This window comes from Bradyrhizobium lablabi (assembly GCF_900141755.1).
Taxonomy (GTDB): domain Bacteria; phylum Pseudomonadota; class Alphaproteobacteria; order Rhizobiales; family Xanthobacteraceae; genus Bradyrhizobium; species Bradyrhizobium lablabi_A.
On sequence record NZ_LT670844.1, the window covers coordinates 5,091,166 to 5,145,425 of the forward strand.

General features: G+C 61.2%; 63 protein-coding genes and 1 tRNA gene (2 of these 64 only partly in view). 40 read left to right on the plus strand and 24 right to left on the minus strand.

Annotated elements, in window-relative coordinates:
* The 13 genes from B5526_RS23705 to B5526_RS23765 all read left to right on the plus strand — a co-directional run.
* Positions 1-302, plus strand: the 3' portion of a protein-coding gene (locus tag B5526_RS23705) for a hypothetical protein (RefSeq protein WP_079542189.1). Its footprint begins 277 nt before the window's first position; 302 of the gene's 579 nt are visible here — the last part of the coding sequence; its start codon lies off the left edge, out of view; it ends in the stop codon at positions 300-302.
* A 415-nt stretch (positions 303-717) separates the two neighbouring features.
* Entirely contained in the window at positions 718-1,554 is an 837-nt protein-coding gene (locus B5526_RS23710) for a hypothetical protein (RefSeq protein ID WP_079545249.1), read from the plus strand.
* A gap of 137 nt (positions 1,555-1,691) precedes the next feature.
* Positions 1,692-3,638, plus strand: a complete 1,947-nt coding sequence (locus B5526_RS23715; protein WP_079542191.1) for a hypothetical protein — start codon at positions 1,692-1,694, stop codon at positions 3,636-3,638.
* Between the two features lie 308 nt (positions 3,639-3,946).
* Positions 3,947-5,800 (plus strand): type I secretion system permease/ATPase, encoded by a 1,854-nt coding sequence (locus B5526_RS23720; RefSeq protein WP_433994593.1) that lies wholly within the window; start codon positions 3,947-3,949, stop codon positions 5,798-5,800.
* Positions 5,801-5,832: 32 nt separating this feature from the next.
* Entirely contained in the window at positions 5,833-7,197 is a 1,365-nt protein-coding gene (locus tag B5526_RS23725; RefSeq protein ID WP_079542193.1) for an HlyD family type I secretion periplasmic adaptor subunit, read from the plus strand.
* 46 nt (positions 7,198-7,243) lie between these two features.
* The gene (locus B5526_RS23730; RefSeq protein WP_079542196.1) at positions 7,244-8,809 is read left to right on the plus strand and encodes a GNAT family N-acetyltransferase; all 1,566 of its coding nucleotides are present in this window, start codon (positions 7,244-7,246) and stop codon (positions 8,807-8,809) included.
* A gap of 38 nt (positions 8,810-8,847) precedes the next feature.
* A complete protein-coding gene (locus tag B5526_RS23735; RefSeq protein WP_079542198.1) occupies positions 8,848-10,791 on the plus strand; it encodes a hypothetical protein in 1,944 nt (647 codons plus the stop codon).
* A gap of 41 nt (positions 10,792-10,832) precedes the next feature.
* On the plus strand, positions 10,833-11,867 hold the full coding sequence (locus B5526_RS23740; protein ID WP_079542201.1) for a TAXI family TRAP transporter solute-binding subunit: 1,035 nt from the start codon (positions 10,833-10,835) through the stop codon (positions 11,865-11,867).
* A complete protein-coding gene (locus B5526_RS23745; RefSeq protein ID WP_079542204.1) occupies positions 11,864-12,493 on the plus strand; it encodes a hypothetical protein in 630 nt (209 codons plus the stop codon). Before B5526_RS23740 ends, B5526_RS23745 begins: the two co-directional genes overlap by 4 nt.
* Before the next feature lie 30 nt (positions 12,494-12,523).
* A complete protein-coding gene (locus tag B5526_RS23750) occupies positions 12,524-13,027 on the plus strand; it encodes a DsrE family protein (RefSeq protein WP_079542206.1) in 504 nt (167 codons plus the stop codon).
* Between the two features lie 39 nt (positions 13,028-13,066).
* Positions 13,067-13,270 (plus strand): hypothetical protein, encoded by a 204-nt coding sequence (locus tag B5526_RS23755; RefSeq protein ID WP_079542209.1) that lies wholly within the window; start codon positions 13,067-13,069, stop codon positions 13,268-13,270.
* Between the two features lie 96 nt (positions 13,271-13,366).
* Entirely contained in the window at positions 13,367-13,954 is a 588-nt protein-coding gene (locus tag B5526_RS23760; RefSeq protein WP_079542211.1) for a class I SAM-dependent methyltransferase, read from the plus strand.
* Between the two features lie 272 nt (positions 13,955-14,226).
* Complete coding sequence (locus B5526_RS23765) at positions 14,227-15,639, plus strand: metal-dependent hydrolase family protein (protein WP_197688365.1); 1,413 nt, start codon at positions 14,227-14,229, stop codon at positions 15,637-15,639.
* Between the two features lie 30 nt (positions 15,640-15,669).
* Here the strand turns inward: B5526_RS23765 and B5526_RS23770 are convergent, their stop codons facing one another.
* The gene (locus B5526_RS23770) at positions 15,670-16,476 is read right to left on the minus strand and encodes a transglutaminase-like domain-containing protein (RefSeq protein ID WP_079542215.1); all 807 of its coding nucleotides are present in this window, start codon (positions 16,474-16,476) and stop codon (positions 15,670-15,672) included.
* A gap of 365 nt (positions 16,477-16,841) precedes the next feature.
* On the opposite strand from B5526_RS23770, the gene B5526_RS23775 reads away from it, so the two are divergent.
* The 4 genes from B5526_RS23775 to B5526_RS23790 all read left to right on the plus strand — a co-directional run bounded on the left by B5526_RS23775 (position 16,842) and on the right by B5526_RS23790 (position 18,049).
* On the plus strand, positions 16,842-17,105 hold the full coding sequence (locus tag B5526_RS23775; protein WP_079542217.1) for a hypothetical protein: 264 nt from the start codon (positions 16,842-16,844) through the stop codon (positions 17,103-17,105).
* Positions 17,102-17,398 (plus strand): hypothetical protein, encoded by a 297-nt coding sequence (locus tag B5526_RS23780; RefSeq protein ID WP_079542219.1) that lies wholly within the window; start codon positions 17,102-17,104, stop codon positions 17,396-17,398. Before B5526_RS23775 ends, B5526_RS23780 begins: the two co-directional genes overlap by 4 nt.
* A gap of 90 nt (positions 17,399-17,488) precedes the next feature.
* Positions 17,489-17,683, plus strand: a complete 195-nt coding sequence (locus B5526_RS23785; protein WP_079545254.1) for a hypothetical protein — start codon at positions 17,489-17,491, stop codon at positions 17,681-17,683.
* Positions 17,684-17,770: 87 nt separating this feature from the next.
* Positions 17,771-18,049, plus strand: a complete 279-nt coding sequence (locus B5526_RS23790; protein ID WP_079542221.1) for a DUF1488 domain-containing protein — start codon at positions 17,771-17,773, stop codon at positions 18,047-18,049.
* A 57-nt stretch (positions 18,050-18,106) separates the two neighbouring features.
* Here the strand turns inward: B5526_RS23790 and B5526_RS23795 are convergent, their stop codons facing one another.
* The 7 genes from B5526_RS23795 to B5526_RS23820 form a co-directional block, all read right to left on the minus strand.
* Positions 18,107-18,328, minus strand: coding sequence for a hypothetical protein (locus B5526_RS23795; RefSeq protein ID WP_079542223.1), 222 nt, complete (start codon positions 18,326-18,328; stop codon positions 18,107-18,109).
* Positions 18,329-18,370: 42 nt separating this feature from the next.
* Entirely contained in the window at positions 18,371-18,619 is a 249-nt protein-coding gene (locus tag B5526_RS23800; protein ID WP_154071416.1) for a hypothetical protein, read from the minus strand.
* A 174-nt stretch (positions 18,620-18,793) separates the two neighbouring features.
* Positions 18,794-18,928 (minus strand): hypothetical protein, encoded by a 135-nt coding sequence (locus tag B5526_RS39480; protein WP_283807551.1) that lies wholly within the window; start codon positions 18,926-18,928, stop codon positions 18,794-18,796.
* 230 nt (positions 18,929-19,158) lie between these two features.
* The gene (locus B5526_RS23805; protein WP_079542229.1) at positions 19,159-19,401 is read right to left on the minus strand and encodes a hypothetical protein; all 243 of its coding nucleotides are present in this window, start codon (positions 19,399-19,401) and stop codon (positions 19,159-19,161) included.
* A 67-nt stretch (positions 19,402-19,468) separates the two neighbouring features.
* Entirely contained in the window at positions 19,469-20,767 is a 1,299-nt protein-coding gene (locus B5526_RS23810) for a glycoside hydrolase family 130 protein (RefSeq protein ID WP_079545256.1), read from the minus strand.
* 37 nt (positions 20,768-20,804) lie between these two features.
* Complete coding sequence (locus tag B5526_RS23815; protein ID WP_079542231.1) at positions 20,805-23,090, minus strand: glycosyltransferase family 4 protein; 2,286 nt, start codon at positions 23,088-23,090, stop codon at positions 20,805-20,807.
* A complete protein-coding gene (locus B5526_RS23820) occupies positions 23,087-24,001 on the minus strand; it encodes a class I mannose-6-phosphate isomerase (protein ID WP_079542234.1) in 915 nt (304 codons plus the stop codon). Before B5526_RS23820 ends, B5526_RS23815 begins: the two co-directional genes overlap by 4 nt.
* 598 nt (positions 24,002-24,599) lie before the next feature.
* Here B5526_RS23820 and B5526_RS23825 point away from each other — a divergent pair.
* The 4 genes from B5526_RS23825 to B5526_RS23835 all read left to right on the plus strand — a co-directional run bounded on the left by B5526_RS23825 (position 24,600) and on the right by B5526_RS23835 (position 25,925).
* Positions 24,600-24,917, plus strand: coding sequence for a hypothetical protein (locus tag B5526_RS23825; protein ID WP_079545258.1), 318 nt, complete (start codon positions 24,600-24,602; stop codon positions 24,915-24,917).
* A 164-nt stretch (positions 24,918-25,081) separates the two neighbouring features.
* Positions 25,082-25,327, plus strand: a complete 246-nt coding sequence (locus B5526_RS39115) for a hypothetical protein (protein WP_079542236.1) — start codon at positions 25,082-25,084, stop codon at positions 25,325-25,327.
* A gap of 13 nt (positions 25,328-25,340) precedes the next feature.
* A complete protein-coding gene (locus B5526_RS37860; protein WP_154071418.1) occupies positions 25,341-25,586 on the plus strand; it encodes a hypothetical protein in 246 nt (81 codons plus the stop codon).
* A 33-nt stretch (positions 25,587-25,619) separates the two neighbouring features.
* Entirely contained in the window at positions 25,620-25,925 is a 306-nt protein-coding gene (locus B5526_RS23835) for a GlsB/YeaQ/YmgE family stress response membrane protein (RefSeq protein ID WP_079542238.1), read from the plus strand.
* A 181-nt stretch (positions 25,926-26,106) separates the two neighbouring features.
* On the opposite strand, the gene B5526_RS23840 is transcribed toward B5526_RS23835, so the two are convergent.
* The 4 genes from B5526_RS23840 to B5526_RS23855 all read right to left on the minus strand — a co-directional run bounded on the left by B5526_RS23840 (position 26,107) and on the right by B5526_RS23855 (position 28,531).
* Positions 26,107-26,784 (minus strand): Crp/Fnr family transcriptional regulator, encoded by a 678-nt coding sequence (locus B5526_RS23840; RefSeq protein ID WP_079545260.1) that lies wholly within the window; start codon positions 26,782-26,784, stop codon positions 26,107-26,109.
* A 115-nt stretch (positions 26,785-26,899) separates the two neighbouring features.
* Entirely contained in the window at positions 26,900-27,175 is a 276-nt protein-coding gene (locus B5526_RS23845) for a hypothetical protein (RefSeq protein ID WP_079542241.1), read from the minus strand.
* Between the two features lie 328 nt (positions 27,176-27,503).
* Complete coding sequence (locus B5526_RS23850; RefSeq protein ID WP_154071419.1) at positions 27,504-27,707, minus strand: hypothetical protein; 204 nt, start codon at positions 27,705-27,707, stop codon at positions 27,504-27,506.
* A 563-nt stretch (positions 27,708-28,270) separates the two neighbouring features.
* Positions 28,271-28,531, minus strand: a complete 261-nt coding sequence (locus B5526_RS23855; protein WP_079542245.1) for a hypothetical protein — start codon at positions 28,529-28,531, stop codon at positions 28,271-28,273.
* 231 nt (positions 28,532-28,762) lie between these two features.
* Here B5526_RS23855 and B5526_RS23860 point away from each other — a divergent pair, with 231 nt between their 5' ends.
* Complete coding sequence (locus B5526_RS23860; RefSeq protein ID WP_079542247.1) at positions 28,763-29,083, plus strand: hypothetical protein; 321 nt, start codon at positions 28,763-28,765, stop codon at positions 29,081-29,083.
* Between the two features lie 383 nt (positions 29,084-29,466).
* A complete protein-coding gene (locus B5526_RS23865) occupies positions 29,467-29,703 on the plus strand; it encodes a hypothetical protein (protein WP_079542249.1) in 237 nt (78 codons plus the stop codon).
* A gap of 80 nt (positions 29,704-29,783) precedes the next feature.
* On the opposite strand, the gene B5526_RS23870 is transcribed toward B5526_RS23865, so the two are convergent.
* Entirely contained in the window at positions 29,784-30,062 is a 279-nt protein-coding gene (locus B5526_RS23870) for a DUF1488 domain-containing protein (protein WP_244562045.1), read from the minus strand.
* Positions 30,063-30,547: 485 nt separating this feature from the next.
* On the opposite strand from B5526_RS23870, the gene B5526_RS23875 reads away from it, so the two are divergent.
* The 3 genes from B5526_RS23875 to B5526_RS23885 all read left to right on the plus strand — a co-directional run bounded on the left by B5526_RS23875 (position 30,548) and on the right by B5526_RS23885 (position 33,664).
* Positions 30,548-30,934, plus strand: a complete 387-nt coding sequence (locus tag B5526_RS23875; RefSeq protein ID WP_433994594.1) for a response regulator — start codon at positions 30,548-30,550, stop codon at positions 30,932-30,934.
* 73 nt (positions 30,935-31,007) lie between these two features.
* The gene (locus B5526_RS23880; RefSeq protein ID WP_079545264.1) at positions 31,008-31,787 is read left to right on the plus strand and encodes a sensor histidine kinase; all 780 of its coding nucleotides are present in this window, start codon (positions 31,008-31,010) and stop codon (positions 31,785-31,787) included.
* Positions 31,788-31,981: 194 nt separating this feature from the next.
* Entirely contained in the window at positions 31,982-33,664 is a 1,683-nt protein-coding gene (locus tag B5526_RS23885; RefSeq protein ID WP_079542251.1) for a tetratricopeptide repeat protein, read from the plus strand.
* A 78-nt stretch (positions 33,665-33,742) separates the two neighbouring features.
* Here B5526_RS23885 and B5526_RS23890 read toward each other — a convergent pair whose 3' ends face one another.
* Entirely contained in the window at positions 33,743-35,347 is a 1,605-nt protein-coding gene (locus B5526_RS23890; RefSeq protein ID WP_079542254.1) for an alkaline phosphatase family protein, read from the minus strand.
* Positions 35,348-35,521: 174 nt separating this feature from the next.
* On the opposite strand from B5526_RS23890, the gene B5526_RS23895 reads away from it, so the two are divergent.
* The 3 genes from B5526_RS23895 to B5526_RS23905 all read left to right on the plus strand — a co-directional run bounded on the left by B5526_RS23895 (position 35,522) and on the right by B5526_RS23905 (position 38,729).
* On the plus strand, positions 35,522-36,826 hold the full coding sequence (locus B5526_RS23895) for an ABC transporter substrate-binding protein (RefSeq protein WP_079542256.1): 1,305 nt from the start codon (positions 35,522-35,524) through the stop codon (positions 36,824-36,826).
* 113 nt (positions 36,827-36,939) lie between these two features.
* Positions 36,940-37,866 carry a carbohydrate ABC transporter permease gene (locus B5526_RS23900; RefSeq protein ID WP_079542258.1) on the plus strand — a complete coding sequence of 309 codons (927 nt, stop codon included), beginning with the start codon at positions 36,940-36,942 and terminating at the stop codon, positions 37,864-37,866.
* Positions 37,866-38,729, plus strand: coding sequence for a carbohydrate ABC transporter permease (locus B5526_RS23905; protein ID WP_079542260.1), 864 nt, complete (start codon positions 37,866-37,868; stop codon positions 38,727-38,729). The genes B5526_RS23900 and B5526_RS23905 overlap by 1 nt, the downstream gene beginning before the upstream one ends.
* A gap of 4 nt (positions 38,730-38,733) precedes the next feature.
* Here the strand turns inward: B5526_RS23905 and B5526_RS23910 are convergent, their stop codons facing one another.
* The gene (locus tag B5526_RS23910) at positions 38,734-38,919 is read right to left on the minus strand and encodes a hypothetical protein (RefSeq protein ID WP_079542263.1); all 186 of its coding nucleotides are present in this window, start codon (positions 38,917-38,919) and stop codon (positions 38,734-38,736) included.
* Positions 38,920-39,039: 120 nt separating this feature from the next.
* Here B5526_RS23910 and B5526_RS23915 point away from each other — a divergent pair, with 120 nt between their 5' ends.
* Positions 39,040-40,002, plus strand: a complete 963-nt coding sequence (locus tag B5526_RS23915) for an aldolase/citrate lyase family protein (RefSeq protein WP_154071420.1) — start codon at positions 39,040-39,042, stop codon at positions 40,000-40,002.
* Positions 40,003-40,177: 175 nt separating this feature from the next.
* Here B5526_RS23915 and B5526_RS23920 read toward each other — a convergent pair whose 3' ends face one another.
* Positions 40,178-41,125, minus strand: coding sequence for an alpha/beta fold hydrolase (locus tag B5526_RS23920; protein WP_154071421.1), 948 nt, complete (start codon positions 41,123-41,125; stop codon positions 40,178-40,180).
* 74 nt (positions 41,126-41,199) lie between these two features.
* Positions 41,200-41,284: transfer RNA gene (locus B5526_RS23925), tRNA-Leu, on the minus strand.
* A 220-nt stretch (positions 41,285-41,504) separates the two neighbouring features.
* Between B5526_RS23925 and B5526_RS23930 the strand changes: the two genes are divergently transcribed.
* On the plus strand, positions 41,505-42,047 hold the full coding sequence (locus tag B5526_RS23930; protein WP_079542270.1) for a disulfide bond formation protein B: 543 nt from the start codon (positions 41,505-41,507) through the stop codon (positions 42,045-42,047).
* 106 nt (positions 42,048-42,153) lie between these two features.
* Here B5526_RS23930 and B5526_RS23935 read toward each other — a convergent pair whose 3' ends face one another.
* Positions 42,154-43,239: an AbrB family transcriptional regulator gene (locus B5526_RS23935; RefSeq protein WP_079542273.1), complete on the minus strand. Its 1,086-nt coding sequence runs from the start codon at positions 43,237-43,239 to the stop codon at positions 42,154-42,156.
* Positions 43,240-43,502: 263 nt separating this feature from the next.
* Positions 43,503-43,778 (minus strand): PsiF family protein, encoded by a 276-nt coding sequence (locus tag B5526_RS23945; RefSeq protein ID WP_079542277.1) that lies wholly within the window; start codon positions 43,776-43,778, stop codon positions 43,503-43,505.
* Between the two features lie 188 nt (positions 43,779-43,966).
* On the opposite strand from B5526_RS23945, the gene B5526_RS23950 reads away from it, so the two are divergent.
* Entirely contained in the window at positions 43,967-44,461 is a 495-nt protein-coding gene (locus B5526_RS23950) for a hypothetical protein (protein WP_079542279.1), read from the plus strand.
* A gap of 39 nt (positions 44,462-44,500) precedes the next feature.
* Here B5526_RS23950 and B5526_RS23955 read toward each other — a convergent pair whose 3' ends face one another.
* Complete coding sequence (locus B5526_RS23955) at positions 44,501-45,058, minus strand: TetR/AcrR family transcriptional regulator (RefSeq protein WP_079542282.1); 558 nt, start codon at positions 45,056-45,058, stop codon at positions 44,501-44,503.
* A gap of 97 nt (positions 45,059-45,155) precedes the next feature.
* On the opposite strand from B5526_RS23955, the gene B5526_RS23960 reads away from it, so the two are divergent.
* The 6 genes from B5526_RS23960 (at position 45,156) to B5526_RS23985 (ending at position 48,798) form a co-directional block, all read left to right on the plus strand.
* Positions 45,156-45,584: an acyl-CoA thioesterase gene (locus tag B5526_RS23960; protein WP_079542284.1), complete on the plus strand. Its 429-nt coding sequence runs from the start codon at positions 45,156-45,158 to the stop codon at positions 45,582-45,584.
* 23 nt (positions 45,585-45,607) lie between these two features.
* Positions 45,608-46,057: a PaaI family thioesterase gene (locus B5526_RS23965; protein WP_079542287.1), complete on the plus strand. Its 450-nt coding sequence runs from the start codon at positions 45,608-45,610 to the stop codon at positions 46,055-46,057.
* Between the two features lie 54 nt (positions 46,058-46,111).
* Positions 46,112-46,498 carry a CidA/LrgA family protein gene (locus tag B5526_RS23970; RefSeq protein WP_079542289.1) on the plus strand — a complete coding sequence of 129 codons (387 nt, stop codon included), beginning with the start codon at positions 46,112-46,114 and terminating at the stop codon, positions 46,496-46,498.
* On the plus strand, positions 46,495-47,217 hold the full coding sequence (locus tag B5526_RS23975; RefSeq protein ID WP_079542292.1) for an LrgB family protein: 723 nt from the start codon (positions 46,495-46,497) through the stop codon (positions 47,215-47,217). The genes B5526_RS23970 and B5526_RS23975 overlap by 4 nt, the downstream gene beginning before the upstream one ends.
* Positions 47,218-47,304: 87 nt before the next feature.
* Entirely contained in the window at positions 47,305-48,084 is a 780-nt protein-coding gene (locus tag B5526_RS23980) for a sulfite exporter TauE/SafE family protein (RefSeq protein WP_079542294.1), read from the plus strand.
* Positions 48,085-48,120: 36 nt separating this feature from the next.
* Positions 48,121-48,798: a DsbA family protein gene (locus tag B5526_RS23985; RefSeq protein ID WP_079542296.1), complete on the plus strand. Its 678-nt coding sequence runs from the start codon at positions 48,121-48,123 to the stop codon at positions 48,796-48,798.
* Between the two features lie 66 nt (positions 48,799-48,864).
* Here B5526_RS23985 and B5526_RS23990 read toward each other — a convergent pair whose 3' ends face one another.
* The 4 genes from B5526_RS23990 to B5526_RS24005 all read right to left on the minus strand — a co-directional run bounded on the left by B5526_RS23990 (position 48,865) and on the right by B5526_RS24005 (position 52,479).
* Complete coding sequence (locus B5526_RS23990; RefSeq protein WP_079542299.1) at positions 48,865-49,071, minus strand: hypothetical protein; 207 nt, start codon at positions 49,069-49,071, stop codon at positions 48,865-48,867.
* Between the two features lie 39 nt (positions 49,072-49,110).
* Entirely contained in the window at positions 49,111-49,956 is an 846-nt protein-coding gene (locus B5526_RS23995) for a hypothetical protein (RefSeq protein ID WP_433994595.1), read from the minus strand.
* Positions 49,957-50,010: 54 nt separating this feature from the next.
* Positions 50,011-51,372, minus strand: coding sequence for a hypothetical protein (locus tag B5526_RS24000; RefSeq protein WP_079545269.1), 1,362 nt, complete (start codon positions 51,370-51,372; stop codon positions 50,011-50,013).
* Positions 51,373-51,540: 168 nt separating this feature from the next.
* The gene (locus tag B5526_RS24005; protein WP_079542304.1) at positions 51,541-52,479 is read right to left on the minus strand and encodes a LysR family transcriptional regulator; all 939 of its coding nucleotides are present in this window, start codon (positions 52,477-52,479) and stop codon (positions 51,541-51,543) included.
* 120 nt (positions 52,480-52,599) lie between these two features.
* On the opposite strand from B5526_RS24005, the gene B5526_RS24010 reads away from it, so the two are divergent.
* Positions 52,600-53,340 carry an SDR family oxidoreductase gene (locus tag B5526_RS24010; RefSeq protein ID WP_079542306.1) on the plus strand — a complete coding sequence of 247 codons (741 nt, stop codon included), beginning with the start codon at positions 52,600-52,602 and terminating at the stop codon, positions 53,338-53,340.
* Between the two features lie 51 nt (positions 53,341-53,391).
* Positions 53,392-54,260, plus strand: partial view of an SDR family oxidoreductase gene (locus B5526_RS24015; RefSeq protein ID WP_079542309.1) — the 5' portion only. Its footprint extends 31 nt past the window's final position; the window shows 869 of its 900 coding nt (coding positions 1-869); the start codon lies at positions 53,392-53,394; its stop codon lies off the right edge, out of view.

Consider the following 54,260-nt stretch of genomic DNA (forward strand, 5'->3'; position numbering starts at 1 on the left):
AGGATCCGAAGCTCGACAAGGCGTTATCCAAATTGATCGATCGGTTCAATCGGTCGACCGCTCTGCGTAACGAATTCAATCATTGCATGTATATCACCGACGAATCCGGTCAGATCACGCATACCCAATCGATGAGGCTTGTCGAAAGCCGGGAGCATTTGCAGTTCGGGATCAGTAAGCCTCTCGACGATGTCAGGCTGAGAAGCATGGTCGAAGCCGCCAAGGAAATGTCGAACATCAATCGCGGTATTTGGGATCTGCTGCCGCAGCTCCAGCTTCATCTGCAGTCCACGCGGCCATGATCGGCGTCGGGGCCTCGGCCGCCGGCTGCACGCACGTCCTGAACTCGCGTTTATCGGGCCCGGCAATGCCGAGATGGGCCGGCGCGCTGCGCCGCATTCACTTCGCGCGTGGTGATACAGGCGGTATCGGGTGGTGGGCGGCTAATCCAAACGGGTTAGGTCGGTACTTCGAACGATGCTGCCGGTACCTTGAAGGATTATGCCCATACCTCCAAAGAAATTGACAGCTACCGTTTGTGTAGCTGGTCGAACATTCCTCGATGAGCGAGCCTAAACTCGCGGCCCCCTGCGAAAAAGGTGGCCGTCGTTGGGAGGACCAACGTGGCAGATGCATCGTGGCTCTTGGCGATCGCCGGCGCAGAAGATCAGCGATTTCTAAATGGCGACGATGCTCCTAACCGAACAGGAGCTCGCTATGGGTAAGCCAAACAAGAAGTATGACCCCTCGCAAGAACAGGAACAGGCGCAAGCCAACCTTCAGGGTCAGCTGCAAGGACAAGGACAAGGCCAAGGACAGGGCCAAGGACAGGGCCAAGGTCAGGCCCAAGGCCAGGCCCAGCTTGCCGTACAGTCGCTCGATTCGAAGAGCAACAACGACAACAAGAACAGCAACGACAATAAGAACAGCAACGACAACAAGAATAGCAACGACAGCAAGAACAGCCTCGACAACAAGCTCAGCAACAAGACCGATAACTCCACCGACAACAAGGTCGACAACAGCCTCGACAACAAGGTCAACAATAATGTTGAAAATAACGTCCAAAACACCGTCGACAACAAGGTCAATGTCAGTGTTGACGTCAATCTCGACCTGAAGGCCACCGGCCTGAGCAGTCCCGTGATCGATCTGCACGGAATTAACGTCAACGATGCCTTGGTGATGCCGGAAGTGGTGAACCAGACCCTGAACGGCGGCGGCAATATTTTCCACCTCGATCAGGTCAACAACATCATCGGCGACACCAAGATCGAAGACCCGACCGTGACCTTCAACGGCTCCAGCTCGCCCGATTATACGGGGGGCGGCTTCCACATCGATGCCAAGGTCGACGGCGGCGACTCCAAGGTCTCCGGCGCAAGCATGGGCGACGCCGTCGGTGCGGGTGCCGGCATTACATCGCACGCCGATGCCACGCTGACGCAGTCCGCGTTCAACCAGACCATCACCACGGGTGCCAACATCCAGTTCAACAGTGCAACCATGGAGACTGCCGGTCAAAATCTGACTGACGACCACCATACGCTCTAGTCAATTGTTCGACCCGCGCGGCGCCTGCCGCGCGGGTCTTCTCACGATTTAATTTCATGCTGTAGCTGCATTTTGCCAAATAGAAGCTGGATGGTCGCTGCGCGGCCATAACAGTTCACGGCTGGAGGGAGGCTCCTATGGCGTCAGCGAGCTTCGTTGAAATCATCTCGCATTTCGCAGGATATCTGCAAATCTTTCAGGACATCGCCCGCGACCGTATCGAATACGATGAGAGCCTCGCGGCCCGTCCGTCGGATGACTACACCACGCCGCGTCCGCATTACGATCATCCGTTCACGCCTGACGACATGGACATCGTCGCGGGTCCGGCGCCGGACTTGATACCGGCCGATCCGCTTCATTTGGCCCGCTTTGCTCCGATCAAGCATCTGCGCGATCTGCCGCCGCCTGAGCCGGATTCCTTTCCACCTTCGCCGCTTCCGAACATCCTGCTGCCGATGGCTAGTGGTGCGGGCGGTGGCGGAGGCGGACACCACATCGAGCATCATATCAAGGTGGTGTACCAGCCTGGCGACGCGCAGAGCGAAATCGAAGTCCACCAGCAAAATCTTATGTTCAACGACGTCACCATACTGCCGGCGGGTGCCGTTCTTCCCGACGGCCAGGCCCTGCAGCTTGACGCCGACACCTTGGCCACCATCAAGCACATGGCCGACGACGCCAACGCCCATATTCCAAGCGACTGGTGGATTCCCCAGAACGGCACCGGGGCTGCGGATTTCTTGAACGCGCATGACGCCAATTGGGCGGCGAACGGCGGAATGCCGGACGCGCATTCGGTCCAGCCCGGCTACTACCTCAACGGCGTGCTGCAGGACCCGGCGACGCCGCCTCCAGACCAGACGCCGCTAGCCGCGCCAGCGCCGCTGCCGGACACCGGCCACGGGCTCGGCCAATGGGCGGTCCTTGGCAGCAACGACAGCACCAACGCGGCCCTGATCGTCGACCTGACGCATTCGGCGCGAACCATGGTGGTGATGGGAGATTACTTCAAGACCGACGCCATGTTCCAGACCAACACGACGATCAACCACGACCACATCAGTGTGTCGGGCGGAATCGGCACGCCATCGATAACGACCGGTGACAACGTTGCCACCAACATCGCCGACTTCGTCCAACATCCCGGCGTCTACAGCACGATTCCGGTCACCTATGCCGGCCCGAACTGGAGCGTCGATGTGGTCAACGGCGACTACTACAACGTCCATTCGGTGATCCAGGACAACTATCTTCTTCACAACGGCATCATCACGCAGACCAGCGCCGATACCCACTACGATCTCGTCGGCGGCAACAATCAGCTCGGTAACCTGGCGCGGATTTTCGATGGCACCATCCATTACGACCTGATCGTGGTGCAGGGCGCCTATCACGGCATGAACGTGATTTTTCAGAACAACATCCTCTTGAACAACGATCAGATCAAGATGGCGGCCGACGGCACCGATCCGTCCCAGTCGGTGACCTCAGGCCATAACAACCTCCTGAACGAGGGGACCATCGAGAATTATGGCGGCAACAGCTTCAGCCCGTTGAGCGTCGATGCCAAGACCATCGATGGCCTGCTTGCCTCCGGCGCGACCTCGCTCGATCCGAACCTCGGCGCCGCCATCGCCGGCAGTGGCGGCACCTTCCACGTGCTTTACATCACCGGCAACTATTACGACGTCAATGCGGTCTGGCAGAACAACGTCACCGACGACGTCAACGTCATTTATCAATTGCAGAACCAGCCGTCGGCAGGCGCGTTGTTATACCACCCGGACGGAACCGTAACGCAGTCGGTCAGCACCGGACACGACAGGCTGGCCAACGACGCCGCGATCATCGACGTCAATCCGGACAAGGCCTACGTCAACGGACACGTCTACACCGATTCAATTCTGGTGCAGGCCAACCTGCTCCCGACCCACCAGGACAAGGCCGTCAATGCCGACACCCATGCGCTGGTGCCGGAGCTGATCGCCTTCGTCAACGACAGCCAGGACCCCACACATCACGCTCCCGCCATCGTGCCGACGGTCGCACACAACGATCCGATGGCAAGCATGTTGAGCTAGCACGAGGCTTTCAGGATCATTCCAACAGACCATGAGCATGGCAGGAGCGGTAAATGTCGTTGGGCGGGGACGATCGTTTTAGCGGTGCGCAGGGAGCACATCCAAATCAACCGGACGATGGAACGGCGAGGACGGCCAGGATAATTCCGCTGCGGACGACGCTTGATGCATCCGCACCCGTTGACGATCCCTTTGTCAAGTTTGCAGATGAGGGAGCGTCTGCATCGCGTGCCAAAATCGCCGAGCCGCCGCCGGTCGCGCCATCCTTGCGGGAGGAGGGCAAGAGCCGGGCACCGGGATCCACCGTCGTGATCGAGCAGCCGGTTCCTGCTCCGCCGTTGAAGAGCGGCGGCGACAGGGACGGTGGTGGCAGCTCCGGCGGCGGAGGCGGTGGAGGTGGTCGCGGCGGAGCGCCGCCGTTGCACAGGCGTTCCAGCGACCATGAGTTTCGCGATGTACTTGGCAAGGGTCTTGCGAGAGCGCGCCTCAACCTCGTGACCGTGGGCGTCTTCTCGGTTGCGGTCAACTTGCTGGTGCTCGCCATTCCGATCTATCTGTTCAACATGTCCGACCGCGTGCTGACCAGCCGCAGCACGGACACGCTGATGATGTTGACCATGATCGTGGTCATTGCGATCGCGGCGCATGTTCTGATGGACATGATGCGCCGCATCATCCTGATGCGCGTCGCAGTCGAGACCGAGGCCCGATTGGGCGGACCGGTTTTGAGCGCCGCCGCCAAAGCTGCGCAGGGCGGATCCAGCCGGGAATTCCAGACCTTGGCCGACCTGCAGCATCTGCGGTCATTCATCACCGGTCCGGTGCTGCTGACCATGTTCGATACGCCGGTGACCCCGGTTTATTTTGGCGTGGTGTTTCTGATTCATCCGCATCTCGGCTTCATTGTGCTGTCGTCCGGCGTTGCCCTTGTTGCGGTCGCGCTTTTGAACCAGCGCGTGACCGCGGCTTCGTTCACGCAGGCGAACAATTACGGGGCGAGAGCAAATTTGCAGGCGGAATCGATGGCCCGCAACGCCCAGGTCATCAATGCGATGGGCATGATTCCCGAGGGCGTCCAGGTCTGGGGCCGCGAAACCGTGGAATCGTTGAAGGCCCAGGTGATCGGGCAGGACCGCAATATCGTGATGACGGGGCTGTCGAAGTTCCTGCGGCTGAGTACCCAGATCGCCATCCTTGGATGGGGCGCGTGGCTGGCGCTGGAAAGCCAGATGACCAGCGGCATGGTGATTGCGGCATCGATCGTGGCGAGCCGGGCGCTGGCGCCACTGGAAGGCACCATCGAAGGCTGGCGCAGCTTCGTCCAGGCGCGTTCGGCCTATGCCCGGGTCAAAACCTTGCTGCTGAACTCGCCGCTCAACATGGAGCGGCTGCGACTGCCGCGTCCCGCCGGTTATCTCAACGTCGAGCGAATTCTTTACGTGCCGCCGCCGAACAAAAAGGTGATCCTGAACGGCATCAGCTTTCAACTCAAACCCGGTGAATCGCTTGCCATTGTCGGGGATTCCGGCACCGGCAAAACCATGCTGGCGCGGATGCTGGTCGGATCCATCATTCCAACCGCGGGCAGCGTACGTCTCGACATGATGGATCTGCGCAACTGGGATCCGCGGCAATTCGGCGAGAGCGTCGGCTACCTGCCGCAGGATGTGCAACTGTTCCCCGCTTCGATCAAGGCCAACATCGGGCGGATGCGCGAGGATGCCCGCGACGAGGATGTCTTCGACGCGGCCGAGACGGCTGATGTGCATGAGATGATCTCAGGCTTTGCACAAGGCTATGAGACGATCGTTGGCATGGATGGAAGTCCGCTGTCGGGCGGCCAGCGGCAGCGGATCGGGCTCGCGCGCGCGTTTTACGGCAACCCGCGGCTGATCGTGCTCGACGAACCAAACTCGAACCTGGATGCGAACGGCGAGCGGGCGCTCGCCAAGGCATTGCTGCGCACCAAGGAGAAGCAAATCACGGTGGTGACGATCACGCAGCGCGCCGCGCTGCTGCAGAGTGTCGACAGGATCATGATTCTCCACCAGGGGGCCGTGCAGGCCTTCGGCACCCGCGACGAGATCATTCCGATGATCACCGGGCGCAAGCCGCCCAATATCCCGGGCGGGCCGGGCGATCCGCCACCTTCGAGCGCATAGCAACCGCGGATTTCGAGAAACGAGGTTAAGCGATGGCCAGCAGGCAAATTGCAGTCCGCACCGCGGAGGCAGAGGGAAGCTGGTATGATTCCCTGCCGCGATCGACGAAACTTCCGACCGTTGGCGGCATCCTGATCCTCTTCGTGGCGACGATGGGTTTCGGCGTCTGGGGCAACATGGCCCCGATCGCCGGCGCCGTGGTCGCGTCAGGCGTGTTCGTGGCCACCGGGCAGAACAAGATCATCCAGCATCTCGAAGGCGGAGTGATCCGCGACATCTATGTCCGCGAAGGCGACACCGTCGAACCGGGCCAGCTCCTGCTCGACCTCGACGACACCACGGCGCGAGCGGAGTTGCAGCGTCTGTATCTGCGTCGCGTCAGGTTGTCGGCGATCGACGCCAGACTGCAGGCCGAGATGCGCGAGGAGCCGGAAATCCGCTGGCCGGAAGACGTGACCAATGCGTTGATGGTCTCGCCCGAGGCGAAAGAGATCGTCGACAGCCAGAAGATGACGTTCACGGCGCGCCGCAACAACATGAACAGCGACATCAAGGGCATCGACGACAGCATCAAGGCGCTGGAAGAAAGAATACAGGGATCGCGGGTGCAGCTCGAAGGGGTGAAGAAGCAGATCGTGCTGCTCGACGAGGAAATCGAGACCAAGGATCGGCTGGTGCAGGCCGGACTTGTGCGCAAGCCTGAATTGATGGTGCTGCAGCGATCGAAGGCAAACCTGGAAGGCGAGATCGGCCGCATCATGGGTGACGTCGGCGATGCCAAGGAGCGCATTGCGCGTGCGGTCGAGCAGATCAACGGCGTGCGCAAGACCGCGATCAAGACCGCCGTCGAGCAGATGCACGAGGTCCGCGGCGAACTGGCCGACGTCCGCGAGCGCATGCTGGGCGCCAAGGGCGTGCTCGACCGCACCCGGATTATCGCACCGGTCAGCGGCGTCGTGGTGAAGCTGCGCTATCACACGCAGGGTGGCGTGGTCGAAGCCGGCAAGAACATCATGGAGCTGTTGCCGGTCCACGAGGAATTGATCATCGAGGCGCGGTTGCGGCCGCAGGACATTGACAGCGTCAAGCACGGTCAGAAGGCGACGGTGAGGCTCACCGCGCTCCAGCAGCGGATCACGCCGATGGTTTCCGGAGACGTAATCTATCTGTCGGCGGACACGCTGGCCGACGAGAAGAAGTCGCAGCAGGTCGGGCCGACCGACGTCTACATGGTCCGCGTCAAGCTTAACAGCGAAGAGAGCCGGAAAATTCCGGACTTCAGCCCGACGCCCGGCATGCCGGCGGAGGTCTATATCAAAACCTCGGAACGGACGTTCTTCCAATACATCGTCAAGCCCATCCACGACAGCATGTCGCGGGCATTCCGGGAGCGCTAGGCATCGAACAAGGAACCAAACGCATCAGGTTGGAAAGGCGTGCACCGTGCATATCGACATCATCGAAACGTTGCCTTCATTGGCCAAGCTCGAGGACAACTGGAACGCCGTCTACGATGCGGATCCCGAAGCCCAGATATTTCTGTCGTGGAAATGGCTGAACGGGTGGCTGTCGCATATCGAGGGCCCATGGTTCATCCTGGCGGCGAAGGCGGCCGACAGCACCGACGCACCCTATGTCGCGTTCTTTCCGTTGCGGTTGCAGACCACGATCGAGAAGGACGTTCTTCATGAAGTGAAGATGGCGGGGAACTTCTCTGCCGATTATACCGGCATGGTTTGCGCGCCTGATGCGGAAGGCAAGGTCATCCCCGCCTTTGCCCGCTACATCAAGCAAATGCATTGGGCGCGCTTGAACCTTGAAAATGTCAGGATGTCGGAGCGGCGCTTCCGGTTGTTGCTGGCCTACTTCCCGAAGGCCAATTTCCAGGTGACGGAGGTGAACAGGGTCGGCAACAACGACGGCATCGATAACAGTGTCTGCCCCTACGCGGCGCTGCCGAAGGATTGGGAAGCCTATCTGCTGTCGCTGAGCGCCAATACACGGCAGAAGATCCGGCGTCTTCTGAAGCAGGTCGATGCCGACGGCGAATATCGGATTACCGTTTCGACCCCTGAGACTTTCGCGCGGGACCTCGACACCTTGCTGCGGTTTTGGGCGATCAAGTGGCGACCCCGCAAAGGCGATCTGACCGACAAACTGGTTCGCTCCAACACCATCACGCTGACGCGCAGTTTCAAGTCCGGATTGGTATTCCTGCCGACTTTTTGGCAGGGCGACCGGCCCGTCGCGGCGCTGGCCACACTGGTGGATCAGCGCAAGCGGACCTTCTCGTTCTATATCACCGGGCGCGACGAGGCTTTCGACGGTCCGCCTCCGGGACTGCTCCTGCATGCCTTCAGCATCCGTCACGCGATCGAAAACGGCTTTTCTGAATACGATTTTCTGCGTGGTAACGAGCCTTACAAATATTCGTACCATTGTGCGGAGCGCAAGATCCATTGCACGCTGGTGGAGACCAGGAACGGCAGGAACCTCGGTGACGGGATCGACCCTCGGAGCATTCCTGACGTCCTGGAACAGGCGACCGACCTTCACCAAAAGCGTAACCTTGCCGCGGCGGAGCGTGGCTATCGGCGGATCCTGGATGTTCAGCCAAAGCACGCCGATGCGCTGCACCGGCTTGGGCAGTTGCTTGTCGCGAACGATAACCATGCCGGAGCCAAGCGGCTGTTCAAGACGCTTACCATGGTCCGTCCCGACGCGCCCAAGGCGTGGCTTTGTCTGGCACAGGCCTGCGAAAGCCTGGGGCAGCATGCCGAGGCAATCCAACCTTATCTCGAGGTCATGAAGTTGAGCCCGGACCAGGCAGACGGATTTGTTGGCCTGAGCCGGGCGCTGGTGAAGCTTGGCCGGATCGAGGAGGTCAACAACGCGCTGCTATCGACGTTGGGTACGACGGAGAAGCCCGCGGTGCGAAAATGGCGGGGATCCGATCGAGCGTCGGCAGTCACCCCCCGGCTGCACGAGGAGAGGCAGCTTTCGTCCTAGATGGGGAGTCTTCAATTTGATCCGGAGGGGTCCTTTGCATGCGCCGCACGATTGAGACCGCACCGCGGGACGGGAACGTCATCATCGTCGAGGATGATGCGAGGGGCACCTATGATGTCGTTCACTGGTCGGCAGAGACGGGTGAGTGGGTCGGTGAAAATGGCGAGCCGACCAAGATCGCGCCGTCGCATTGGTACCCGATGCCGAGGGAAAATTTTCTTAAGCAAGAGCAAGGGCTCGATGTATCGACCAGCCCCTCCCGGGCCGGGCCGCCGACGTCGCGCGCACGCCGTTATGGCTTCCTCCCTTTCTCGCCGAGGCGGACTGCGCCACAACGGCCGACAACCAAAGACGTCATTGCACCTCGTTCGGTTGCGTCGGCTACTCCGACGACCGTTGCGACCGTCAAGGCGCAGGCCACTGCGGCCGAAGCGAAGCGTCGGCCGCATGCGCGGCGGGGATTTGCAACCTCCCCGATCGCCGCAACCCTCCTCGCGGCGGCGTTCATCGGCATGTATTTCCACGCCGAGGTCGCCGCTTATGCGGCGCGATACCCCGGTCTCCAGGATATCTTTAAGCAGGAGATCCAGGCGAGCCGGGACTGGCGGAAAACCAACTTATCGGCGCTTCAGCGGCGGGCCGAAGGCGATCATGCCAGTGCGCAGCCGGTGCTGGAGGCTGCGGCGGTCAAGCAGGCAGTAGCGGCGTCCGTGCCGGACGCGCAACAATCCCTGGGGAAGGAGCAGCGTGCCGAGGCTTTGGCGAAGGAGCTTGCCGAGGCCCGCCACACTATCGATGGGCTCAATCTGCAGCTGCGGACGGAGGCCGCGACGAGCGCACAATTGCTCGAACGGGAGCACGGAAAAGCGGCCGCCCTCGTGCAGGAGGCGACCGCCGCGCGACAAGAACTGGCAGCGAGCGCGGGGCAACATCGTCACGCGGTCGAAGAGGAACGCGCTCGCAGTGTCGCTCTGGCGAGCGAACTCGCGATGGCGCGCCGCGAAATCGAAACAAACGCAGCGCTGCTGAACAAGGCGCGCGACGATGCGGCGCAATTCAAGCAGAGTGGGGAGAAGACGACGGCGGAGCTGCAAAAGGAGCGCGATAGGGCCGAGGCGTCGTCGCGCGAACTGGCGATTGCACGCCGCGAAATCGAAACCAACGTAGCGCTGAACAAGGCGCGCGATTATGCGGCGCAATTCAAGCAGGCTGGGGAGAACACGGCGGCGGAGCTGCAGCAGGAGCGCGACAGGGCCGAGGCGTCGTCGCGCGAACTGGCGATTGCGCGCCGCGAAATCGAAACAAATGCTGCGCTGCTGAACGAGGCGCGTGACGATGCGGCGCAGTTCAAGCAGACCTCGGAGAGGGTGACGGCGGAACTGCAGCAGGAGCACGACAGGGTCGAGGCGCTGGCAAGCGAACTCGCGAAGGCGCGGCGGGAGGTCGAGACGCAGGCAGCGCAGTTGCGCAAGGCGGACGGCGAAGCAGCGCAGCTCAGGCAGGCGGCCGCGAGCGCAACGGCCGAACTGCAGCAATCTCTGCAGCAAGAGCGCAACAGGGCCGAAGCAATGGCGCGGGATCTTGAAGCCACGCGGCGCACGCTCGATGGCCGCGCTGCGCCTGAGCACGCCGCGAACAGCCAGAGCGCTGAAGTGACACCAGCCGCGGAGGCGACCGCGACCGTGCAGCCAGCGACCACAGAACCGCAAGGCAGTCCGGAAGCGGCCAGGTTGATCGCGCGCGCCAGCGCGCTGCTCGGCCAGGAGAATATCGGTGCAGCACGTATCGTGCTCGAGCGCGCTGCCGAGATGGGCAGCGCTCAGGCCAGCTTCATGCTCGCGGAGACGTACGATCCCATCATTCTATCGGCCTGGGGGACGTACGGAACGCGCGGCGAAGCGAGCAAGGCGCGCGAGTTTTATGCGAAGGCCCAAGCGGGTGGCATTCAGGAGGCGAAGGATCGATTCAGCGCGTTGCGTTAGGAGGAGAAGCCGAATTTTGGTGCTCAACAGGAGTTCATAGAATGAACAGGATTCTGAAACGGCGTTTGTCACTCCTGCTCGCCGCATTCGCGCCGGTCATTTTGGCGCTTCTGCCGGCTGTCGTGGAGGCGCAGAGAGCCAATTTGGATGCAGGCCCGTCACGGCGCGTCACGGCGCACGAGGCGGAAAAAGAGAAGATGAACGCCTGGACCGTCGGCCTCGCCGGCGGCTTGCTTGAGGGTGCGCCTATTCGCCTGGCCGCGGAGATGGGCCGCGTCGTCGACGACGGGCCAAACCTGCATGTCTTGCCGATCGTCACCCGTGGTCCCACGGAAAATCTGAATTCGCTCCTTTATCTGCGTGGCGTAGATATGGCGATCATCAGTTCCGACTCGCTCGAAGAGTACAAGATTCAAGTGCCGCAGATACAGAGCCGCATCACCTACCTGCTCAATCTCTTCCCGTCGGAGGTGCACGTGTTCGTTCGGCCGGAGATCCAGAGCCTGCAGGATCTCGCCGGCAAGAAAGTGAATTTCAACACCCAGGGTACGGCCGCCGCCTATACGGGGCCCGTGATCTTCAGCCGCCTCGGCATTGACGTGGAGAAGACCTTCATTCCCCATCAGGTCGCGCTGGAGCAAATGCGCAAGGGCGAGATGGCGGCGGTCTTTTTCATCACGTCGAAGCCGGTCGACGCTTTCGTGCGCGGACGCTGGGAGCCCGGCTTCAAGTTCCTACCAGTAAACTACGAAAGCAGGTTCGAGGATTACTATCTTCCCGCGGTATTGGAGGCGAGCGACTATCCTAATCTGATCAAGCAAGGCGAACGTGTGTCCACGATCGCGGTACCGACCGTTCTGGTCGCGTACAACTGGCCGGCAAAATCGAACCGCTATCAGCGTGTAGCCCGCTTCGTCGATTACCTGTTTTCCCGGCTCGACAGGTTGCAGGCGCCGGGTTTCGACTCGAAATGGAAGTCGATCAACCTCGCTGCGACCGTGCCCGGACTCACTCGCTTCTCGGCGGCGCAGGAATGGCTGGATCGTAAGGCGCGGAATGCGCAGGCGCCTCAATGAAGACCGCGGCGATCCCACTGTCTGTCGCCTTCAACGTCGCGGGAGCAATCGCTTTCGCACAAGGCGCGAGCGATGCGATGTCGCATCTTCGCGCCTGCTCCCTCATGGAACGTGCAGCGCGGTTGGAATGTCTGGAAAATCTGTCACGTAACATCGCGCCGCCGGCCCGCCCAGCGTCGGCAGGCGACAACTGGATTGTCAGCGAGACCACCTCGCCGGTGGACTATACACCGATGGTTGTCGCCACCACGCTTTCTCGCGGCGGCCCGGATGGCTCGTCAATGCAGCTCTCCATTTACTGCCGCGGTGGCCGCACCGAACTGGTGCTCGCAGGATCGGCAATCCGCAGCGGCGAGGACCATGCCATATCGTACCGCATCAATGACGATCAGCCGGTGCAGCTTGCGGCAGGCCCGCCTTCGTTTGGAACAGGTGCCGCGTTCACGGGCGATGTCGTCCGCTTGTTGCAGTCGCTTCCCGAACAGGGCGACTTCGCCGTCCATCTCTCGACCCGAGCCGGCGCCGCCCAGGACGGGCATTTTCTGCTCAGCGGACTGAAGATGGTGCGAGAGAAAGTAGCTTCGGCGTGCAAGTGGCCACGCGTCGTTGCCAAGCCACGCAACTGATGGTCATCGAACAATCATGGGAGAGGCACGATGATAAAGTTTGGAAATGCTGTCAGATTGGTCGTGGGCGGCTTAGCCCTCCTCATCATCGCGCCGGCATCGGCGGCGGTGCTGGCGAAGAAGCAAACGGCGGCGCAGATATTGAAGCAGCCCGCCGACCACAACAAGCTGCATCGCCTGATCTTGCAGGTGAATACCAACGACCCTGCGATGATGAATCTCGCGCTCAACAATGCGACAAACGTCGAGCAATATTACAAGGACCTCGGCGAGAACGTGACGATCGAGATAGTCACCTACGGTCCCGGCCTGCATATGCTGCGTGACGACACCTCGCCGGTCAAGGCGCGGATCAAGGCGATCGCGGAGAGCACGCCCGCGATTTCCTTCGAGGCTTGCGGCAATACCCAGGAAAATATGCATAAGGCCGAGAACAAGGAAATTCCTATTATTCCGGAGGCGAAAGTCGTGAAGTCCGGCGTGGTGCGCGTCATGGAGCTGCAGGAGCAGGGCTGGACCTATGTCAAGCCGTGAGCTGCTGCGATCCGACTAAACCAACCGTATCTCGGGGCCATGAGTTTGTGGCCGGACCAGGCCGACGGCTTTATCGGCCTGAACCGGGTGCTGGTGAAGCTTGGCCGGATCGAGGAGGTCAACAACGCGCTGCTATCGACGTTGGGTACGACGGAGAAGCCCGCGGTGCGAAAATGGCGTCCATCCGATCGACCGTCGACAGTCACCCCCCGGGTGCACGAGGAGAGGCAGCTTTCATCCTAGACTGTGCTCCAACGTCGCGTTAGTAGGATCGGGCCCTCACCACCGGCGCTGACTTGTTGTCGGTGCCGATCAATCTCGCGAAGAGCGACGTCGTGCATGGACCGCGCAACGCTTGAAGCTTATGAGCAGAACGCCGCTTCGTTTGCCTGCGACTGGGAATCGCAGCCTGCGCCGGATGACATCTACGACATCATCCGCCGCTTCTTCCGCCAGGGAAAAACCGCCGACATCGGCTGCGGCAGCGGCCGCGATACCGCATGGCTCACGCAAAATGGCTTTGCCGCGACCGGTTATGATGCGTCCGAGGGCTTGCTCACTGAGGCGCGGCGGCGGCATCCGGATATTCAATTTCGCCCCGTGACGTTGCCGGAGCTCTCCGGCATCGCGGAGGAAAGCTTCACCAACGTGTTCTGCGAAACCGTCATCATGCATTTGCCAAGGGAGGCGATTGCCGCCTCGGTGGCGCGGCTGATGGCGATCCTAAAGCCTGAGGGGACGCTCTATCTGAGCTGGCGGGCGACGGAGGGGCACGACCGGCGCGACGAACGCGGGCGGCTCTATGCCGCCTTCGATGCCGGTCTGGTGTTGCAGGCTTTGACGGGATCGAAGATTCTGCTCGACGAGCAGCGCGTCAGCATCTCTTCCGGCAAAACGGTCCGGCGCATCGTCACGCGAAAAGTTTAAAATTCGTAAACGCTGCAAGCAGCTACTCCCGCGGTGGCTTGGGCATGCATGTCGTGCTAGGGTTGACGATCCAAATGTCAGCCAAAATGACCGCGACAAGAAAAGATTCACCGTCGTTTTTCTCACGGCTTTGTCAACGAACTAGTCTAACCGCCTTTGGCGCATCGGCCTTGGGCGAGGCAACTGAACGAGTGCCCGCATCCACCGTTCGTGAACGGCTGCGGAGAGTAATGGTGTAACGGGTCTCTTGCCTTCCAAGAGGAGCATGCACGATGAACTCAAGAAATTTTCACGTGAAGCGTATGTTATGTCCGCCGCTATTGGCGGCGGCGCTGCTGTTCGGGCTTTACCAGCCGGGTCTCGCGCAATACGAAGCGCTGGAGCTCGGACCCGAAGAGGCCGCCCCCGCTTTGCCTGCTGCCGGGGCGACGCTTTTTCAGAATGTCCGCATCTTCGATGGCAGGAACGCCGCGCTGTCTTCGCCTTCCAGCGTGCTCGTGAGAGGCAACATCATCGAGCAGATATCGGCTAACCCGGCCGCCACGGAGGCCGGCGCCGCCGTGATCAACGGCAACGGCCGCGTGCTGATGCCGGGCCTGATCGACGCGCATTGGCATATGTTCATGGCGGCGGTGTCTCCCGCGGTCCTGGCGACGGCCGATCCCGGCTATCTCAACCTGCTGGCGGCGCGACAGGCCGAGGCGACGCTGATGCGGGGTTTCACCACCATCCGCGACATGGGTGGTCCTGTGTTCGGATTGAAGCGCGCCATCGACGAGGGCGTCACCGTCGGTCCGCGAATTTATCCCTCGGGCGCGATGATCTCGCAGACCTCGGGCCATGGAGACTTTCGGGCTCGCTACGAAGTTCCGCGGACGCTGGGAGGGCCGTTGAGCCAGTCCGAAATCGCCGGCGTCGCGGCCATTGCCGACAGCCCCGATGAGGTGCGGCTGCGCGCGCGTGAGCAATTGCGACATGGCGCCAGTCAGATCAAGCTGATGGCGGGCGGTGGCATCAGTTCTCCTCACAATCCGATCGAGTCGACCCAGTTCACCGAAGCGGAGCTTCATGCCGCGGTCGAGGCGGCCGAAGGATGGGGCACCTATGTGGCCGTGCATGCCTATACGCCGGACACGATCCGGCAAGCGATCGCCGCCGGCGTCAAGTGCATCGAACACGGCCAGCTGATCGACGAGCCCACCGCCAAGTTGCTGGCGGACAAGGGTATCTGGTGGAGCTTGCAGCCACTGACCTACGATGCCGACGTTTTCGCGCGGATGAGCCCGGTGTCGCAGAAGAAGGCGCTGGTGGTGTTCGCGGGAACCGAGAACGCCTACAAGCTTGCAAAGAAGTACAAGGTCAAGACGGCCTGGGGCGCGGATATTCTGGGTGATGCCGGGGCTGCCAGCCGGCAGGGGCAATATCTCGCCATGATGGTGCGCTGGTACACGCCCGCCGAAGCGCTCAAGATGGCGACCGCCGACAATGGCGAGTTGATGGCTCTCTCCGGCTTCATCAATCCCTATCCCGGCAAGCTCGGTGTCGTCGAAGCGGGGGCACTTGCGGATCTCCTGCTCGTCGATGGCAATCCGCTCGAGGACCTCAACCTTGTCGCCAATCCCGACAAGAACTTTGTCGTCATCATGAAGGATGGCCGAATCTACAAGAACACGCTGAGCAAGTGATGTCGACCAGGGTACGTGCTGTCCCGCCGGCTAGACCAGCTCATCCGTCCATACTTTGAAGCTGACCAGCGTGTTCGGCCCGAAAGTCTGGGTAAGCGGAACGTCGGCGGCGTCGCGTCCCTGGGCGATCAGCACGCGCCCGATCCGCGGAATGTTGTTGCGGGCATCGAAGGTGTACCAGTGGCCGCCCAGATAGGCCTCGAACCAGCCGGCAAAATCTCCCGCGGCGTAGGGCGGCGGCATGCCGATGTCGCCGAGATAGCCGGTGCAATATCGCGCCGGAATATTCATGCAGCGGCAGAACGCGACGGCCAAGTGCGCATAGTCGCGGCACACGCCCTTGCGCTCGTTGAACACCTCCCACGCGGTCATGGTTGCCCGCGCATGCTCGTATCCGAAGGCGATGTGGTTGTGAACGAAATCGCAAATCGCCTGGACCCGCGCCCATCCCGGCGGTGTCTTCTCAAACAGCTTCCACGCAACATCGGAAAGCCGGTCGGTCTCGCAATAGCGGCTGCCAAGCAGATAGACGATGGCCTCCGCCGGTAGATCTTCTACCGCGTGCTGCGAAGCGGTGGGAACGATGACATCGGGCAGACCGCTGTCGCGCACCGTGCCATCGGCCGCAAGCCGCATGCGCCCCCTTGGCGCGACGAACCGGCTGCACCAGTTGCCGAAGCCATCACGATAGGGCGTGATGGGCACGGCAGGGCTGGTGGTCAAATAATCGGGCACCACGATGTCGGAGGCCCGCGTGAAATGCGTACCGAGCACCGCGATGATGGGCGTCGGCTGCGGGAAGTCGTAGATCATCTCGAAGCCGACGCGAATCTTCATCCGAAAGCCCCGAGTTCCAGTCGTTTGCGCCAAGCAGCAAAAGCACGCCGCCTTCGCTGAGTAGCACCGGGGCGGCTCCTGAACGGCGGTCGAAGTGGCGTTTGAACGTATCGCTGCAGGCCTTGAGCCGGATTGCGCGACGATTTGGCCTGCAAATTTCCAAAAAAATTCCGGCGCACGGCGGAGATGGCTACGAAAGCGGCCCAATACAAGGCCAGGCGAGGGTTATTCGGCATGACGCCGCCGCTGGCGCGAGAAAGCGATAGCTAATCGGGCCGAAAGAGCGCACGGTGATGCATGCACAACGACGGCGCCGGGGCAGAGCTGTTTGCGAAAGCAGAACTGCGTTCGAAAGCGAGTCCGGCATGACCACACGCTCGCGGCGGGAAACCATCACTTTCAAGCACCCCTTCCGGATCAAGGGTATCGATCGCCTGCTGTCGGCGGGTGCTTATGAGGTCATCACCGATGAGGAGATGATCGAAGGATTGTCATTCCCCGCGTTCCGCCGTGTTGCCACCATGATCATGGTGCCGGCGGCCGGGCCGCGCAGTTCGACGATGGAGATGATTTCCATCTCCTCCGTCGCGCTGTCCGACGCGCAGCGCAACGACGCGAGTGCCGCGTGAGTGACAAGCCGCTCGATCTCGACAGCCACCGCGGCATGGCCGCACAGAAAGCGACCGACATGCGGCGGATTCTGGCCGACGTCGAGAGCAACGCAAAGGGCCTGCGCGATCGGCAGGGGTTAATCGAAAACCAGCTTCTGCTCGTTCCCGCCGCTTCCTGGCCGGAGGCGGCCACCAAGGCGCGCTACGTCTTGAATCTATACGCCGCGGGCTTGGGCTCGGACGATACCCATCATCGCGATCTGGTCGCGGCGGTATTTGCGGATTTTGCCCGGCTCTCCGATGAGAGTTGAGCGAATGGTTGTTCGCCGAACAACCGGAAAACTTCACCCTGCGTTCGAAAAAAATTCGGCGCCGACCTGAAAGCACACTTCATGCTCTACATGCAAAATCTTTCGCCTCGCCACGTCAAAACCGAAGAGTCGCTCCGGCTCGGCGTTGTGTCGGGCTGGTACAGCACGAAAGTCAGCGGAACGTTCGTCTCAGGCCCGCATGACACCGAAGCCGATTGCCTTCGCAAAATCGCCGAGATCAATCCGCCACCGGCGAAAGTCGTACGAGGCGCGCCCACCGTATAGATCGAGGCAGGGACAAAGGGCGATCCTGCCTTGATACGACGTCACGGCATCTTCGAGAAGAAAGCCCTTACGCAGGAGGCAAATCAAATGGCACTCACACGCGGCAGCTTTCGCGGCTATGAATATGACCGGATGGTGATCCTGTTTTCGATGATCGACGGTCAAAAGGAGATACCATGTGCGATCAGCACCTCCGCCCTGGATGATCTGGAAAGCCTGGCAAAGAGCAAACCGGACGAGCGCGAAGCCCAATTCATGCGGCTGCGCGATCGGATCGAGGAGCGCGCCGCTCGCAAATTCGTTGCCAGGGAATTCGAAGGCACGCCTCCCGGCATCATCTTGCGCAGTCTCGATTTCCGGCAATAGTTCCGCGAAAAAGGCTCGTGCGCTGGCTTGGTGTCAGGCGGCCAGCGACCGGGTCGACTACGAGTCGTCCAGCGCCTTGATAGCTTTGTCGGCCGCAATGGCCGCACTTTCTTCGGAGCTGCTGTCTTCTGTCGTGACAAATCCCAGGATCGTCAAGCCCTGCCTTCTTGTGGCTATCTGAACAATCGGCGTCACATTGGCGCGCCAGCGTCCGGGTTTCCGCTGAAAAGTGACGATGTCGTAGTCAGACGCTTTGGCCATGGTCGTGCCTTTTTCCACGCTGTCTGCGCGAAGCGGGAGACATCGTGTTATCCGCTCATTTCAACACCCGCGACAGATAGTCTTCAGCTTGGCGGCAGTTCGGGCGTCTTCGACGATGAAGGGGTCTTTGTATGCGGTTCGCGATGCGTCGTTTTCAACAGCTGTGGGCTTTTCCATCTTCGGAGGATGGGCCGCATCGTAACAAGCAAGCCGCCCGCTCGTGCTTTCGATCGCGCGGCAATCTGGTCCGGCGGCGAGAGCGCCTTGCGCGAATGCGCAGAGCGCCAATACCGCAAAAGTCATTTTCATCTGGTTTCCTTTTGCGGGTGACATCACCCGCTGCATATCCACAATCAAAACACGCCCGTTCCACGAAGGCGTTGGCCAATCGGGCGGCACTCCGCAAACAGAGCCGCCAGCGCGCTGGCGATCAAATGCGCTTGCCCCATAAATTCGTCAGATACTGACGTAGCCGTTGCGTCACTATTTCTTTTTGCCGGAACCGAAGGACGGCTGCCATCCCGCGGTCTTTTGGCTCGGCGCTGCGGCAATTGTCTTGATCTTCTCTTTTTTGGGTTTCTTGGACTCCCGATTACCCTTCTGCTCGCCTTTGGCCATGCTGATCTCCCAGGGGTTGACGATGACACAGTTATCGAATGCTGAATTTGACGTGGCGCAGCGCGCCAGGCTTCAATTGATCTTCCGCGGCAAGTCTGGAGTTTGGGCAAGGACGTTCATTCGCGGGACGCGAGGACTCGCATTCAAGACTGTGCGCCCTTTGTTGCCGAATAGCTATGCATTAGTTGGGTCTCGGCCTGACCCATATCGCAACCACCGCGACCAGGATGTCAGTCGAAGGCAGAAGGAAGTTGGCCGTTACGGAAGATGACCGTAGGCTCGTCGTCATAATCGCCCATCTCTGGATCGCCGGTGGACGAGAAGGCAACGACACCGAGTTTGCTCAACGCCAATCGCTCAGCGGTTCGGACAGCGCCTGTTGCCGATTTGCAAGCTATCGGAGCATCGGCCTTAAGGTTTCCGCCTTTACCGGCGTTGAATGATTGCACGAAATAACTGGTTTCGCGGGCCATAACGTCTCCCAAATGTCAGTCGTCGAAGTCATGCGCACATCGCGCGTAGCCCCGGCCGAGATGGCAATCAATTTTTCATCGCTTGCATCAGCGCTGAAATCTTTATCGTCGCGAAATTGGAGAAGGTGTCCGACACCGCGTACGGCAGAATGATCTGGTCGTTGTGCCGCATCGCCCCGCAGGTATAGACGACGTTGGGAACGTATCCTTCGCGCTCGGATGGTTCAGGTCGCAGCAACGGCTCGCGCGAGCGCGCAAGCACCTTGGAGGGGTCGCTCTTGTCGAGCAGCGCCGCGCCGATCGAGTATTTGCGGACCGGGCCGACGCCGTGCGTCAGCAGTAGCCAGCCTTCATCGAGTTCGATCGGCGACCCGCAATTCCCGATCTGAACGAACTCCCAGGGAAATTCCGGCTTCAGAATGGCCTCACCGCCGTCCCATGTGTAGAGGTCGTCGGAATAGATCAGATACAGGTTCTCGTTATCCTGCCGCGCGATCATGGCGTATTTGCCGCCGATCTTGCGCGGGAACAGCGCCATGCCTTTGTTGCCAGCCGCCGCACCCTTCAGGGGCGTCATCCGGAACGAGGTGAAATCGCTGGTCTCGATCAATTCCGAACGGATCGCCCGTCCACTGTAGGCGGTATAGGTCGCGTAATAGGTCTTCCGATCGCCATCGCGGAATTCGACAAAGCGGGCATCCTCAATGCCGTTGGATTGTGATTCGGTAACCGGAAAAATGACGCGCTCGCTGAGTTCCTCGTCGGAATTGAACGTCAACTCGATACAGTCGCCTTCGGGTCCGGTTACACGGCGGCTAATCCGGGGGCTCGAAGCAAGGCGAGCCGTCGGATCCACGGTCAGGCTGCCGTCGGCAGCGATGGCGCCGACCCGAAACGTCAGTGACGACACATGCCCTTCGCCTGTCGCACGCAGACTGAGAATGAAGCGCAAGCCGCCTTTCGGCGCGTCCGACTGGTCGGGGTGCGGCACGATAGAGGGGTTGAACAAGGCCGAGGCTTCGAACGAATACTCGTGAAGAAAATAAGCGCCGATCAGCTGGCGCTGGACGGTGGAAAAGGTGCCGTGAGCCGACAACGCCTGTTCCATGACGTCGGCGCGGGCCTCGAACGTCGCCAGCAGGTTGCGATGCCGGCCCTGGAAATTTTCCAGGACATCGGCGAGCTGGCCGGTAACGGCTTCGGAATCGAGGGCGAGAACCCGGTCGACGATATGGTTGGCGCGGGTCTTGTCGGTCGGGTTGAGATCGCGCGGTTCAGTCGCCGGCTTGAACGGACGCACGATCACCCGCGCGGGGTCGGGACGCAGATAGAGCGCCTTTCGATTCAGGAAGGTGGTGGCTTGCAACAAGTTGCCCTCGGCTCGCTGGAGTGGGAGGTGAAATTCAGGCGCCCACGGCAAGAAGCGCCGCAGGTTTTGTCAGGTTGGAGTTGACGCGCGCAAGCTGTCGAATCTCCGCAAGGCCAAGGAGATAGGACAAGACTGACTCGCCGCCGCGATTTTCGTTGGCGCGATCGGGATGCAGTCCGTCGCGGCAACCGCCTGTGCGCGGATCGACCAATGCGACGGACAGGTCGTTGCTGCCGAGAAACCACCCGAAGACGCGGGTTGCGATGGCCTTCCATTCCGCATCGCCCTCGGCCCGCCAAGCCGCAAGGCAGGCAGCGATCGAGGCCGTGGCTTCCACCGGCTGCTGGTCATAGGCGCGGGGAGGTTGCCGCCGCTCGCCGAAGCCGGCGGTGCCGATGGGGCGGAAATGACCTCCCGATGCCGTTTGTTGCGTCATCAGCCAACGCAGCGATCTCAATCCGGCATCGACATAGGCGGGGGTTCGCGTTGCCATGCCTGTCACCATCAAGGCCTGCGGCAAGCGCGCATTGTCGTAAGCGAGCCCTTCCTCGAACCAAACCCAGCCGGGTAATTCGACGGAGGCGAGAATGGTCATCAGCCTCTCGGCAAGAACGTGTCGGACTTCGCCGGCATGAAAATCGTTTGGATTGGTCGCGCAGTAAGCGTCCAAACCGAGCAGCGTGAAGGCCCATGCGCGGGGCGAGTGAAACGCTTCCGCGGTGGGAAGCGCCTCGGCAAACAGGGATGCCGCCCACGATCGGCGCGACGGATTGGAGTCGCTGCGGGCGCACTCGCCCAAGGCCCACAGGGTCCGCCCGTGGCTGTCTTCGGAACCACTGTCTTCGAGCCAGGCTCGATTGAAGCCCATGAAGTTGCGGAAACGTCTTGTGTCGGGATTCCACGCATGCTGCACGAAAGCAGCAAAGCGGGCCGTCAGAACCTCGGAAAGGCGCTGCTCGCCCGGATTGTTGAGCGCGCAGGCCAGCAACAGCGCGCGGGCGTTGTCGTCGACGCAATAGCCGTGCGAGCGATCCGGTACCGAATGCACGGCATGCTGAAACAGTCCGGTATCGTCGCACATCGACAGGAAATGGCCGATTTGCATGTCGGGCGCTGCCGGGCTGCGTGACTCGGGGGACGCCGTGTCGGAGCGCGCAACGACCTTGATCCAGTGACCTTGCCGCGCATGTTCGAAGGCGGACACGTAACGCTCGGCGGCGCGTTCCCATGTCATCGTTCGGCTGACCGCATAGGCGCGCCGGCACGTCACGTGTCGGCGGGCATCGTCTGTAAGCAATTCCGCGATTTCGTGGCCGGTCGCCGCCGCGTCGCCAAAGGGGACCAGAACGCCGCGTCCATCAGCCAATAGCTCGTTGGCGTGCCAGTAGGGCGTCGAGACGACCGGCTTTCCCAGTCCAAAGCTGTAGGCCAGTGTACCCGAGGTCATCTGCGCCTCGTCGAGATAGGGCGTGACATAGACGTCGCACATCGAAATGAATTCGAGCAGCGTGGCCTGATCGACGAATTGGTCAAGGAACACCACGTGGTCTTCGACGTCGAGCTCACGCACGCGTGCGAGCAGGCTTTCGCGATAGGCCTCGCCCTGGTCCCGCACCAGATTTGGATGCGTTGCGCCGAGCACGACATAGACCGCATCCGTGCAGCGTTTCAGTATCGACGGCATGGCGTCGATCATGACCTCGATACCCTTGTTGGGCGACAGCAGGCCGAATGTCAGAACAACCGACCTCCCGCTAAATCCGAGCTTGGCCTTCGCCGCATCAGGCCCGACAAACGCAACGTCAGGAATGCCGTGCGCGATGATCTCGATCTTGTCGTCCGGCACCTGATAGACGCTGCGCAGCAGCTCACGGCCCTTGTTGGCCATCACCACGACCTTTGACGACGCCTCGACGATGCGCTCCATGACCGCGCGTTGAATGGCCGTCGGCTTGGCCAACACCGTGTGAAACGTCGTCACCACCGGCATGGTGAGGCGCGACAACAGCACGAGGATGTGGGCGCCAGCTTCGCCACCGAAAATGCCGAATTCGTGCTGCAGGCACACGGTGTCGAACCGGCCAGCGTTCAGGAAGTCTGCCGCGCGTATGTACTCTTCGATATTGTCGTCCTTGATTTCAAAAACGACCGCCGGAGGATAATCGTAGGCTTGACCGCGATCGGTCATCGCCACGATAGAGGTTTCCAGGTTCCGGTGTGAAGTCGATATCGCCTGCTGCAGGTCAGTGGTAAAGGTTGCTATCCCGCAGCGGCGCGGTAGCGAATTGCCGATGACGGCGATACGGCGGAGCGGCGTCATGTCTGCACCTCGACAATCTCGTTCGATTTCGGTGAGTACACCGCCGTTCGCGCTCCACCATCTTGCAGCAGAGAAGCAATGGGATCGGGTCCCGGATACGCGACCAGACCGCTCATCCCGTCGGGTCCAACCTCGATGCCGGTTCGATCAGCCTCAATAAACATGGCGTCACCCACGGTCGTATCGGTCAAGGCGATGCGCCCGCTCCCCTCAATCACAAGGATCCAGGTTTCCCGATCGGTATTGAGTGCCCAATTCGAGTTCGGCGAGAGATCGATCCGCTCAAGAACGAAATGCTGGCTTGCGATGAGCATCGTGCGAGCGGCGGTGAGACGTCGTGGACCGGGCTGAGCCTGAAGTGGCCCCGCGTCGGAAACAGCGACAGCGCTGTCTTCGTGCAGTTCGCGCCGCCTCCCATAATCGAACAGGCGGAACGTCGCATCGCTGTACTGTTGAATCTCGGCGAGCACGATACCAGCGCCGATCGCGTGGATCGTGCCGGCGGGGACGAAGATGACGTCGCCTTTCTTAACGGCACGCCATTGCGTGAGACTTGCAATCGAGCCATCCCTGATCGACGCGCGCAAATCCCGCGGCGTGAGGTGCCGTTTCAATCCAACGGCTACCCGCGCGCCGGGCGCGGCGAAGAGGATGTACCATGCCTCGGTCTTGCCGTTCGGCAGGCCGATCGAGCGCGCGAAGGCATCGTCCGGATGAACCTGGACTGACAAAGGCTCACTGGTGAACAGTAATTTCAGCAGCAAGGCCGGGCTCGGCGCATCTTGATCGACGCGCTGAAACCACAATTCTCCGATTGCGTCATTAGAGCCGTCAATGCCGCTCCAGGGATGGAGATCGGCGACCCCCCAGGGCTTGCGCACGACCCGCACGGAGGCATGTTCAATGGCCATAGCTTGTCCTGACCCGTCACGCGCATATCGAAGCGATATGCCGTTGGTCGATACCGTCCATAAGTTTTGGCGTGGCTAAGGCGTAGCGTTTTCGGGAGACGCGCCGTTGCGGCGATCCAATTACGCTAACTGATCAGATGGATACTCAGATGCCCGATAGCAACCTCTTGCGGGTTCCTAAAGACCGTAGCGTTCGTATTTTGCCGGAAATGAGCGAAATGACGGGATAATGGAGCCGCACGGTCGTCGAATGGCTCGTTATCGCGCTGACACGGTCGAGCGTTCATGCCGACGAACGTCAGCCAGAGAGCTGAACGGCCCCAACAGCTTAAAGTTTGTTCTCTATCTTGGATTGTATATTTGGCTTGGAATTGAAAGCGAAATAGTGCCCGTAAAATCGCGCCGATCGGCGGCCACCGCCGAAGCTTTCAACCGTGTTCGCGTCAAGTCATCAGGCCAATTTCAAATATAAGTTGTATTCGCCGGAACTCTTTGTCGCTGGGGCGGTTGTGAATTGATCCCCGAGCGCGGCGGGATCGGCTGGCAGCCACAATCGGCAGGCCGTTGAAATTTTCATCCACCCCGCTTGGAGGACATCATGAACAAGATAGCAATCTCTTTCGCAGTGGGCGCAGGTGCGCTGTTCGCAACTGCCGCCACCGCGGCACCACTCACTGCCGATCTATCGGTAACTCAGGACAGCAACATCCAGAACGTCCGCATGGTATGCGACGAAAACGGCCGTTGCTGGCGTGAACGCCGTGATCAGCGCGTCATCATCCGCGACCCCCGCGACTCCTACGGGTACGACGCTCCTCGCGAGCGCTACATCGAGCGCCGTGGCTATGAAGAACGTGGCGGTATCGGCATCGACGTTCCCGGCGTGAGCGTGGGCATCGGCACCGGCCGCTACTGAGGACACATGCAAAAGTCCGCGGAGAAATCCGCGGCTTCTTTTGGAGGCGACGCTCAGCGCGACGGCCCGAGCAAAGCCCCTTGTTAAGAGCGCAAGTGGAAATAACAGAACCAGGACCGGAACGATTGGCCTTCGGTGCAATCGTCCTTTGAATTGGAAATCAATTGATCAAAGCGCTCTCGGCCATCGCAATTTCTGCCTTCATTGCGGCGGCCGTGTTCATACTCCCTGGATTTGCCCCACAAGTCGAAGCTGGAGCGCCGGTCGCCCTCCAGAAGAGCAGCCGGCTCGTTATTCATACCGTCGATCGCGGCTGTACCAAGCAGACCTGGCCCAACTTCAGTGCCCCATGCCTGCATGGTAATGGCGCGAAGCTTGAGCCTCGCTTTGTCAGTGCTGATCGCGGCTAACCGGAAGACCTTCATGACCAGCCCAGCTGTTCGGAATGATATTCAAATCGACCGAGTTTGCAGTGCCGCCATCTGCGAGGAAATAGGTGATCGGCTGCGTATCAGCCTGCAAGGCGAGCCCGAGCGATTGCCGCAACATATGATGATGCTCGTCGAGCAAATGGCGCAGAACGATTGCGTCTTCGCCGTAGTTAGCAACAAAAGCGAAACCGCACTAAACCGATCAAATTTATACAGACAGCAGCAGATCAGCTTGTAATGCTGCGTCTGAACCAAAATACGGAGGTGACAAATGAATATGTCGAGTGAAAGCCTGTTGGTCATATTGTTTGTGGGTCTCGTTGCAGGCTGGTTGGCAGGTCAAATCGTGCGAGGGACCGGCTTTGGGATCATTGGTGACCTCATTGTCGGTATTCTGGGCGCCTTTATCGGGAGTTGGTTGTTGCCTCAGCTGGGCATCCATCTCGGTATGGGAGTGATCAGCGCAATCATCAACGCTACCATCGGTGCGATATTGCTGCTGCTTGTCGTGCGACTGTTTCGAGGTGGCGGCGGCTGGGGAAGCAGGTGGAGCGGTGGCTGGGGTCGGCGATGGTGACGCGGCAGCAGGTGCTGTCAGGACACCCGTTCTGTCGAACTAGAATAATCTGCCTGGAACCAATGTCGCCAGCCCAGCTTGGTGGTGGGCTACCGGATGCCAATGCGCCCCCAGGCATCCGATGAAATGACGGCCCCCGCATGTACCCCCGTGCTGGGGCCGTTTTCTTGTGATCTTGTTTCTAGTCACGCTCTCTTAGCAGGGGCTTCTCATGCAAAACTGCACTCAACAGCGAATTGTGGACCTCGATATGCCCGTTGTAGCTGATGAGGCCCAGCTTGCGAAACTTGTTCATGAAATGGCTTACTCGGGATCGAGTGGTGCCGACCATCTCCGCCAGCGTTTCTTGACTGATATGCGGACTGATCGGCTGCGGACTGCCTTCCTTACCGAAATTCGCGAGCAGCAAAAGCAGCCGCGCAAGCCGCCGTTCACTCGAATTGAATAGCTGGTCGATCAAATCCTCCTCAATCCGGCTGTTCCGGGTCAGGAGATAGGTCATGAATAGCTCCGAAAATTTCGGCTCATCCTGAATAGCCGCGATCATCGCGTCTTTCGTGATTGACGTGATGACGCAATCCTCTATCGCTGTTGTCGTCGCGATGCGTAGCGGATGACCATTCATGCATCCTTCGCCAAAGAACTGCCCGGGCTCTAGAATTGCGACGACCGCTTCCTTGCCCTGCTCAGACACGACAGTAAGCTTGACCTTGCCCCTTTGAATGTAAAAAACCGTGTCCGCGACATCGCCTTGCTCGAACACGTGCTGGTTCTTGTGAAATTCGAGGATCGTTTTCCCCGTGCCCACCTTGGCGAGAAAGATCTTGGGGTCAAACATGTCCCTGGTTGGCTTACCCATGGGAGCCTCCTTTGGCTCGACGAACTTGATCGACTTTGGTTGGCTGCCAAGCGCCAACCCTACTTTTGCGCGCCTACTTTGGCACTGGCGGTGAGCTGCTGCTCCCATCAGGTCATCATTTACGGCGCTTGTCCCGTTTCGCAGAGATTACCCCCTGATTGTCAGCAGTTCTACGGAGAACCCCCGCTTTTTTCAGCGCGTCGTTTCGCCGCGCGCCGGGCGACATCGCCTGGGCTTCCTCAAGCGCGTCAATCGCCCTCGCGTGCAGGCTGCGGCTGTCGCTCACCAGATCAGTTGCGATGGTGACGATATGAGTGTGACCGCACTTGGGGCAATCAAATGTGCGGATGTCGAAGTTGGATGACCCCCGCGCAACACGCGCCAGATGCATCCTTGCATCGCATTTTGGGCAGCGCCGCCGCTGACTGGCAATGAGGGGCATCACAGGACGAGGAACAAGTTTTCGGCATCAACCGTCCCACGTGTGGGCGTCCAACCAACCCTTGTTCTTAAAGAGTCTACGAAGCGACGCGGCGGTCTGTAGAAGTTGATTCCGCCTCGGACCCCTTGGAAGGGATCGGGCAAGACGCAGAACGTCGCGTCGTTTCTCGACAAGGTCCGAGATTTTGTAACGCAGTTCGAACGGCGGCTTGAGATCGGCAGAGGGGGACAATTTGCGACTCCGAGTTTGAGACGCGTCCTATGGTCTTGGATCGCCGTCAGCCTGTTACTTTCAGCACGCCGTTGGGCTGTTCCGGCATCAGCAAATTTTTCATGTCTGCAGCAGCGCGAAGTTGTTCGGCTCTTCTGATGGCTTGGGATCGCAACGATCCCTGCGGTAAGTTTTTTGCGTTCGCGAGAGCCTCGGATGCCCGGGCTGCCCAGTCGTGAATATCAATATCGCTGCGCGTCAATCTTGTCACGTCATCGTCCTTACTCTGGCGCTCGCAGGTCGCTGTGCTCCCAGCCGACAGCATCGGACTTCATCGGGTCAGCGCTTACCTGGGCCTCATGAATAAGGCCGCATTCAGTGCATCTCAGTGTCCAGTGCTCAAAGCCGGAACGAGCTGCGGTAACGCGCTGGACCTTCATGCGCGACTCGCATCTGGGACAACGAGGCCGTGCTGCCGCGCGGGGGGAGAGGGTGGACGTTTGCGGATCTGACATGCATGCTTCCCGTTGAATGGCGGGAGCATTTACCGAACTCTCAGTCACCGGAAACTGCCAAGGGCGGGTCGGTGATAACGTAGCTTGCGCCCTTCCCGGTGTGGGGTGCTGGTCAATATTGCTCACTCGAGCTCAAAAAATGCCCTGCACGAGCGCGTCGGGCTCCGATGCAGGGTTGAGAAAGTCGGGGGTCAGTTTCGACGCAAGTGACACGCGTTCAATGTAGCGAGTGAGCGGCTTGCCGTATGGCAGCATAGTTGGCGGGGCGGGTCAGTAGTTTTGTCGGACCAATGAACCCGCCCCTCGCGCCGTCAGTTCATTACTTGCAAGTTTTGTCAGCCGTCAAAGCTGTTTCTGCTGATGCCTGTGTCGGATGAGCCGCACCGATAACCTTCATGCTGCCACCGGCCGCGGGCTGGATATTGACCACTTGACACTTCATCGTCGCGGTATCCTGAGCCAGGTAGAACGAGGAAGCGCCTGATGGCGGCGCTTGACCGACAGTTTTGGCCGGCTCAGCGGCGAATGAAGTTGTTGCGAATGCGAGAATAGCGACCGTCGCTAAGAGAATCTTCTTCATGGTGTCTACCAGTTGTCGTGTGTCCAGTATTGGACACGGAGCAAATAGAGTCAGCCGATAAAGGTTCCAGCGATACTGGATTTGTTTTTGTACCCAACCGAAGATTGGAGTCTTTCTTCTGAGTCGAAAGCGCTCGCATCGCGCGATTAATCGCATTCGCGGGTCGGTTCCTGGAACCAATGGCTAGCGAGCCTCTTGGTTTCCTGACACAATCACTTTTGGAGAAATGCTATGAACAATCTCGCGATCTCTCTAGCAGTCGGCGCAAGTGCGCTTTTCATGACTGCTGCTTCCGCTGCACCGCTTTCCGCGGATCTATCACTCGCACCGGAGAGCAACATTCAAAACGTTCGCATGGTCTGCAATGAAAACGGCCGTTGCTGGCGCGAACGCGGTGAACGCCGTGTCATCATCGGTGAGCCCCGTGATTCATACGGATACGCTCCTCGTGACCGTTATATCGAGCGCCGCGGCTACGACGAAGAGCGGGGCGGAGGTATTGGTTTCCGTGCTCCTGGCGTGAGCGTTGGTATCGGCACCGACCGCTATTGAGTTCCAAAGAGAACCCCAGAAGCTCTGCGGGCACCCCCGGCACGACTAGCATGGTACGCTTGAGATTGGTCCGACCGACTTTGTTCGGTCGGGCCCGTTTGAGGAAAAAAATGGATGACCTTTTCAGCGCCATGCTTGTTCTGGCGTTTTCTTCTGTAATGCTAGTAGCGGGACAACAGTACCTTTCTAGAAAACCCGAAATTACCGCCGCAACCTCTGCTCCGCGACCGCACGTTGCCGCCTTAGTACGCCAGCATACGTGCGGTAGCGCTTTTACCTAGCTGTGCTTGGCGGTGGCCATCATTACGGCTGGGGCCTCGAAAGGCAGTGCTCTTATATTGAGGAGGGCAGTGATTAGATAGGGGGCAACCCAAGGAGTTGCCATGAAAAAACCACTGACGATACCGGACGAGCCGCAACCCCGTAACGTCACACGCGCTGACCTTGTGATGACCGAGGGCTATGGCTTGCAAGTCGATGGCCGGATGAAGACGGTATTTCCGACGTTTGAAGCGGCTCAGAAAAGGGCAAGGGATCTCAAGGCCGAGTTTCCGATGCTCCAGGTCAAGGTGTACGACGCTGCGGAAAAGAAATTGCTGGAATTGTCGCCGACTGAGTGATGCTATCGGACCATCAAAATTGACCAGACTGACCCGACTGGCAAAAGCGAACGTCGCTGGCTCTAGCGCAGGCAATTGTTTCAAAAATTAGCGGCAACCAGATCATAAGAACCTCTGCTTCCGCGAACATAGATCTTGGCTGCGGCGGCACATATCAAATCACGATTGGAATCGAAGGCGTTCAGAAAACCCGACTCATCGGGGCGGGCATCCGGTTGAATTCGCTTCAGTGCATCTTCGGCTATAAAAAATGATGCCTCTATCGCGCTATCGTGTCCCCAAAATCGCACGGCACGCCGCGTTTGGTCATATGAACGACTGTGATTTGGAAAATCAATCACGTGGTTGAGACTGATCAAGACGTCGCCGGCCCACGACCGTTGTTGCCGGGACTGCGAGCGGCGAACCCTCCTTGTCGAACGCGCGTTGCAACGTTCGCTCGGTCGCAACAACAATTCGGCCGGTTGGCGACTTGAAGCGTTCAGCCCACTGCCGTTCAACGCGGCGATGGACGCTCAACGGATATTTGGCACTCATTAGGTTAACCTCGCTGACACGCTTCTGCGTGTTTCATAGATATTCTAACGCATTACCTAAGTGCTAAGTTCCCCTTTACGAGCTGATGGTCTGAGCTCGCCCCCGCGCTGGGGCCGCTTCTTTTGGCGGTGGAGTCGACTCCCCGACGGACTGGCAGCATTGGGCCTGTCGTTGCACTATTGTTAAGCTAATCGGGATCAAACGGGCTATGAGATGCTTGTCTCGCTGTTCGTAGCCATTCTGAGCCAACCGATTTTGAACAATGGCACGGGCTGATTTCTTTCGCTCCTGTTCGAAAGCGCCCGTCATGATGGTCCTTGATCATTCGTCTATCCCCGCAGTCGTTCTCGTCGTCGAAGACGAGATGCTGCTGCGCATGCGGGCGGTCGACATGGTGGAAGACGCCGGTTACACCTCGCTCGAGGCTGTGGATGCCGATGCTGCCTTCGCCATCCTCGAATCCAGGTCCGATATCGCACTGCTATTCACCGACATCCAGATGCCGGGCAGTATGGACGGATTGAAGCTCGCTCACGCGGTGCATCAGCGTTGGCCGCCGATCAAGATCATCCTGGTATCCGGGCAGTTAAGGCTGGCCAACATCGATATTCCGCCCAATAGCCGTTTCTTCGGAAAGCCGCTCCAAGCCAAGGAAATGATCGCCGAAATGCAGGACATGATCGGCGAAGCCTGATGTCACCGCAACACCGGGCGCGATGTCCTCAAAAGATATGAGCGGAACCGGACAGATGGTGTTATCTGTGGGCATGCTCAGAATTGACCGGGACCCCCCTGACTTGACGGCCGACCCGACGCTTCCGCAAGAGTTTTTGGCTGCAGAAAATGTCAGTCTGCGGCTGCTGCTGACGCAGGCCGAACTCGATGCTCAAGCGCTGCTTGCTCAGGCCGGCATCGACGCCAGGGAGCGCGAGGCGTCCGACAAGCTGCAAAAGCTGATCCTGGAAGAGCTGCACCACCGCATCAAGAATACGCTCGCGACCGTGAGCGCCATTGCCTCCCAAAGCCTGCGCAATGCCCCGAGCACCGAGCACGCCCAGCACGCCATCGAAGGCCGCTTGCTGGCATTGGGCCGGGCGCACGATCTGCTGTTGCAGGCGCGATGGACCAGCGCCGACCTCGGAAAAATTGTCCGGGGCGCGACGGAGGCTTTCGACAATCCGGATTTGCCGAGGTTTTCAATCGACGGACCCGGCATCCTGATCACCTCGGGCGCCGTGATCGCCATCGCGATGACGCTCAATGAGCTTTGCACCAACACCACGAAATTTGGCGCGCTGTCGGTACCGGCTGGCCATGTCGCCATTGCCTGGACGGTCGAGGGATCGGTACCGCGGTTGCATCTCACCTGGAGCGAAAAAGACGGCCCAATGGTTCAAGCCCCGACCAAAAGGAGTTTTGGCACGCGCCTGATCGAGACGCTGGGCAAGCAGCTGAAGGGCGAAGTTCAACTGACCTACGAGCCCAGCGGCTTTGTCTATGCGCTCGACGTGCCGCTTTCGTCCTTGACGTCCCCAGCGGTCGGATAGCTGACCGCGGGCCTCCGACGGATGCCGCTTGCGCGGATAACTGACTGAATCAACGAAGTAATTTCAAGCTCGTTAGCCCACAAAGGCCGGGGGCGGAAGAAGGCCGCTGATCCATCGTTCACGCGCGATTGAACCGCGAGCCGCCTCCGGGCGACTTCGGTAGAACCGATCCGTTCGCTCCCGAGGCATCATTCATGGGTAGACCGCATTTAACCTTGGCATCGATCTGCCTTTCCTGCTGCATCTCCTGGGTATTGGTCGGCCCTTCGCTGGCAAAAGCACCGCTCGTTTCGGATGAGGCGGCGAGCGAGTGCAAGCAGGACATGCCGGACGAAACCATCACGAGCTGCTCCCAGGTGATCGATTCCGGCGCCGTCAGCGGCCGCGCCCTTGCCGCGGCCTACGCGCAGCGCGGCTTCGCCCGCACCCTCAAGCGCAGCCTGACCGAGGCGGAAGCCGATCTCGATCAGGCCATCAAGATCGATCCGAAATTCGCGGAGGGCTATGCCGACCGTGCCAATTTATGGACCGTGCGCCACCAATACGATCGCGCGCTCGCCGACGGGGAACGGGCGGTGCGTCTCGATCCCGACCTGCCGGTCGCCCGTTTCGTCAGGGCCGGTGCGTTGCTCAATCTCGGCCAGTACGATCGCGCCATTGCCGACTACACCGTAGCGTTGAGATTGCGGCCGGGCGCCGGCGCCAACATCTACGGCCTGCGCGGGATCGCCTATCACCGCAAAGGCGACGAGGCGCGCGCGGTTGCCGATTACAGCGAACTGTTGAAAATCGAACCGGACAATGCCGGCACGCTGCTCAACCGCGGCGACGCGCTGTTCAAGATGCACGAATTGAGCCGCGCCAGCGCCGACTACAGCGAGGCGATCCGCCTTGCGCCCGACAATCCCGGCGGCTTTAAGGGACGCGGCCTGATCCGGGTTATGACGCAGGATCCCGAAGGCGGGCTCGCCGATTTCAACGAGGCGATCCGGCTCGCTCCCAATGACTTCAACGCCCATATCAACCGCGCGGCCGCGTTGGGCTTCCTCAACCGACATGCGCTGGCGCTGGCCGATCAGGACATGGCGATCCGTCTCGATCCCGTTCAGCCGATTGCCTATGTCGAGCGCGCCCAGACTGTGAACCGTCTGGGCGACCACGTCGCCGCCATGGCCTCCCTCAACAAGGCGCTGCAGCTTTCTCCCGGCTTTGCTCCCGCGCTCGAGCTGCAAAAGAAGATCGGCGACACCGGCAAAAAGGCCGGCAAGCAGGCGGCGGAGCCTTCGCCGGAGGCGGCCAACAACTATTACCATGACTGCTCGTTCCCGGTCACCGACATCGACCCAGCCAAGGAAGATATGGTCAGGATTATCGATGCCTGCACCGTGCTGATCAATTCGCACGGCGGTAACGATGGGAACCGCGCCATCGTTCACGTGCAGCGCGGCAGCATGTATCGGCGGCTCGGCAAATACGAGCTGGCGCTGGTGGATTACTCCGAAGCGCTCCGGCACGATCCGAACTCGGCGATAGCCTATAACGGCCGCGGCAATGCCTATCGTCTGCTGAAGTTGCTCGATCAGGCGATCGCTGATCATACCGAAGCGATCCGCCTCAGGCCGGACGTCGCCGCTAACTACAATAACCGCGGCAACGACTGGCAGGATCTGAAGAACAACGAGCGCGCCATCGCCGACTACGACATGTCGATCAAGGTCGATCCGAACTACGCGACGGCGTATTACAACCGCGGCAATTCGCGGCTCGTTACCGGCGACAAGGACGGTGCGGCTTCCGACTTCGAGCAGGCCGCCAAGCTCAACCCCGCCTTCAGGGGGGCCACCGACAGGGTGCGGCAGGTTGAGACCAAGCTGTGAAAATCTTGGCGGCGAAGCGACGCGGGAAAATCCAGGCCGCCGCCTGCCGGCCTTGCGGCGCGAGCGCCGATGGCGCGGTCAGCGAATGCGCCAACTCTTATCTATGTAGCGTTGCGAATCGAGCTCTGTAAGCTGCAAGGCGGCGCGATAATCATCGTCAGCCGATTTGACGAAATAGGTTCGAACCTGGATCGGCACCTGCTCCTCGTCGGGGCCGTCGGCGAAGGCCTCTCGCAGCGGCCGCCCGTCGAAGCGACCGAGGTCAGCCTCGCGCTCGAGATTCATCAGCGCCAGCAAGGTCGGCACCAGGTCGACGTTGCTCGACGGCGTGCGCACGGTCACGCCATGCTTGAAATCGGCGCCCCAGGCGATGAAAGTGTTGCGCACGGTCCACGGACTCATGCTGCCGTGGTTGCCGGCGGTGCCGGCGAGCGGACCCGTAGTGGACGCTTCGGTGTAATCCAATCCGCTCAGGCCCGAGAAACTCTTGGCTGAACTCCAGGGAAAGGTAAACACGATGTCGGGACCGCGTTCGCTGTTTTCGAGGTGAACGAGTTCGAGCGCAAAGGTGCCCGGCACGCGTCCCTCCACCGGCACGCCGGAGCTATCAGGCTTGCCGGCGGTGAACAACACGCCGACCCAGTTCTGTTGCTGCAAGAAGCGAACAATTGCGCCGATCCGCTCCGGGTCCCGGTCGTGGATGTGCAGCGACATCGTTTGTCCGCTGCTTGCGATAACGACGTCATCGGAGTCGGCGTTAAGCTTCAGGCCGGCTTTCATCAGTTCATTCGTTACGTTGACGCCGAAGATGCCGTGACCAAACCCATGGTCGGAAACGACGATGATATTCGTCTTGTCCGCAAGCCCGAGTTCACCCAACCGATCGAGCACAAGGCCGATCTCGCGGTCGTCGTTGCGGATGGCGGCGCGGGCTTCAGCGGAGCCTGCCCCGACCGCGTGCTGGATGTGGTCCGGCTCGGTGAGCCAGTTGACGATCACATCGGGCTTGAGGTCGGGCAGGACGTAGTCGCGAAGCACCCGCTCCGTCCAGCTCACCTGCTCGACATAGGGATCTTGGGCGCCGCCCTTTGGAGGCGCTGCAGGAAAGCGGCGCAGGATTGCGTCGTTCACCGTGTCCGGGAACGCAACCCGCACGCCAGGCTCCCAATATGCGTTCACGAGCACGCCTGTGCCCTTCGGTGCGCGCGGGTTGACCAATAGCGCGCTCCCGGTTGAGCCGGAGCTGACCACGGCAAGGGTCTTGCCGCGTTCGGCGAGAATTTCCCCAAGACTCTTCGCCAGCACCATGCGCTCGCCCGTGGCAGCGTCGAGGCGAAGCAGGTTCTTGTGATCATCATTGCCAAATGAATGGTTTGCATCAACCTCCCGAACATAGAGTGTATTGCCGAAAATGCCGTTTCGGTCGGGATAGACGCCACTCCCGATCGCTGCCGCGTTCACACGGGTCACGGTCGGAAATACCGAGTGCCCATTTAGAAAATTCACGCCCTCCTCGCGCAGCCGCCAAAGATGCGGCGTTTCCTGCTCTGTAATTGAGTCAGGCCGCAACCCGTCGAGGACAAGCACCACGTTCAGGGTCGCTTTGCCGGCCAACGCCGGGCCGGCCGCGGTCGCAGCCGTGACGGTTGCGACCATCGCTACCACGAAAGAATGCTTCATCATCGATGGTCCCCCGTTCAGTGCATGGTTCAGGACGAGTAGTGCAACTCGTGGATACCCAAAAGCTGTTGCATTTCGGTGACTCGCACGCCCAGACTACTTTTCCCGCAGGGATTGCTGTGCCATGATGGCACAAACAAGAGCCGGAAAAGGCTTGAGCCCGCGGGAGGGTCCAACATGGATGAGCGTGCTTCGCTATCTCGTCGCAAATTGCTGCACACACTCGTCGGCAGCGGCGTCATCGCCGCGGTCGATCTGCCCTGGTGGGAGGCTCCGTTCATTGGCGCGCGCAAGGCGTGGGGCGCCGAGCCGGTGCGCTTTCAATGGAGCGTTCCGGAGCCGACGCGGATCGCGCTGATGAACTCGCTCGCCGAGCGCTTCAATCAGTCGCAAAAGGATTTTGTGGTCGCGATCGAATATGTGCCGCAGGCGCAGGCGCGTCAAAAGCTGATCTCAGCCATCACCGGCGGAAGCCCGCCCGATCTCTGCCAGGTCTGGGACAATTGGGTCGGACAGTTCAACGGCATGGGCGCGGTCGAGGACATCACCGCGCGCGCCAAATCCTGGAAGTATTATGCCGACGTGGCGCCGACGGCCTGGCAAACCGTGACCATCAACAACCAGATCGTCTCGCTGCCGCTCTCGGTGACGCTCGACGGGATTTATTACCGCACCGACCGCCTCAAAGAGCTCGGCCTCAAGGAGCCGACGCCGGACTGGACCTGGGACGAGTTTCTTGGCCTCGCCAAAGCCTTCACCAAGGCGGACAAGAACCAGTACGGCTATGGCATGCGCGGCAGCGGCACCTGGGCGGTGCTCTATCCGAGCGAATTCGCCTACGCCAACGGCGCCGAGGTGCTGAAAGACGGCAAGGTCGTTATCAATTCGAAGGAAGCGGTCGACGCGCTTTCCTGGTATCTCGATCTCGCGCTCAAGCACAAGGTCACGCCGCCGAGTGCGGCGACCGACGGCTTCGTCGAGATCGTCGAAACCTTCGGGCGCGGCGTCACCAGCATGTACCAGCACAATTCCGGCTCCAGCGGCCAGCAGAAGAAAAACGTCGGCGCCGACAATTTTGCCACCCTGCCGCTGCCGGTCGGGCCTGCGAACAAGCGCGCCTCGTTCTGGTTCTCCGAGACGCTCACAATGTTCAAGGGCGCCAAGAACAAGGAAGGCGCCTGGCAATTCATGAGCTTCTTGCTCGAGGATGAGCCGAGTCTCAAATATTGCGCGACGCTCGGCCTCTTGCCGGCGCGCAAGTCGGTACTCGAGAAGCCGGAATTCGCCAAGGACCCGGCGCTTGTCGGTTTTGTGAACTCGTTCCCGATTGGCATCGTCAGTCCGTATCTCGCCTATCCCGGCTGGGGCGGCAGGATCGATTCCGACGGCGTGCCGCTGATCCAGCAGGCGATGCTTGGAAAGATCTCCGCCAAAGACTGCCTCGACCGCTTCGCCGAAGTCCTGAAAAAGGAAATGTCGTAGATCATGATCCGATCAGGAATCGGATCATGATCTATCTCTTTGTCTTGAGCATGATCTGTTCGGAAAACCGGTTCCCACTTTTCCGGATCATGCTCTAAGCCTCGAGGACAGTCATGACCACGCTCACCCTCGCAAGGCCCCGCGCCCGCCGGCTGATCTCCTGGCGGGTGCGCAAGCTCCTGATCGGCTATTCGTATCTGGTGCCGGCCGCATTGTGCATGCTCGCGACCGTCGTGGTGCCGATCATCCTCGCGATCAAGATGAGCCTCTATGCGGACGTGTTGTACAAGCCGCAGGACTATCGCTTCATCGGGCTCGGCAACTACGTCCGCCTGGTGCAGGACCCGGTGTTCTGGCTGACGCTGTGGAATTCCGTTGTCTGGGTGTTCGGCTCGGTGATCCTGCAATTCGTGTTCGGGTTTGCCGCGGCGCTGTTGCTGCAGCAGTCTTTTCGGGGGCGCGCTCTGGTGCGCACGCTCACGCTATTGCCCTGGATCATCCCCGGCGTCGTCGTGGGACTGATCTGGGAGTGGCTCTATCAGCCGAATTACGGCGTCATCAATGATCTCCTGATCCGCCTGGGCTGGATGCATGAGCGCGTCGCGTGGCTGTCCTCGCCGGATCTCGCGATGGCGGCGGTCGTCTTCACCAATGTCTGGCGCGGTATCCCGTTCTTCGCCATCATGCTGCTGGCGGGATTGCAGGCGGTGCCGGACGAGCTGTACGAGGCGGCCCATGTCGACGGTGCCGGCGTGCTCGCGCGGTTCTGGCACATCACTTTGCCGTTGCTGCGGCCGATCATTGTGGTCGCGACAGCGACGCGGATCATCTGGACCTTCAACTATGCCGACCTGATCTTTGTGATGACCGGCGGGGGACCTGCCAACGCCACCCAGATCACCTCGACCTATACCTTGCTGCAGGCCTATTCGAGCCTCGACTTCGGTTACGCCGGCGCGCTCTCGGTCGTGCTGCTTCTGGTGATGCTGGCCTTCACGGCGTTCTATCTTCGCGTGACAAAGGGCGTCGAGGAAACCTGATGGCACGCCGCCGCACCCCGACAGATCTTGCCGAGCGCTTATTGGGCGGGCCCGTAGTCTGGATCGGCCTGACGCTGATGACCGCCTTCGCGCTCGGGCCGTTCATCTGGATGTTGCTCACATCGCTAAAAGATCGCCAGGAACTCTACGCCACGCCGCTGCAATATCTGCCGGTGCACCCGACCTTCGCAAATTACATCGACGCCTGGACCTCGCCGGTCACGCCGTTCTCGCGGTTCTTTCTCAATAGCCTGTGGGTGTGTTCGGTGACGATGGTCTTAACCACGATCGTCTCGGTGCTTGCGGGCTACGCCATCGCCCGCTTTCGTTTCGCCGGCCGCGACGCGCTATTGTTGATCTTTCTTGCGACGCAAATGTTTCCGAGCGTCCTGTTGATCGCGCCGCTACTGACGCAATGGCGCGCGCTCGGCCTGATCGATACCTACCAGGCGCTGATCTATTCGAACTTCTCTTTCACGGTGCCGTTCACGGTGTGGATGATGGTCGGCTATTTCTCCTCGATCCCGCGCGACCTCGAGGAAAGCGCGATGATCGACGGCTGCAATCATTTCACAGCACTGTGCCGCATCGTGCTGCCGCTCGCCGCCCCCGGCATCGCCGCTACCGCGATCTTTGCCTTCGTCGTCTCCTGGAGCGAACTCCTGTTCGCGATCTCGTTCACGACCGAGACCAGCATGCGCACGCTGTCCGCCGGGCTGCTCTACATGGTCGGCCAATACGAAGTGCAATGGGGCCCGCTATCGGCCGGCGTCATCCTGAGCACGGTGCCCGTGGCGGTGCTGTTCAGCTTCCTGCAGCGGCATTTGATTCACGGACTGACTGCGGGGGCGGTGAAGGGGTAGGCCTCTACTTGAACGGCTCGCAATTCACGTAGCCATCGCCCAGCACGGAAAAACGCGGCGCCTTATTGTAGAAATAGCCCGCAGCTCCAGGATCGTCTTCAGGCGGGTTGGCGTTGTCCATCAGAAACACGACGTCTTCACCGATGTTGCCGCGGATCCAGCACGAGTCTTCCTTGCGCGCGACGGTCAAGCGGAGGACGACGAGGCAAACGCCAGTTTGCCATCAGATCATCTGCGCCTATCGCGCGAGGGCGTGGCACCGTGCTAGCCTTGCTCGGGCATCGCCGGAAACTGTCGGAGCAGGCCTTTCATGGGTATGCGGATCAGTCGCAGCATCGAACTGTTGGAGCAGGATCAGGCGATCTATTATGACGGTCCGCATAGTGGCCATGTGCTGACCCATGCGCAGGGTCGCATCGATGCTGCTACCTGGGCCGACTACATGAACGTCGGCATGGAGCACGGCTCGTTCGACATGGCCGGCCTTGCCGAGTACATGCGCGGCATGGTCGATGCCGGGCCGACACGGTCGGGACACCGCACGCCGACGGTGATCGTCGAGGCGCCGGTGAATGGCATAGACGCCGCGCATGTACGTTACAACGCCTGGCAGTTCCGCCAGATCCTGGGCCGCGGGGTGCACGGCATCCTGCTGTGCCAGGCGGAGACCGCCGACGCGGTGCGGGCATTCGTGGAATCCTGCCGTTATCCGCACAACACGATTGGCGTCGATCCCGCGATCCCGTCGCCGCTGGCACGGATGGAGGGAGCGGCACGGGCGAGGGACGGCGGGATCGATACCGCCGGCCGCAAGCTGTTGGGCATCGGCACACGGGGGCGCGGATCGGAAACAACTGCAGCGCCGATCTGGGGCCTGTCGACCGAGGAATATCTGGAGCGCTGCGATCCCTGGCCGCTCAATCCGAAGGGTGAACTGTTACTGGGGGTGAAGCTGGAAAGCCCCGAAGGCGTCGCCAATTGCGAAGAGATCCTCAGCGTGCCGGGGCTGGGATTTGCCGAGATCGGCCCGGGGGACTTAAGTCTTTCGCTCGGCTACCTCACCATTCCACGCGAGCCTTACCCACTGGAAATGCAGACGGCGCGCGACCGCATCCTGGCGGCGTGCCGCAACAACGGCATCGCTTTCCTGCAGGGCTGCACGGCGGACAACGTGACCGAGCGGATCGACGAGGGCGTGCGCGTGATCGCGGGGCATAGCGAGGCAACCGCAATCAAAGGCCGGGCTCACCAGAAGCGGAAGTTGCCGGTGTGATAGTGGGTTACTTCGCGGCTTCAGGAATAAAAACTTATGGTGCCCTGGCCGAGCACCTCGAACCTTTACTCACAGCCTTACTCACACGATTTTTGGTTCCGGCTGTCGTGCGAATTGCCGGCCGGCCGGCCGGCAGGCTTCGCGAGGCGGGCCTCGTGTTGCCGAGAACGGCAAATCAGCCCGGGCCATCACATGCGAAGTGGCCACGCAACAGATTTACGAGGTCCTTTGGCTTGTCCTCCTGCACGTTGTGGCTCGCATCCGCAATGATTTGCCAGCGGCCGTTGGGGAACGCGCGAGCAAAAGCATCAGCATTTTCTTCCGTAAGCACAGCGCTGCCACCTCCTTTCACGATCAACACCGGGCAGGATATCGTCCGCGCAAGTCCGGCAAGCTCCGATAGCTTGCCGAGGATGTGCTCGAAATCGGCTGGCCGACGACGATCCATTTTCCAGGCGACGCCTGCAGGCGTCGTCTTGAGATTGCGCTGGAAGCGATATTGGATCTTATCTCGATCAGCGCTTCGGCTCGAAGCTATCGCGCTGTCAACGAGCTGTTCGACACTTTGCCCCGACCGGACGTGGTCGAAGAACTGGCGCATCGGCGCCGTCGACTCAAAATTCACCTTTGGACCGACATCAATGAACGCGAGAGTTCTCAGGCGACCCGGATTGGTTGCCGCAAAATGTCCGGCCACACAGCCGCCAAGCGACATGCCGACGAGATGAAAGCTCGACCAATCCTGCGTATCCGCGAAAGCCGCAATATCGTCGACCAACGTGCCGATCGAACTATCGTTCGCCCGATCGCTATCGCCGTGCCCGCGCAATTCAAGCGCGACACAATGATAGCAGTCGCTGATCTCGAGGCAGACAAGATCGAATGTGTGCGCGGTCAATGCGCCGCCATGCAGGAAGAGCGCGACGGGACCATTGTCCGGCCAATCGAGGTAGCTGAGGCGAATGCCTGAGGCGAGTGTCTGCCATTTTCGGGTTGGCAGCCTGGCCGGCTCAAACCGGATGTTCTCGCGGGACGCAAGCTTGCGCAGGAGTGCCCATTCATCGGTCATTGGCCGAGAAGCCTTTCCATGCGTTGCTATGCTGATCGAGCCCGCCTTCGCCAAGGCTACGGCGGGCAACCTACGCTGCTTCGCCGCTCCGGTTGGCCCGCCAACCGAAGCTGCGAAGCAGCGTAGGTTGGTGCCCCTGGCCGGAATCGAACCAGCACTCCTTGCGGAACTCGATTTTGAGTCGAGCGCGTCTACCAGTTCCGCCACAGGGGCATTTCGCACCCTAAAGCCGGAAAGCCCGAGGTCACGAAGCCGGCGGAATATAGCGGGCGGCCAAGCCCGGTCAACCCGCGGCGATGTGATTGCAGCCCTCCTCGACAGCTGCGGTTTCGGAGGCTAGGACGCTGGCGGAGCGGCTTATCGCTTGGGCGCGGCGTTCTCTTAAAGCCGCCTGTCCCTGTTTTTTGGCGTATCCCGGCCCCTGGAGGCGAATGTGACGTCCGATACGACCGCAATCCCCACGCTTCGGCATAATAACGACGCCAACCCCGCGCTGACGGCGGCGCTGGCGATCCTTGTGATCGCTGCGGCGACGATTGCGGGGGCCTGGTTCTTTCAGCTCGTGCTGGAAATCCTGCCCTGTCCGCTGTGCCTGGAGCAGCGCTACGCCTATTATGCGATCATCCCATTCGCGGCGCTGGTCGCGCTCGCCGCGGCGCGCGGTGTGCCGCGCGCGGTGCTCAGCGCCGGCCTCGTCATCATCGCGCTCGCAGCGCTCGGCAATGCCGGGCTCGGCACCTATCACTCAGGCGTCGAGTGGCAGCTTTGGCAGGGGCCGACCGATTGCACCGGCCCGGTCGGCAATCTCGGCAGCGCCGGCACGCTGCTGCAGCGGCTCGACACCGTCAAAGTGATCCGTTGCGACGAGGTGCAGTGGCGCTTTCTCGGCCTCTCGCTCGCCGGCTACAACGTGCTGATCTCGCTATTGATGGCCGCGATCGCAGCCTGGGGCATCGTCAGGACGGCCAGGCGCTAGACCTCATGGTGAGGAGGCGCATTAGCGCCGTCTCGAACCATGCAGGCCCGTGGCCCATCCTTCGAGACGCGCGCAAAAGCGCGCTCCTCAGGATGAGGACCGTCGATTAATCATCCACGTCGTCCTGCGGCCGTCCGAACAGATGGACGATGCCGGGGGTTGCGATGGTGACAAAGACAAAACGCGACAGATGATGCGCGCCGACGAAGATCGGGTCGATATGCAAGGTTAGCGCCAGCGCCAGCATGGCGTCCATCGCCCCCGGCGCGAAGGCGACGATGACGTCGGACACCCGCACCTGCGTGGTCAGCGCGATCACCGCGACGAAGATCCCGGAAATCAAAATTGCGATCGCGAACGAGCCGAGCGCCGCGTGGATATGGCCGACCAGGACCTTGGCGTTCATTTTCGCAAAACGGCTGCCGATCAGCGAGCCGACCCCGACCAGCGCCACGCCGCGCACCCATGGCGGCAGGCCGCCCTCGACCCATCCGGCACCATGCAGCACGCTGGAGGCGATCATCGCGCCGAACATCCAGCTCGCCGGAAATTTCAGAAGCCGCAAGCATAGCGCCAGCGCCAGCGAGGCGCCGATCAGTTCGAGAAGTTCGAGCGGGGAGGCGACCGCCATGACCATGGTCGGTGGCGCCGACGGCGCGACCCCGGTCAGCGCCAGCACCAGCGGCAGCGCGGCGGTGAGGATGATGACGCGCATGGTCTGCACCACGGCGATCGCCGGCAGGTCGGCGCCGCGCTCGACCGCGAGGATGGTGATCTGCGACAGCGCGCCGGGGCTTCCGGCCAGAAACGCCGACGTGCGGTCCCAGCCATGCCTGCGCTGCAGATAAAGGCTGGAGCCGAAGGTCGAGCAAAACGTCGCCAGCGCCAGTAGACCGATGGTCAGCGGATAGGCGCCCATATGCTGGATCAATTGCCGCGACACCACCGAGCCGATCGAAATTCCTAATAGGACCAGCACGGTCTGGGTGATGTGCGCAGGGACGCTGAGCGGCCGGCCGGCCAACGCCGCGGCGCCGACCGCGATCATGGCGCCGGAAATCAACCCGCCTGGAAGGTTTGCCCAAAGAAACAGCAAGCCACCGGCGCTGCCGATGACGAGCGTTTCGAGCATATTGAGGATCTTGGCGCGGCTTTCGCTGGAAAGCGCCATCGCTGCGGTGATTTGCTTCACGCCGCCTTATGGCAAATCCGCGGAGCCGGGACAAATGCGCAACGCACATGCAGCATTGCGTGGCGGGTGCGGTGCAGCCGATTGGGTTCGGCACCATACACCACTGTCATCGCCCGGCTTGACCGGGCGACCCAGTATTCCAGAGGCGCCAGTGATGAATCGAGAGGCCGCGGCGTACTGGATCACCCGGTCAAGCCGGGTGATGACAGCTGTGGGCCTCCCGCCGCGCGCTTCCTAGCCGAGTGCGAAGCTGCGCCTTCCGCTCACTTCTTGTCGGCAGCGGGTGCAGCGCCCTTGTCGGCGGCGGCCTTCTTGCATTCGGAACGGAATTTCTTGCGCTCCTTGCCGTGCAGTCCCTTGGCGTCGGCTTCCTTGGAGCATTCGAGCGATTCCGCCGTCTGCGGTTTGGCGGCCTTCTTTTCCGCGGGCGCCATTTTCGGCGCGGGCGTGGTGGGTGCCGGGGTTTGCGCGAACGCCGTGCCTAGCAGGAACAGGGATGCGATGGCGGTCGCGGCGACGCGGGAGGAAACTGTCTTCATGGGAGCACCTCGGGTTGAAGAGGGGCGCAACGTCGCGCCGCGATGCTGAACCGCGGATGAATGAAGCACTATCGCCGGCGCATGTGCGACGCGATATTTTGGAACAGCGAAAGGATAGCTGCTTTGTCGCGCGTCGACGCTGCGCTAGGATGGGGAACTTCAGATCGCCACGTCCAAGGAGACCAAGCATGACCATTCAAGCAAAATTAAAATTATTATGTGCCGTTGCGGTGACGGGTTTTGCCGCGCTTTCGGCCATCGCGCCGGCGCAAGCCCTGACCACGCAGGAATGCAGTGCGAAATATCAGGCTGCCAAGACCGCCGGCACGCTCGGTGGCCAGAAGTGGAACGATTTCCGCAAAGCCCAGTGCGGCGCCGACGCGACGCCGGTCGCCGCGCCCGCGGCTGCGCCTGCTCCCGCGCCAGCGCCGGCGGCACCAAAAGAGGCCAAGAAGGAAGCAGCACCCGCGGCGCCGACGCTGACGCTGCCCTCCGGGCCCGCCGTGTTCCCGAGCGCGGTCGATCCGAAATACGCCAAGGAGAGCGCGGGCAAGGCGCGGATGCACACCTGCGTCGATCAGTACAACGCCAACAAGGCCACCAACGGCAATGGCGGCCTGAAGTGGATCGAGAAGGGCGGCGGCTATTACAGCCAGTGCAATACCAAGCTGAAGGGCGCCTGATCAAGGCCGACGCGGCCGGATTTATTTACTCCGGCCGCGTCAGACCTCGTCGTCGAGCAGCTTTTCGGCCGACCTTGCGATCAGTTGCGCGCGCTTGCGCGGGCCGCGCTCGAGAAACAGCAAGCTCTGGCCAAAGATAAAGCAATAAAACAGGAATGCCTCCGCCTCGGCTTCTTCAGGTGCGAGCCCGGTCGCGCGATAAAGCTGTCCGACATTCTTCAGCCGCGCGGCATCGACGCTTGCGACCGCCACAGCGGCTTTTTCGTCGGACCGGGCCCATTGCCGGATCGCCAGCTCGACCGCCATGCCCTCGGTATTCATGCGCTCCGAATAAAGCCTGATCAGGGCCCTCAGGCGGTCGCGCGCGGTTGCGCCCTCGAGGCTCGTCTGCTGCTCGATCGCAGCTATTCGTCCCGCGCTCCAGTCTTGCAGCATGCCCTCGAGCAAGGCCGCGCGATCCTTGAAGCGCCGATAAAAGCCACCCTTGGTGACGCCCAGGTTTTTGGCCAGAACCTCGACCCGCACGCCCTCGACGCCGGATCGCGCGAGCTCCCGGAATCCCGCCTCGATCCAGGCGTCGCCTTTGCCGCCGGTCATGGCCTGTCACCTCGCTCCAGCTTGATACGGTAGCGTATTGCTAGCCCGCCGCAGGCCTGATACGCTACCGTATCAAAATCGGAGGCGGGAGCGGTCGATGGAGACGGAGGCCACCTATCGCGGCACGGTCTATCCCTGGCAATGCGACCATGTCGGCCACATGAACATCATGTGGTATGTCGGCAAGTTCGACGAGGCCAACTGGAATCTGTTCGCGCGGATCGGCTTGACGCCGACTTACTTGCGGCAGTCCAATCGCGGCATGGCCGCTGTGCAGCAGAACATCACCTATCGGCGCGAAATGCTGGCCGGCGATATCGTCGAAATCAAAAGCACCCTCCTCGAGATCCGCGACAAATCGATCCGCTATCGGCACGAGATGCGCAACGGCGAAACCGGTGAAGTCGCGGCGGTGTGCGAGATCACCGGCGTCCACGTGGACCGCGAGGCGCGCAAGTCCGCCGCCTTTCCGGATACGATCCGCAAACTGGCGCAAGCGCAACTCGCCATCGCCGAGCCGGCTTGAGCCGGGCCGCCGGGAGTTAAGCCATGGCGCGCTTCGAGCCGAAAAATCCTGATTTTCGTGCAGTCGCCACTGCTACCTTCGCGCGGCAGCAGGCAATGCGGACGCTGGGCATTTCGATTGCAAGGTTGGAGCCCGGCGAGGTCGATCTGTCGATGCCGTATTCGCATCATTTCAGCCAGCAGAACGGCTTTGTCCATGCCGGGATCATCACCGCGGGGCTCGACAATGCCTGCGGCATCGCCGCCTTTACGCTGATGCCGGCCGGCTGCGACATTCTCACAGTCGAATTCAAGACCAACCTGCTTGCGCCCGCCAAGGGCGCGCGATTCGCCTTCCGCGCCCAGGTGATAAGACCCGGCCGCACCCTGACGGTGTGCGAGGCGCGGGCGTTTTCGGAAACCGACGGCGCCGAAATCCTGGTCGCGACCATGACCGGCACGCTGATGGCGCTGCCGCAGCGCGCCGGTCATTGACAAGCCCGCGCCGGGATCGCCTGATAACAAAAATCTTCCGCGCGCGGATGGCCGATGATCGCAAGCCTCAGCCTTATCTTGCTGTGTCAACTGGCCGGCGAAGTCATCGTCCGCGGTCTCGCGCTGCCGATGCCGGGACCGGTGGTCGGGCTGTTGTTTCTTTTGCTGTTGTTACTGGCGCGCGACCGTTTTGTCGTTTTGGCGCGTGGGCCGCTTGGGGATGGCGGCGTCGAAAGTGCCTGCCGCGGGCTGCTCGCCAATCTGTCGCTGCTGTTCGTGCCGGCCGGCGTCGGCGTGGTGCAGAAGCTCGATCTCATCGCCGCCCACGGCATCGCCATCATCGCGGTGCTCGCAGTCTCCGTGGTGGTGACGCTATTGGTGACGGTCGCGACGTTTCTCCTCGCGAGCCGCCTGTTGACGCGTGGACCGAGCGAGCCATGAGCGAAAATCCGTTCTCGCTCTGGGTCTATCTTTCGCAGTCGCCGCTATTGTGGCTGACGGTGACACTGTTGACCTATGCGATCACCGATGCGGTGTCGCTGGCCACGGGCCGGCATGCGCTCGCCAATCCGGTGCTGCATTCGATCTGGATCATCGGCGCGTTCCTGATGCTGACCGGCACCTCCTACACGACCTATTTTGGCGGCGCGCAATTCGTGCACTTCCTGCTCGGGCCGGCGACGGTGGCGCTGGCGGTGCCGCTTTACGAAAACCGCAAGCAGGTGGTCGCGGCGATGCTGCCGATGCTGGTGGCGCTGATTATCGGCTCCATCACCGCGATCGTCTCGGTGGTGCTGTTGGCGGAGGCCGCGGGCCTGCCGCGCGAGGTGGTGCTATCACTCGCCCCGAAATCGGTAACGGCAGGCGTTGCGATGGGCATCAGCGAATCGCTGCACGCCGATCCGTCATTGACGGCGGTCGCGGTGGTGATCACCGGCATCATGGGGGCGATCATCGTGACGCCATTGATGAACCTTATCGGCATCACCGATTTTCCCGCGCGCGGATTTGCCGTCGGCATCGCCGCGCACGGCATCGGCACCGCCCGTGCCTTCCAGGTCGATGCGGTCGCCGGGACATTTTCAGGCATCGCCATGGGCCTCAATGCGCTGGTGACGTCGTTCCTGGTGCCGCTGGCGGCGACGCTGCTGGCGCGCTGATGTGAGTTGCAATCTTTATGCTGCCGTCCTAGAGGTTCGGAGAAATTCCTTCCAGGACGTGGTCGTGCAAGCGAAGTTAATCCTCTTATGATCTCCATGGTGCAGGGCGCGTTGGGACTGGCATCGGGAGCGCTGGTCGGGTTTTCGCTTGGCCTGGTCGGCGGTGGCGGATCGATCCTCGCGGTGCCGCTGATGGTCTATGTGGTCGGCGTGCCCGATGCCCATGTCGCAATCGGCACCAGCGCGATTGCGGTCGCCGCCAACGCCGCGGTCAATCTGTCGAACCATGCCCGCGGCGGCACGGTGGTGTGGTCGTGCGCGCTGATGTTCGCTGCCGCCGGCATCGTCGGCGCGTTCACCGGTTCGATCTTCGGCAAGATGCTCGACGGCCAAAAGCTATTGGCGCTGTTCGCGCTGCTGATGCTGGTCATCGCGGTGCTGATGCTCAAGACGCGGTCGCGGATTGGGCTGCCCGACGTCAAGATGAATTGGACCAACATGCCCGCCATCACCGGGCTCGGGCTCGCGACCGGGACGCTGTCGGGCTTCTTCGGCATCGGCGGCGGATTTTTGATCGTGCCGGCCTTGATGCTGGCAACGGGCATGTCGATCATGAACGCGGTCTCCTCCTCACTCGTCGCGGTGACGGCGTTCGGGCTGACCACGGCGGCGAGCTACGCCTGGTCGGGCCTGATCTCGTGGGGATTGGCGGGATTGTTCATCGCGGGCGGCGTCGCCGGCGGCTTGATCGGCACCCGTTCCGCCCGGCTATTGTCGGCGCGGCGCGGTGCGCTCAATATCGTGTTTGCCGGTGTCATTATCTTGGTGGCGCTCTATATGTTGGCGCGTAACTTGTATGGATCTTGAGCGTATAGGCTTTAGGACACGGCGAGGAGACCAGACATGAGCCGATCGATCGAGCGAGCCCAGCCGTATCGGGGACGCACACGGCGCGAAACGCTCGGCCTCCTCGGCGCAGGCGCGCTAGGCATGGCGATCACGCCCGGATCGGCGCTGGCGGGAGGTGAGAGCGAAACCGTCCTGACGGAAGCCTTGGTGTTGCGCGACCCGGATATTCCGGTCGCCGGAAACCCCAACGGCGACATCACCATCGTCGAATATTTCGACTTCCAGTGCCCGTATTGCCGCAAGATCGAACCCGAACTGCGGCAGGTGGTGCAGGACGACGGCAAGGTCCGCCTGGTGCTGAAGGACTGGCCGATCCTGGGGCCGGTCTCCATCGTCGCGGCGCGGATGGCGCTGGCCTGCAAATACCAGGACAAATATCTCCAGGCCCATGATGCCTTGATCGGCGTCAATTCGAAATTGACCGAGCCGCGCATCAACGAATTGCTCGCCGGCGCAGGCATCGACGTCGATCGCGCCACGCGCGACCTCGCCAGCAATGCCAAGGCGATCGACGCAATACTCGCGCGCAACAACGATCAGGCGACCGCGTTCGAATTCCGCGGCACGCCGTCCTTCATCGTCGGCAAATTCCGCGTGCCGGGTGTGCTCACCATGGCGCAGTTCGATCAGGTCATTGCCGACGCGCGCAAGGCGCTGGCTTCGAAGAAATAGCGACAGCGAACACGAGAGCGCCCTCGCCGAAGGGCGAAGGCGCTGGCTTGAGCGATATTTTCGCGATTATTTCGACGACAGCCTGACCCAGTCCTCATGCGCGCGCCGCTTGAGGAGATTCCAGTCGGCCGCGGCGACATCCCAGTTCACAATGGTGCGATTGGCGTCCGCGACCTGGCCGTTCGCGACCGTCGAGGTCTGCATCGAATCATAGACATAAACGCCCGCAACCAGCAGCAGCGCCCCCAAGATCATTCCGAGAAAAACGCGCATGACAAACCTCCGCTCCTCCGGTGACGGCCGATAACGCAGCTAACGAGTGATGGTTCCCGCATCGCCGGGACGGCCTGGGAGAGTTTTCGCCGTTGGATGTCCAGCCGCCGTCGGTGCCGCCGCCGCTGCCGTCACGATATTGAGCGATTTCAGCTCTTCCGGGTTGAAGACGACCAGTTTGTCGTGCGGAGTCTCCATGGCGTGCACCCAGACCTGCAGGCTGACACCCATGTCAGCGAGATAGTGCTGGCAGCGCGCGGAGATATTTTGCGCAATGCTCATCTCGTCGCGGGGAGGGTCGTTCGCGGCCGAACGTATCGCCGCTACCTGATGCACGCCGATCGCGGCCTTGTCGCCGACACGTCGATCAACGCCCCCGGCAAACACCAGGGGACACGATGACATACAATATTTTCCTGCTTCAACTTCGGTCGCGAATCTTTTTTCGCGAATGAGCCGCCCCATCGCGAGTGCGTCTGTCACCGAGCCGCCTGGCGAATTCAGCACGACGGTCCTGATGTATTCGCTGTGCCTTTCGGCCTCCGTTGCAAAATTTTTCGAAATTCCCGGCGTGATGGTGCCTGTTGCCATCAATCGGCCGCCGCCGACCAGCTCGAACGTCATCGGCTGCGCCAGCGTGCCCTCCGGCTGCGGTAGCGGCGCAAGGCGCTTGTCGCCGGGCAACAAGGGCGCGAGAATCGACGGCACCAGCCTGGGAAGATTCAGTGCGGGCAAATCTTCCCTGATCTCCGCCGGCACTGCGGCGGGATCGGGATAGATGATCCATCCGTTGAGGCTGGCGAGGTCAAAGGCGAGCGCGGCGATTGCGACCAGAACGGCGCTGCGGAAAATCCAGCGCAAAACCATTTCTTCGGCATGTTCCAACAGCCACGCATGAAGGCGCTGCCGTATGGTGAAAGATTGCGACACGGCGATGCGCTATTTGTTATGGCGCGCCGCCGGCAGCGCGGTGACGTTTTCGTCGGGGGCCGCTGTCGGCTCGGCAATGCTTTCGCGTTGGGGCTTGACTTCGGCCGGCGCGCTCGGCTGTGCTTGTCCGACCTCGCGCGCCATTTGCAATGCCGCGACCAGTTCGCCCGCGGTCATATCAGCGGCATTGAACGCCGGAATCCCTTCGCGCCTGATCGAGGCGTGCACCACACAGAGGATCAGCACCAGCACGGCGGGCATCAGATCGATCGAGATCGCGCCCGCCCAGCTCGGGATGAAATCGCCGGCGTAACGCAACACCGCTTCGGCGGGCGACAGCGTCTGAAACCTGATCGGCTCGACCTTCGGCATCGCCAGGATCTTGTCCGCGGCGTCCGACAGCGACTGCGCCTGCGCGGCAATCGAGCTTTCCACCTTGCCGACGACCGCAGTCTGGCGATCCGCCAGATCGGAGGTGTGGCCTCCGGCGGAAGGCGCAATGAAGCTAGATGACAGCGACGCCGCCGCGCGCTTCACCGCGGGCGCCACGGAAGTCTGCTGCAGATTGGCGATCACTCCCATGAGTGTGAGCGACTCCGTTGCCAATGCATCGCTGCGCGCCGCAATCGGCCCGCGATCGCTGATCAATTCGCGCATTTTCGCAAGGCTCTTGCTGCCCTGCTCGTACAAGGCGGAGACGCGCTTGTCCGAAGCCTGGACTTGCTGACCGAGACTATCGAGCTGCCCGGACATTTGCGTCAGAAGCTGCACCACGGTGCCGGATCCGGCGGTGCCCGTCAGAGAACCGGCGCGCTCGGCGTCGGCGAGTTTTGCGAAGCGCGACGACGCCAGCTGGATATCCGGTAATAACCCCTGCGCTGCGATGGCGTTGGTGTTCGCGGTGTCGAGATCACGGGTATAATCCTGGACGGTGATGGCGAGATGCTGCTGGATCGCGGCGGCGCCGGCCAGCGCCGAGGCGTTCAGCCATGACGACATCGCCACGATCATCAGCGAGCCGAGCAGCAGGCAACCGAACATCAGGCCACGGCCGCTGCGAAAGGTCACGTGCGGCATGAAATGCATCAGGAACACCCAGAACGCATAGATGCCGACGGATACGGCGACCGAATAGATCAGCGCCGCAAACAACACCATGCCGGGGCTGCCGTTCAATAATTCGCGGACGCCGAGAAAGGTATAGACGCCGGCCGCGAGCGCGAGGATCGCGGTCGTGAGTTTCAGCGTGCCCTCGAGGCGCGCGACGCCTTTTGTCAGTAGTACCGACGCGGAGGAGCGGGAAGGCAGGGCTTGAGAAGATAGGCCTTGGGAAGCCAGGGCTTGGGATGCGAAGGTATTGTTCGGGGGCATCATGAAGATTCCGTAAGGTTTTAGATCAGCACAACAGCGCCCCCGCGGATCGCTGCTTGCTGCGTTTCTGCAGAAAAATTCCGACGAGATTATGTACTGCCTCCGCAAGGACGCACAACCATCAAGCATCCGGCATCACGAAGCCTTGAAACAGCGATCGGCCCAGCATCAATGACGCGTGCGCGCACCAGTGGGATCGCGATCGTGATCTCCGCCGCCTCGCGTGGCATCGAACGCCCGCAACAGCCAGTCGATGAAGACACGCACGCGCGGCGATAGCTGCCGGTTGCGCGGGTAGAGTAACGAGACCGGCGTCGGCGTCGGCGGACAATCCGGCAGGACAGCGACGAGCGTGCCTCGTTTCAGATCGTCCTCGACGTGATAGCGCGGCACCTGAATCAATCCGAGACCAAGGCGCGCCGCGGCGACCAGGCTCTCGGCGCCGTTGACTGAAACCGTGGCGCGCAACGTCACCTCGCGCACGGTGCCATCGAGGACGAACTCGAGTGGCAGCAGAGCGCCGGTTCCCGACGAATGGAAGCCGACCATGATATGATCGTCGAGGACATCAATGCTCGCGGGCTGACCGAAGCGATCGATGTAGGCCGGTGCGGCGCAGGTGATCTCCTCGAGCATGGCAACGCGGCGCGCGATCATGTCGCTATCCCTGAGATCGCCGACGCGCAGCACGCAATCGATTCCCTCGCGGATCAGATCGACCAGCCGATCGCCCTCGCTCATGTAGAGTTCGATGCCGGGATATTCGGCGAGGAAGTCCGGCAGGCGCGGCAGCACAAAATGACGCGCGAGCGTGCCGTGAACATCGACGCGCAGCAATCCCCTAGGCTTGGCGCCGCCAAAGGCGGCCTCAGCCTCCTCGATGTCTGATATCAGCGACAGGCAGCGCCGGTGGTAGGCCTCGCCATCCAGCGTCGGCCGCACCTGCCGCGTGGTCCGCTCCAACAGCCGCACTCCAAGGCGCGCTTCAAGCTGTTTTACAGCATCGGTGACGGTTGACCGGGGCAAGCCGAGATCTTCAGCCGCCAGCGTAAAGCTGCGCCGCTCCACCACCCTCGCGAACACCCGCATCGCGTCGAATCGGTCCATTGGATTATTCGTCTTTGGCGGACTGTGATGCCGGATTATGGCTGATTATCCGGGAAACGAAAGGCGATAGCTTCCTCCCATCAAACGCGGATCGCCCGCGAAACCATGAGGAGACTGAAAATGGCCAACGAAACCAACAAAGTAGCAATTGTGACGGGTGCCTCGCGCGGCATCGGCGCCGCGGTAGCCGAACGTCTCGCCGCCGACGGATTCACCGTCGTCATCAATTATTCCGGCGACGCCAAATCCGCCGAGGCGCTGGCCCGCAAAATCGAGGGCAAGGGCGGCCGCGCGCTCACCGCCAAGGCCGATGTCAGCGACGTCCGGGCGGTACGCGGCATGTTCGACGCGGCGGAAGCCGCGTTCGGCGGGGTCGATGTGCTCGTCAACAATGCCGGCATCATGGGATTGGCCAAACTCGCCGACAGCGACGATGCCCTGTTCGACCAGCAGGTCGCGGTCAATCTTAAGGGCACGTTTAACACGCTGCGCGAGGCCGCAAAACGGCTGCGCTTCGGCGGCCGGATCATTAATTGCTCCACCAGCGTGGTCGGGACCAAGCTCGAGACCTATGGCGTCTATGCCGCCACCAAGGCGGCAGTCGAAATGCTCACCGCGATCCTGTCGAAGGAGCTGCGCGGCCGCTCGATCACGGTCAACGCTGTCGCACCAGGACCGACCGCGACCGATCTGTTCCTGGTCGGGAAGTCGCCGGAATTGATCGATCGTTTCGCCAAGATGAATCCGCTGGAGCGGCTTGGCACGCCCGAGGATATCGCCTCAGCCGTGGCCTTCCTCGTCGGCCCCGATGGCGGATGGATCAACGGTCAGGTGCTGCGCGCCAATGGCGGCATGGTCTGAGCCGGACGCGGCCGCATCAACTCTCAAACCTGCCATCAAAGGATATGCGTCATGAAACAGGTTATCGTCATTACCGGCGCTTCCAGCGGCTTTGGCGCGCTCACTGCGCGCGCGCTCGCCGACGCCGGCCACATCGTCTACGCCAGCATGCGCTGGACCACCGGCAGCAACGCCCCGCAAGTCGCCGAGGCCGCTCGCTATGCCAAAGAGCACGGTGTCGATCTCAGGACCGTCGAACTCGACGTCGCTAACGACGTCTCCACCAACGCCGGCATCGCGAAAATCATCGCCGACAACGGACGCCTCGACGTCGTGATCCACAATGCCGGCCACATGTCGTTCGGCCCGGCGGAAGCCTTCACGCCGGAGCAATTCGCACAGCTCTACGACATCAACGTGCTCTCGACCCAACGCGTCAATCGCGCGGCACTGCCGCAGTTGCGCAAGCAGGGCCGGGGCCTCGTGGTGTGGGTGTCGTCGAGCAGCGCGCGTGGCGGCACGCCGCCTTATCTGTCGCCCTATTTCGCGGCCAAGGCAGCGATGGACTCGCTCGCGGTATCCTACGCCGGCGAATTGGCGCGCTGGGGCATCGAGACCTCGATCATCGTGCCGGGCGCCTTCACCAAGGGCACCAACCATTTTGCGCATTCCGGTGCGCCCGCCGACGGGGCGCGCGCCGCGGAGTATGACGAGGGGCCTTATGCCGGCCTGCCGGATCAGGCGCTCAAGGGCCTCGCCGCGCTTGAACCCGCCGACGCCGATGCAGGAACGGTTGCCGAAGCGATCGTCAAAGTGGTCGGTATGCCCTTCGGCAAGCGGCCGTTTCGCACCCACATCGATCCGTCGCAGGACGGCGCGGAAATCGTCAACGGCGTCGCCGACCGCGTCCGCGCGGAAATGTTCCGCCGCATCGGGATCGA

What these genes read in the sequence shown, in the direction of transcription:
- B5526_RS23710 (WP_079545249.1), top strand. Translation starts at nt 718, where the DNA reads ATGGGTAAGCCAAACAAGAAGTATGACCCCTCGCAAGAACAGGAACAG.
- B5526_RS23715 (WP_079542191.1), top strand. Translation starts at nt 1,692, where the DNA reads ATGGCGTCAGCGAGCTTCGTTGAAATCATCTCGCATTTCGCAGGATAT.
- B5526_RS23725 (WP_079542193.1), top strand. Translation starts at nt 5,833, where the DNA reads ATGGCCAGCAGGCAAATTGCAGTCCGCACCGCGGAGGCAGAGGGAAGC.
- B5526_RS23735 (WP_079542198.1), top strand. Translation starts at nt 8,848, where the DNA reads ATGCGCCGCACGATTGAGACCGCACCGCGGGACGGGAACGTCATCATC.
- B5526_RS23740 (WP_079542201.1), top strand. Translation starts at nt 10,833, where the DNA reads ATGAACAGGATTCTGAAACGGCGTTTGTCACTCCTGCTCGCCGCATTC.
- B5526_RS23745 (WP_079542204.1), top strand. Translation starts at nt 11,864, where the DNA reads ATGAAGACCGCGGCGATCCCACTGTCTGTCGCCTTCAACGTCGCGGGA.
- B5526_RS23750 (WP_079542206.1), top strand. Translation starts at nt 12,524, where the DNA reads ATGATAAAGTTTGGAAATGCTGTCAGATTGGTCGTGGGCGGCTTAGCC.
- B5526_RS23755 (WP_079542209.1), top strand. Translation starts at nt 13,067, where the DNA reads ATGAGTTTGTGGCCGGACCAGGCCGACGGCTTTATCGGCCTGAACCGG.
- B5526_RS23760 (WP_079542211.1), top strand. Translation starts at nt 13,367, where the DNA reads ATGGACCGCGCAACGCTTGAAGCTTATGAGCAGAACGCCGCTTCGTTT.
- B5526_RS23765 (WP_197688365.1), top strand. Translation starts at nt 14,227, where the DNA reads ATGAACTCAAGAAATTTTCACGTGAAGCGTATGTTATGTCCGCCGCTA.
- B5526_RS23770 (WP_079542215.1), bottom strand. Translation starts at nt 16,476, where the DNA reads ATGAAGATTCGCGTCGGCTTCGAGATGATCTACGACTTCCCGCAGCCG.
- B5526_RS23775 (WP_079542217.1), top strand. Translation starts at nt 16,842, where the DNA reads ATGACCACACGCTCGCGGCGGGAAACCATCACTTTCAAGCACCCCTTC.
- B5526_RS23785 (WP_079545254.1), top strand. Translation starts at nt 17,489, where the DNA reads ATGCAAAATCTTTCGCCTCGCCACGTCAAAACCGAAGAGTCGCTCCGG.
- B5526_RS23790 (WP_079542221.1), top strand. Translation starts at nt 17,771, where the DNA reads ATGGCACTCACACGCGGCAGCTTTCGCGGCTATGAATATGACCGGATG.
- B5526_RS23800 (WP_154071416.1), bottom strand. Translation starts at nt 18,619, where the DNA reads ATGAAAATGACTTTTGCGGTATTGGCGCTCTGCGCATTCGCGCAAGGC.
- B5526_RS39480 (WP_283807551.1), bottom strand. Translation starts at nt 18,928, where the DNA reads ATGGCCAAAGGCGAGCAGAAGGGTAATCGGGAGTCCAAGAAACCCAAA.
- B5526_RS23805 (WP_079542229.1), bottom strand. Translation starts at nt 19,401, where the DNA reads ATGGCCCGCGAAACCAGTTATTTCGTGCAATCATTCAACGCCGGTAAA.
- B5526_RS23815 (WP_079542231.1), bottom strand. Translation starts at nt 23,090, where the DNA reads ATGACGCCGCTCCGCCGTATCGCCGTCATCGGCAATTCGCTACCGCGC.
- B5526_RS23820 (WP_079542234.1), bottom strand. Translation starts at nt 24,001, where the DNA reads ATGGCCATTGAACATGCCTCCGTGCGGGTCGTGCGCAAGCCCTGGGGG.
- B5526_RS23825 (WP_079545258.1), top strand. Translation starts at nt 24,600, where the DNA reads ATGAACAAGATAGCAATCTCTTTCGCAGTGGGCGCAGGTGCGCTGTTC.
- B5526_RS37860 (WP_154071418.1), top strand. Translation starts at nt 25,341, where the DNA reads ATGACCAGCCCAGCTGTTCGGAATGATATTCAAATCGACCGAGTTTGC.
- B5526_RS23835 (WP_079542238.1), top strand. Translation starts at nt 25,620, where the DNA reads ATGAATATGTCGAGTGAAAGCCTGTTGGTCATATTGTTTGTGGGTCTC.
- B5526_RS23840 (WP_079545260.1), bottom strand. Translation starts at nt 26,784, where the DNA reads ATGGGTAAGCCAACCAGGGACATGTTTGACCCCAAGATCTTTCTCGCC.
- B5526_RS23845 (WP_079542241.1), bottom strand. Translation starts at nt 27,175, where the DNA reads ATGCATCTGGCGCGTGTTGCGCGGGGGTCATCCAACTTCGACATCCGC.
- B5526_RS23855 (WP_079542245.1), bottom strand. Translation starts at nt 28,531, where the DNA reads ATGAAGAAGATTCTCTTAGCGACGGTCGCTATTCTCGCATTCGCAACA.
- B5526_RS23860 (WP_079542247.1), top strand. Translation starts at nt 28,763, where the DNA reads ATGAACAATCTCGCGATCTCTCTAGCAGTCGGCGCAAGTGCGCTTTTC.
- B5526_RS23865 (WP_079542249.1), top strand. Translation starts at nt 29,467, where the DNA reads ATGAAAAAACCACTGACGATACCGGACGAGCCGCAACCCCGTAACGTC.
- B5526_RS23875 (WP_433994594.1), top strand. Translation starts at nt 30,548, where the DNA reads ATGATGGTCCTTGATCATTCGTCTATCCCCGCAGTCGTTCTCGTCGTC.
- B5526_RS23880 (WP_079545264.1), top strand. Translation starts at nt 31,008, where the DNA reads ATGCTCAGAATTGACCGGGACCCCCCTGACTTGACGGCCGACCCGACG.
- B5526_RS23885 (WP_079542251.1), top strand. Translation starts at nt 31,982, where the DNA reads ATGGGTAGACCGCATTTAACCTTGGCATCGATCTGCCTTTCCTGCTGC.
- B5526_RS23890 (WP_079542254.1), bottom strand. Translation starts at nt 35,347, where the DNA reads ATGATGAAGCATTCTTTCGTGGTAGCGATGGTCGCAACCGTCACGGCT.
- B5526_RS23895 (WP_079542256.1), top strand. Translation starts at nt 35,522, where the DNA reads ATGGATGAGCGTGCTTCGCTATCTCGTCGCAAATTGCTGCACACACTC.
- B5526_RS23900 (WP_079542258.1), top strand. Translation starts at nt 36,940, where the DNA reads ATGACCACGCTCACCCTCGCAAGGCCCCGCGCCCGCCGGCTGATCTCC.
- B5526_RS23905 (WP_079542260.1), top strand. Translation starts at nt 37,866, where the DNA reads ATGGCACGCCGCCGCACCCCGACAGATCTTGCCGAGCGCTTATTGGGC.
- B5526_RS23915 (WP_154071420.1), top strand. Translation starts at nt 39,040, where the DNA reads ATGGGTATGCGGATCAGTCGCAGCATCGAACTGTTGGAGCAGGATCAG.
- B5526_RS23945 (WP_079542277.1), bottom strand. Translation starts at nt 43,778, where the DNA reads ATGAAGACAGTTTCCTCCCGCGTCGCCGCGACCGCCATCGCATCCCTG.
- B5526_RS23950 (WP_079542279.1), top strand. Translation starts at nt 43,967, where the DNA reads ATGACCATTCAAGCAAAATTAAAATTATTATGTGCCGTTGCGGTGACG.
- B5526_RS23955 (WP_079542282.1), bottom strand. Translation starts at nt 45,058, where the DNA reads ATGACCGGCGGCAAAGGCGACGCCTGGATCGAGGCGGGATTCCGGGAG.
- B5526_RS23960 (WP_079542284.1), top strand. Translation starts at nt 45,156, where the DNA reads ATGGAGACGGAGGCCACCTATCGCGGCACGGTCTATCCCTGGCAATGC.
- B5526_RS23965 (WP_079542287.1), top strand. Translation starts at nt 45,608, where the DNA reads ATGGCGCGCTTCGAGCCGAAAAATCCTGATTTTCGTGCAGTCGCCACT.
- B5526_RS23970 (WP_079542289.1), top strand. Translation starts at nt 46,112, where the DNA reads ATGATCGCAAGCCTCAGCCTTATCTTGCTGTGTCAACTGGCCGGCGAA.
- B5526_RS23975 (WP_079542292.1), top strand. Translation starts at nt 46,495, where the DNA reads ATGAGCGAAAATCCGTTCTCGCTCTGGGTCTATCTTTCGCAGTCGCCG.
- B5526_RS23980 (WP_079542294.1), top strand. Translation starts at nt 47,305, where the DNA reads ATGATCTCCATGGTGCAGGGCGCGTTGGGACTGGCATCGGGAGCGCTG.
- B5526_RS23985 (WP_079542296.1), top strand. Translation starts at nt 48,121, where the DNA reads ATGAGCCGATCGATCGAGCGAGCCCAGCCGTATCGGGGACGCACACGG.
- B5526_RS23990 (WP_079542299.1), bottom strand. Translation starts at nt 49,071, where the DNA reads ATGCGCGTTTTTCTCGGAATGATCTTGGGGGCGCTGCTGCTGGTTGCG.
- B5526_RS24000 (WP_079545269.1), bottom strand. Translation starts at nt 51,372, where the DNA reads ATGCCCCCGAACAATACCTTCGCATCCCAAGCCCTGGCTTCCCAAGGC.
- B5526_RS24005 (WP_079542304.1), bottom strand. Translation starts at nt 52,479, where the DNA reads ATGGACCGATTCGACGCGATGCGGGTGTTCGCGAGGGTGGTGGAGCGG.
- B5526_RS24010 (WP_079542306.1), top strand. Translation starts at nt 52,600, where the DNA reads ATGGCCAACGAAACCAACAAAGTAGCAATTGTGACGGGTGCCTCGCGC.